We start from the raw sequence: 57,671 nt of genomic DNA, 5'->3' as shown, positions 1-57,671 counted from the left end.
ATACCTAGTCCTTGTAACGTTGGACACTACGTCTAAGCCTACTTTTTAATATTTCGGTTAGCACTCTAGGGTGTTCTTCAATATAAACTTCATATTCGGCTCTCACCATTCCGAACTCGCTTTAAATCTTGATTATATTTACTCTCCCTGTCATCGCTTTTCTGAAGATTCAACTTTATGTTCTTTATTATAACTAGTGTATAGATATAAGTCAACACCTTTTTAATAATTTTTTAATTAGTTTACTAATCCATTTGTAATAAGTTATCTATTCAAACTAATATATGATATTATATCAACAGTTTAAAGGTTACATTATAAAATTAATTTTTTAATATTATTTATTCTATTATTCCTCATAGCCCCATTATCTTATGTATTTCCTTTTCTCTATCTTCTAGGTCTTGAAATAATTTCTTTTCACAGCATTCATTTTCTTTAATATTTTTTATATAAACTACTTATTTTCTGTGGTAATTTTCATTGCATAAGACATCACTGCAGCGCCTTCAGCTCCAGAATTTAAAATTTCTTCTATATTGCTATGATTTATGCCTCCTATAGCTATAACAGGTATGTTCACATTTCTACTTAAATCTTCTATAAATTCTAACCCTCTGCCCTTTAACCCAGGCTTACAATCTGTTTCAAATACATTGCCGGCTATTAAGTAATCTGCTTGAAGCTTTTCTGCTTCAATACCTTCATTTATACTATGAACTGAAACTCCATAAAGAAACTTCTTTTGTACTTTACTAGCCTCAATCTTAAAATTTAATATATTATTTTTTACCATATCTTTAAAACTATTAAAACCAGTATGGAAGCCATCTGCTTCTATGTCTACAGCCACATTTATATTTCCATTTATAATTAACAAAATATTATATTTTTCAGTTATAATTTTAATGCCTTCAGCTAATTTTCTAAGATCATCATACTCTAAATCTTTTTCTCTCAAAATTACAGCATCAGTACCTTTTTTAGCACATGCTTCTATTACATTGTAAATGTTATCTTCTTTTATAAGTTTTCTATTTGTTACTACATATATCTTTTTATCTTTCTTAAGTTCAAACATAAAATTCCCTCTATCCCCTTTAAATAAAATAGAGAAACAAATGATAGTTGTTTCTCTTATAATGTAAATTTATATTTAGTTACTATCAATTTCTAAGGACAATTTATCATAAATTGTCTTATAAATCAATATAGAAAAAACTTATTTATGAATAAATGAAATTCTTATTGCAATTATATGATATATAATTATAATTGTATTATATTAATTAGTAAGTGAAAATTCTTAGACTTCTTTTTATGAAAGTATTACATCAATCAAAATGGAGGATTCTTATGAATTACAATAAAAATATACTTCCTTATGCATCTGCGACTACAACATCTATCATATTTGGATTGAGTTTTTTATTCTCTAAAAAAGCTTTAGACATAGCTTCTCCTTTTTCATTGCTTTCTTTTAGATTTTTAACTGCTTTTACGATAATGTCTTTGCTTATAATTTTTAAAGTTATTACTGTAAATTATAAGAATAAATCTATAAAAAACTTATTTTTCCTTGCTTTAATGCAACCAGTAATATATTTTATTTTTGAAACTTATGGGATTAAAAATTCTTCTTCGTCATTTGCTGGAATTATGATTGCACTTGTTCCTATAATAGTTACAGTTCTAGCATCCTATTTCCTTAAGGAAAAGTTTTCTATTACTCAGTTAGCTTTTATAATTCTTTCAGTAATTGGAGTATCTTTTATCGCTTTTATGGATACTAAAGGTTCCGGAAATACAAGTTCTCTTGGAGTTATACTTCTTATAATTACTGTTATGTCCGCTGCCATATTTAATATACTCTCTAGAAAACTTTCCTCAAGTTTTACACCTATTGAAATAACATATTTCATGATGGGTTTAGGCGCTTTGTTTTTTAATATAGTCTCAATTTCAGAGCATTTAATTCTTGGCACGCTTGAAAACTATTTTTTACCACTTAAGAGTAAAGATTTTATTATATCAATTTTTTACTTAGGCATTATATCTTCAGTTATTGCTTTTCTTCTATTAAACTTTACTCTGTCCAAGATTGAGGCTTCTAAATCTACGGTATTTTCGAATCTTTCTACAATAGTATCTATTGCCGCAGGTGTGATTGTATTGAATGAAGGTTTTAAATACTATCATATTGTAGGTTCAATAATGATACTTGTTGGAGTTTGGGGAACTAGTAAATTTGGAAATTCTAATAAAAAAATAATACCTAAAGAAATTGAATTGTTATAAATAAACGAGCTGTTGTATTATAAAGAACTTCAAAACAGAAAGTTATCTATAAGCGCAACAGCCTCCTAATTTAAATTATCTTACTACTCAAAAGTACTTTTTACTGCTCTTTTTAAGTTCCCTTAAACTATATAAGATTTTATAATCATAGGAATTTACTCTTTCATATATTTGTTTTACAATACTTTCACACTGTTTCTTACTTTCTCCGTGTATCATTGTAAAGATATTATAAGGCCAACTACTACAAGTAGGACGTTCATAGCAATGAGTAACTTCTTTAAAAGAACACATTAAACTAGCAGTCTTCTCTATAGAATCCTGTGGTACTGCCCATACTACCATGGCATTCCACTTATACCCTACTTCTCTGTGATATAAAATTGCGCCTATTCTTCTAATTATTTCTTTATCTTGAAATTCTTTTATTCTATTCAATACTTCCCTTTCTGTTATTCCTAACTCTTCTGCTATTTTCTTATAAGGTTCTTCTACTAAAGAAATATCCCCCGAAAGTTTATTGATGATTGCTTTATCTATTATATCAAACATTTATTACCTCCCAGTGACATCAAAAGTGGCTTTAATTTTAAATAATTTAATAGAAGGCAAGTTCAGTAATTCATTTATTGAGGTCTTTAATTTTATATCCTCTATAATAGTATCTATTCTTTCTTTTGAAGATGCTATTAGTGTAAACCACATATTATAATGATGCTCTCTAATATAATTATGGGTTACTTCCTCATAACTGTTAATTATTTTTGATACTTCTTCTACTTTTCCCTTTGGAACGCTAATTGCACATAAAGTACTAACATATCCTAACTTTTTTGAATCAAAAATTCCACCTATTCTTCTTATATATCCATGCTTTTTTAAGGCTTCTAACCTTTCAATAACCTCTCTTTCAGTTATACTAAGTTCTTCAGCCAACGCTAAGAATGGCCGTGATTCTATTGGTAATCCATTTTGAACTAAATTGATTAGCTTTCTATCTATAATATCCATTCAACACCTCTAATTAAACTGCTTAAAATTCATATCATAAACCATGGGTAATTTATAGGCTTCAAGAACAAAAACTGTCTTTCACCCTTACAACCCTATTTACTTTTAGCATATATACACATAGAGTCTCCAGCCATATAGTCGCCACCATTATAATAAGCTGCCCTTGCTCTACATCCCCCACAAGAATTTTTGTATTTACAGCTTCCACAACTTTCTCCATAATTATATGTTCTAAGCTCATTAAAAATCTCACTGTATTTCCAAATTTCACTGAAAGAAGCTTCTCTTACATTTCCTGCAACTTTATTTAGGTAAGCACAAGGTTGAACATCTCCTTTAGGACTTATAATGCAATAGCTTCTTCCAGCAATACATCCTTTAGCAAATCTAGTTTCTATATCTAATTCATTTGCAATTCTAACAAACTGTGGTGCACAAGTTGGTTTTATCTCTATATTTACTTCTTTCTGCTTTGCCATAATAAGCTTGAGTATCTCTTCATACTTATCTCTATCTAATGATTTCTCAGCAATATCAGCGCCCCTACCTGTAGGTACTAAAAAAAACGGATAATGAGCTGCTCCACCCATTGCAACAGTAAAGTCTATTATATCAATAATCTCATCCTTATTCCAACTCATAACTGTAGTATGAATTTGAAATGGCAGACCCACATCTCTACAATTTTTCATTCCATACAAAGCATCCTTCCAAGCATTTTTATACTTTCTAAATTTGTCATGCTTGTTTCTATCCAAACTATCTAAGCTTATTCCTACAGCTTTTAGACCACTTTCCTTTAATTTAACTGCCACTTCATGACTGATTAGTGTACCGTTTGTTCCTATAACCGGCCTTAATTTTAGTTCACTTGCATAATTTATTAATTCAAATATGTCTTCCCTTACCAACGGCTCTCCGCCTGAAAAGATCATTATTTTAAACCCTGCCTTAGCAATTTCCCTTATAAGAGCTTTTCCTTCCTCTGTAGTAAGCTCTCCACTATTTTTTTCCCCCGCATCTCTATAACAATGGTCGCAATACATATTGCATTTATTGGTAATATTCCATGATACTATCATTTGCTGTCCTCCTTAATTTTGCTTAATCTCATATTATATCCCTATTTCTGTATCTGTTAAATAACAAGCTGGGTCTGAATCCCAAAAATCTCCACTAACTGCTTCTGCTCGTGTCCTAAAATTCCCATTACACACAGAAATCCATTTGCATCTGCTGCATCTTCCTTTTAACAATGTTTTCCTATTCCTTAGCCCTTCAAGTATAGAATCACCGCTATCCTTCCATATATTACTAAATTTTTCATATTTAACATTTCCGAAGGTATACTGCCATGTAAATTGGTCAGGATGAACCTCGCCATAGTAATCTACATTGCCAAAAGCCATTCCAGATCTATTTCCTCCATTTTTGCTGATTAAATCCCATACTTTTTCAGCAAGCTTTGGATTCCTTTTTTGCATTTGCAAATATATATATACCGAATCTGCATGGTTGTCCACAGTTAAAATCTCGTAGTCTTTCCCAAGTTCCATTGTCTTTTCGATTATTAAATCCATTGCAGACCTTGCCTCATCTTTTGATATGTCTGCTTTCATCATTTCACTTCCTCTTCCCGAGTAAACAAGATGATAAAAGCACACCCTTGGTATTCTTTCTTCCTTAATAAGCCTAAATATATCTTCTAGTTGATCATAATTATATTGATTTATCGTAAACCTTAGTCCAACCTTCTGGTTTATTTCTAAGCAATTTCTGATTCCTCTTAATGCCTTATCAAAGCTTCCTTTTGTTTTTCTGAATTCATCATGCCTTGATCCAATTCCATCTAAGCTTACTCCAACATATCCTACATTTAACTTTTTTAAACTTTCGCTTACCTCTTTATCTATTAGAGTGCCATTCGTAGAAATAGTACTTCTTATGCTATTTTTACTTGAATGTTCGATAAGTTCAAATATATCATTTCTAAGAAGTGGTTCACCTCCGGAAAAAAGTATAACTGGAACTCTAAATTCACCTAAATCATTAATAAAGCTTTTAGCTTCTGTTAAACTTAATTCTCCTTCGTATTTATTACAATCTGAATTTGCATAACAATGTACACATTTTAAATTACAAGTTTTTGTACAATTCCATACAACCACTGGACCTCTACCTGGACTAACACCATGTTTTTCTTCCGCTGCTCCTTTAACATAACGTAGTTTGTCTCCAAAATTTTGAGAATTACATAATAATTTTGTAACACTTATCATAATTAGTTCTCTATTGATTCATATACTTTTATTCATGATATCAATAGAAACTCCTTTCCTAAACAAATATTTTCTATGCAATATATTGTATTAATTATACTATATTTAAATTCTAAAAATAAAAAGTATATTTCATATAATAACCTTTCTTTTATTATAACTTTGATACAGACTAGCAACAAGTATCCGCTTTATACTACTATATTAATATACTATCAACATTGAACTGTTAGAAGATTATAGTTTATAATAAAGTAGTCTTTGTATAAAAATCAAAAATATAGATAACCACACTAGACATTTAACATATACCGGAGTATAAGTTAAGTGTCGTCAGTGGGTATATATAAGTTTTAAACTTAATGTTGAGGTGGAAAAATGTTAAAAAGTAATTTACTTAAAGGAAATAACCTAAGGTTAACATCACTAAAGGAAAATGATTTAAATATCTTTGAAGATTGGTATAATGATATAAACTTTCTAAGAAATTATGACATGGTAGCAGCATTTCCTAAATCTCAATCAGAACTTTTATCAATGCTTACCGCTATAAGAACTTCAAATGATAGATATATATTCGCAGTTAGAACTATAGCCGAAAATAAATTTATAGGTGTCACAGGATTTGAAAATATATTATGGAATAATGGTGTTGCTACTATCTACATAGGTATTGGAGATGACTCTTTTAAAGGGAAAGGACTCGGAAAAGAGTCTTTATCGCTTACCATGGATTTTGGATTTGAAGAATTAAATTTGCATAGAATTCAGCTTAATGTACTTTCCTATAATACACCAGCTATAAAGCTTTATGAAAGCCTTGGCTTTAAGAGAGAAGGGATATATAGAGAATTTGTTCACAGAGATGGCAAAAGGCACGATATGTACCTTTATGGGATTCTTCGCAGTGAATGGAAATCTTATTTAAAATAAGATTTCCTGTCCTCTGCTGTATATTTCTACAATGTCTGTAGAGCTACTTTTTATCTTTTCCTTAAATTTCTTAGTTATCTCAGGATTATCGGCAAAGTGCATTGGAACGAAAAGTTTTGGTTTTACTTTTTTTATAAAATACTCTCCTCCAAGATCATAGTATTCTTCCAGTCTGCTATCCACAGGGAAAAATGCTATGTCTATCTTTTCATTAGATAATTTCTCCACCTTTTCCTTAAAGGCTTTTTCCATTGCTAAGTTATCCTCATCGCTTTCATCTTTCCAATGCCACCAATTTAAATCACCTGCATGAAATATTGAAATTCCATCTACATTTACAAGCATGGATATTCCAACATCTGTAGATCCATAAGCCTTTATATCTACATTATGGATCCTTATACTTTCATTCTCAGATATATGCACACAATATTCTAAATCCACAGTTTTTTGTATATCGCTACTTAAAATATATTTAATTTTGGGATTTACTTTACTCCATGATAATATTGAAGGGTTAAAATGATCATAGTGTGAATGTGTGGAAAAAACCAAAATATTCTTTTCCGTTTTTAACACATCCTCAGTGATGACTCCATTTTCTAAGCTTCTTTTTTTGTTGTCACTGCTATCCTTAAAATAATCAAAAACTAGTAGACTTGATTTTGTTTCTACTGTAAATCCTGAATGATACAAATAATTTATTTTAACTCTATTCAAAATTCAATCCACCTCAAGCCTTATTTATACTACATTTTTTCTTGGCAGAATTTCTGTCCAATATCCATCTGGGTCTGCTATAAAATAAAGTCCCATTCCTTTATTTTCATAACAAATACATCCCATATTTTTATGGTGCTCATAGGCCTTATCAAATTCGTCTGTAGTGACAGCCATGTGTATCTCGTTATCACCTAAGTTATAAGGTTCTTTTCTATCTGTAAGATAAGTAAGCTCTAAAGTATGTTGACTGCCTTCATCTTTTAAGAAAACTAATGTAAAACTTCCATCTGGTGCATGATATCTTCTAGTTTCTTCAAAACCTAATGCCTCCTTATAAAAGTTTACACTCTTCTCAAGATCTAATACATTAATGTTATTGTGATCAAATTTGAATTTCATTGTTTAACACTCCTTTTCACATATTAATTATATACCTTGTTTATTTATTGAAATTTATTATTTTACACTAAATATCTAAAATAATATCTTCTAGTGCTCTTTTAGGAACATGATGAACAGAATTTTCATCTCTCCAATATTTAATATCACCAGAGGGTGGTAGTTCTTCCAATACTACATTTTCCTTTGTTTTTCCCAAAGCAATTACCATAATAATTTCATAATTATCGCCAATATGCAATTCTTCTGCTAATTTTTCTTTATTAACATTACCAAACATGCATCCTCCTAGTCCTTTTTCTGTAGCCCCCAAAAGGATGCTTTGAGCTGCTATTCCATGATCCCAAAAGTAATTTCGACTAATACTTAAATCATTGAGCATAATTATATAAGCACTCGGCCTCTCTCCTTCTTCAGGTCCTTTCCAGTCTTTTAAATATCCAGCCCATCCAAGCTGTTTAAATACTTTTTCATTTTTTTCATAATCATTAGACAGAATATACTTAAGCGACTGCTTATTAGTTCCTGAAGAGGATAACCTAGCAAGATCTATAAGTTCCTTTAACTCTTCTAAACTTATATTAGTATCCTGATAAAATCTTCTATAGCTTCTGTTTTTTAATATTAAATCTTTTATCATTACTTTACACCTCCTAAAACTCGTACCTCAAACATATAAACACTTCTAAGATTGAATATAAAATATTTATTAAAATTTCTTCATATGAATATTATAGATTTACATGAAAATTCTATTCAAGAAAGCACTTTTTAGTACTTAAGTTACTAATTAGTTACTACTACTTTGCATCAAATAACTTACTTTAGTATATATAAAGAAATACATATCTATTTAATGCAAGCTTTACAGTATAATAAATTAACTAATTTATTGCATTATATAAATTGCAAAATATTTTTTATTCACTATTTTATAAACTCTATTAAAACATTGATATTATAAGAAACTTATAAAAATTATATATATCTTTTCTTTATTGACATAAAATATAAAGTTGGTATAATGGTTTTAAATACAAATCCATTATACCAAACAGAAAATTATCCAAAACTTTTTTAAATATCATATTAGGAGGAAAAATCGATGAATAATATCATTAGAAAAGGAATAAGCGAAAATTTTTATTTTTACTTTTTTAACTGGGGCTATTTTTATTTTAGCGCTAGCTACTTTTATTGCAAAAAAATACTTACTGCTTTTTCTAATGAGTTTAATAAATATAAATATATTTCTAAAGGTAACCTTAGTGTGCAATTAGCATAGATATATTTAATTTAGTTAACAAGGCTCATTAAGGGCCTTATTTTTTTATATCTTTTTACTAAAATAATTTAGCATTCTGTTTAAAATCAAATAATAGTGCTTATATAGTGCAATTATTTCAGTATATATACTCTTTGAACACACTTAGTACTAAGTTTCTATGACCTTAAAACATTAACTTGATATAAGGAGGTTAATATATAAATATGAGTAATTTCTATGGACTTATAGGGCTGAAACTAGGACATAGCTTTTCACCCAAGTTGCACAGCCTAATATTAAAAAATACTAATTCTAATGCAGTGTATAATTTATTTGAGTTAAAGCAATCAGACTTAAAAACATCAATTGACGGCTTGAAAGCCTTAGGGTGTATGGGTGTCAACGTAACAATTCCCTATAAAGTCGATGTGATTCAATATCTTGATAAGCTTTCTCATGAAGCTGAAAAAATCGGTGCAGTTAACACAATAAGTTTTAATAATGGAATTTTAACAGGATATAATACAGATTACAATGGATTTGGTGCAAGTTTAAAAAAGGCAAATGTAAATATCGAAAATAAAAATGCTGTAATATTAGGTACTGGCGGGGCATCTAAAGCTGTAGTTCAGTATCTTATGGATAATAATATCAACGATATTATATTTGTAAGTCGAACTCCTAAAACCCATTGTAATATTAGTAATTTAAAAATAATATCCTACAGTGAAATAGAAAAATTAAAAAACCAGGATTTAATTATAAATTGTACTCCTTGTGGTATGTATCCTGACATGTATAATTGTCCTGTAGATACTCATATTCTAAGCAAATTCAGCACAGCAATAGATCTAATATATAATCCTTCTGAAACAGTTTTTTTACAACAAGCTAAGCAAATGGGCCTTAGAGCTGTAAATGGTTTATATATGCTAGTTGCTCAAGCAGTTGCTTCGCAGGAAATTTGGCGAGGAATAAAAATTCCAAATGAATTAGCTGATGAAATATATGATGAAATTAAAATAAATTAAAGTTAGGTGGTATTATAATGTGTAATTTGGATAGAAATATAGTTTTAATTGGAATGCCAGGTTCTGGCAAAACAACTATTGGTCAATTGTTAGCTAAAACTTTAAATATTGGCTTTATAGATGTAGATTGTTATATAGAAGAATGTGCTGGAAAAACTGTTCCTGAAATATTTGAGAAGGGCGAACCATATTTCAGAAAACTTGAAAGTGAAGCAGTTACTAGTTTAAGTAAAAAAAATGGACTGGTAATATCTACAGGTGGCGGAGTAATTAAAAATCCTGATAACATAAAGGCTTTAAGAAAAACCGGAAATATAATATTCTTAGATAGACCTGTAGAAAATATTATAACAGACCTTAAAACTTCAAATAGACCTTTATTGAAACAAGGTGTTCATAAAATATACGAGCTTCTTGATGAAAGATATGAATTATACAAAAATTATTGTGATTTTCAAATAATAAACAACCGTAATATTGATGACGCTATCGATGAAATAATAAAAGTATCAAATATAGATATATCAAATTGTGCTTTTTCAACTTCCATATCTCTAAGTTAGTCATCTAAATGAAAATAACAAGTCAATGATGCAGCGGATATTTTGTGTCAAAAAATTAAGCAAAACCATTAGATAATTAAATCATATCTAATGGTTTTATCTACGTTATATATTAACAATCAGTTATATTCATAACCACTTATTTTATAAAAAATAATAAAAAAATGGCTTGAGTTTTAAAGCTTTTAACTCAAGCTATTTTTTATTGGAGTACTAATATATCCATTTTTTAAATTATCATCCATCTATTTCTCTTATCAATATATAATGATAAAGTTGCAAAATAACATCAATTATTAAATATACTAAAAATTAAGAACAAATAGATGAAATATAGTATACAATTTCATCGACATTATTATTATTAGTTAAATGTAAATCACAACATTTTCTACAAAATTTATATTCCTCAGAAAAATGTTCGCGAAGTTTACCGCCTTCATCTTTTGAAAGTCTACTATCGTTGGTCAGTTTCTCATCTTCTACAATATTTTCTACAGATTTATCTATAAAAATTATAACTCCATTTTCTCTTAATTCTTTTATACTTAAATTATTTTTTATAAAATCTGTTTCAGCAGAAATTACTAATGATTTACCCTTAACTAATTTTTCAATTGATTCTGCCGTTGAAATTTCAACAGGTGAAAATTTGCTATCTTTATTTATTACATGTTGATCCATATCAATAAACTTTAATCCTAATCTTTTAGATAAAGTTTTACCTATAATAGCCTTGTGAGAATCAGGACTACCTATTAAAATTATATTTTTATTCATGCTTTTCATCTCCTTAATTTTTTAATAAATTAAAATTATTTTTTAGTTTTATATAATACCTAATTATTTATAATATCGTATACGAAATACATATGATTTATATAGTTAAAAACTCTTTTGCGCGCTATAGAGTTCTTACTGCAGCTACAAATCAGAATGGATAATATTGTATAAAAAAATAAGACTCTAATGAGTCTTATTTTGTAAATGAAATTTATAACCTTATACGTATAGAATATTTCTACACATATTAAATTTCGATTTATTAAACTCATTGAAAATTGGAACTAATATTTTGCAGAACAAGTAACCAGCGCTAAAATAAAAGTAGCCCCAGCTAAAATAAAAATAATATTTTCCGCTTATTCCCTTTCCAATGATATTTTTCATAATATTATCCCCCAAATATATCTTTAATATAGATAAATTCTATATTATTATAATTATATCATCTAACCTTTTTATGTCAATATAAGATTGGATAAAATTTTAAATCACCTTATTGTATACATTTACATCGGATTGTTTTGCTCTAAACTTACCAAGTATAGGAACTATTCTTTTAAAATGCTCTGATACCATATGCTTATCTAGGGCTTCCCTGCTTTCCCATTCTTCAATAATCGTCAATACTGTAGAGCATTTTTCATCTTGATATACCTCATATTTTATGCATCCTTCTTCTTCCCTCGTTTTTTCAACTAACTTTTTGCATAAATTCATGTACTCTTCAAATTTACCTTCCATAACATAACTTTTTGCCACAACTTTTATCATTTTTAAATTCTCCTCTCTTAAAACAAGTTTTTATATATTACTTAATTTTGAGTATCTGTATATAATCAATCAGGAATTAAAATACGTGAAGGTTTTCCTATAATAAATATGTAAGAAAATGCTCCTAGAAGTCCCATAGAAGAAACAAATACTAAGGCCGCTGCATAAGATCCAGTTGTTGCAATAAGATATCCAACTATAGCTGGAGACAAGGTTCCTCCTAAATTAGTTATAAAATTATAAGTTCCACCACATGACCCAACTAGCTCCTTTGGAACTATCTCAGACAACAAAGCCCAGGTAATAGCTGATGCCATTCCTTGTCCAAAAAATGCTATACACATAAAAGTAATAACAACGTTAACATTATTACTATAGTTGGCTCCTATAATTACAGAGGCAAGTAACAACCCAACAATAACAGGAAGTTTACGAGCCATTCCCAAACTATATTTCTTAGAAATCATCCAATCTGACCACTTTCCAGCTATAAGAACCCCTGCAATTGCCGATAAATAAGGTAACGCTCCATAAATTCCAACCTTTATAATAGCCATGTGCTTTTCACTTACAAGGTAAGATGGAAACCATGTCATAAAGAAAAAAAGGATAGCAGCATTAGCAAAACCACCTATATACATTCCCCATAACTGACGACTATTGAATAGATATTTCATCTCTTTCCAAGTAACTTTCTTCTGTTCAACAACAGTATCTGAGAGTCCTCCACCTTTTTTAATTAAATCAAGTTCTGCTTTATTAACTCCTTTAAACTTTGCTGGATCATGATAAGCTGCAAACCAAATAAAAGCACATGCAACTCCTATTAAACCAGTGGTAATAAAAATAGACCTCCACCCAAATTTTATTAGAAGCCAGGTAAGTATAGGTGTACATAGGGCAAGTCCTATATATTCAGCTCCAGTATACGCACCAATAGCTAAACCACGCTCCTTAGAAGGAAACCATGCAGTAACAATACGATTATTTGCTGGAAATGCTGGAGCTTCAAAAAATCCAAGACCAAGTCTAAAAGCAATCATGCTCCGGAAACCAGATGAAATAGAAATAGCTGTAGTAATAAGTGACCATCCCACAAGCGCAACTCCGTATATTAGCCTAGGTCCGAATCGATCAAGGAGCCATCCACAAGGAATCTGCATAATAGTATATGACCATCCCATAGCAGAAAATATAACCCCCATCATCGCAGCATTTAATCTAAGATCCTTTGATAAGAAAGGAGCAGCCACTGCAAGATTTGCACGGTCTAAATAATTTACAAAAGTTATTAAGCATACTAGAAAAAGTACAAACCATCGTTTTTGGGTTGGTTTAGTCCCTAAACCACCTAAATTGTTTTGTTCCATTATTCTCCCTCCAAATTTTAATTAAACTTAGTATATATCTTACATTGCCGCCTTTGCATATTGTCTATTTACAAACAATGCAAGAAGAATACCTACAATAGTAATTACTGCGTTGAATAAAAGCACATATTTGGGTCCCTGTACTCCACCAGACTTTGTAATTATACTAGCAATATTTAAGATAACATAATTTGCTACACTAGATGAAATCATAACTATAGATGTAATTTTCCCTTTATTTGTAGGAAACATAGAATTTGCTGTTGATACTGCCAGCTGAAGTACACCACCTGCTGCGGTGAATCCAATTACAAATCCGCCTATTAAGCATATAGTTGGTGTCTGTATAAAATATATAATCATTAGCATAATTGTAGCAAGTGTAGGATATATAACTAGTATTCTAACTGGTTTAATAAAGCTTTTTACTAAAGCTGCTGTTACTAGTACAGCTATGATTGATCCCATTGCATAATATGACTGAATTTGACTTGGCTTAGCTAGTCCATATAATTTACCTAATTCCTGATTACAATTTAACCACAGCTGAAATGTTGATGTACATGTAAACCCTATAAGAATGATTGCAATACTTGTTGGTGTAAATTTCATTTTTTCTTTTACTGTTTTAGCTTCTCCTTTTGACACACTAGTGTTCATTGGTGGGAAGGGCATAAATGCAATCAAAATACCATCTATAATAAGTAACGCAGCTGTTACAAAGAAAATAGCTTTATATGACATTCCATTTCCTGCGACAAAACCAATAATGAATGGAAGTAAAAATTGCGACATTGATATGGAAAATTTAGTGAACATGTTAGCGACATCACCAGAGTTTACAAATATCTCCAAACACGATGGAGTAACACATGTATCTAAAAACGAGTTAGCTGCACCTCCTAATAGCGCAAACATATACGCCACATACATACTTGGTGATAATACAATTCCAATAAAGTAAGCTGCATATAAAGCAATACCAATTAATCCAGAAATCCTTCTTCCAAATTTGTCCGAAATAGGACCTGAAAAAGGAAGTGTAATTAGACGCCCTAAACCTAATGCAGCAATAACAGCAAGTACTATACTTACATCAAAAGTACCATTTGCTAGAGTTTTTGCTCCCCAAACACCTGCAAAATTTTGTTTGTACTGTCCTAAAATTGATACCCCTATACCATGTACAAAGTAAGTAAAATATAATGCCAAAGCCGTTGGATAATATTTTTTATTATTCATTTATTTTTTCTCCTCTCTTTATTCATCTATATGTCTCATTATGTCTAAACTAATGACTTTTTACTGTACAATAATCATATTATATTTTTCATTATAAATAAGCTCTCTTGTTAAATTCTTAACTCTTAATGGTGCAGGAATGGGCATAATAATATAATCCAATAATTGGGTTGGAATTATACTCCAACCCATTGGTAGTTTTTGATATATTATCATCAATAAAAAACTTATTCTGGTATATGACAAACTTATCTAAACTATTTAAAATACAATTCTTTAACTTCTTCTACAGGCATTTCTAATCCAGTATACAGCTTAAAAGCTTCAGCACCCTGCCATAACAGCATTCCCAGTCCACCAATTGTTTCACATCCTGCAGTTTCTGCATCTGTTAAAAATTTTGTTTTCTTTGGATTGTATACTACATCTGCTACAACTAAGTCTTTTCTGAAGATGGTTGTATCTTTTATATTTGTTTTATCTTCATGTGGGTGCATTCCTACAAGTGTACCATTAATTAAAATATCACTTGATGCAACTTCTACTTTAAGCCTTTGATCATCTTCTAAATCATATAAATTAACAATGCATTCTGGTACTTCCTTTTTTATGTTTTCAACAGTTTTTTCAGCCTTTACATAGAAATCATCTTTTACATTAAAGATAGAAATTTCCTTTGCTCCATCCAAGGCACATTGAACTTGTATAGCTGTTGCAGCTCCCCCAGCGCCCATGATAGTAACTTTTTTACCTTTTATTTCTACTCCATTTTCTTTTAAATTACGTACAAATCCGATGCCATCTGTTATATGCCCAGTTAATTTTCCATTGTCATTAACTATTGTGTTAACTGCTCCAATAATACGTGCAGCTGGAGATAGTTCATCCATATATTTAGTAACTTCACCTTTACATGGCATTGTTACATTTGAACCTCTCATATTAAAAGTTTTTATAGCTTCAATTGCATCTGGCACTTTTTCAACTGGTATATCAAATGCTAAATATGCATAATCCAATCCTAGCTTTTGAAAGCTGTAGTTATACATAACTGGTGATTTTGAATGACCTACTGGTGTACCTATTAATCCTAATAAACCTGTAGTTCCTGAAATACGTTTTTCCATAATTATCTCCCCCATAAAGCTAATTTTTCTTTCTTTATTTTAAAAGTTTTAATACTATATTTTCATTGCAACTTCTAAAGCTTCCTTTGTTGCATCCAATGCTCTACGTGCTTTAACAGCATCACCAATGACATAAGTTTCCTTTACAACTTTTTTAACATCTTCACTAAGTGGATCATATGCACGTGATCCCATAGCAAGCACTATTGAATCAAAGCCTTCAAGACGATGTTCTGATCCATCTGGCATTGTATAAGCTACACCATCTTTAAAGAACTCTGCAACCTTGGCATTTGTAACAGTTTTAATTTTATATTTTTCAAAATTTTTCATTAAGAATTTTCGATGTTCAGAAATTACATCCGCTCCCACTTCATCTCTAAGTTCAATAACTGTAACCTCATGCTCTTGTTCTCCTAGGAAATCAGCAGTTTCACACCCTACCATTCCTCCTCCAACAACAAGGACTTTTTTACCGCAGGATTCTTTTCCATCAAGAAGATCTACTGCATGTATTACCCCTGCTTCATTAATTCCTGGAATAGGAAGAACTAATGGTGTTGCACCAGTAGCAATAATTACTGTATCAGGTGCTTCTGCTGCAATAATTTCTGGAGTTACCTTTGTGTCCATACAGACCTTTACTCCATGTTGCTCACATTTAGTAATATAACTACGCACCATGTTCGTTAAATCACCTTTTCCTGGAGGGTAAGCAGCTAAACGCATCTGTCCACCAAGAGTATCTGTTGCTTCAAATAAAGTTACATCATGGCCTCTCATAGCGGATACCCATCCTGCAAGCATACCACCAACACCACCGCCAACAACTATTACTTTCTTATTAGTATCTGCTGCCTTCACTTCATTCTCATGTCCTAAAAATGGGTTAACAAGACAGCTAACTGGTTTTCCCTGATACATATTGCAAACGCATCCCTGCAGGCAAGCGATACAAGGAGTTAATTCATCCAAGCGATCTTCTTTAGCTTTTCTTGGTGTATGTGGATCAGCTAAACTTTGACGTCCAAATGCAACCAAATCGCAACGACCTTCACGGACTAATAATTCTGCAAAATGTGGTTCCGTAAAACGTCCAACTGCAATAACAGGTATGCTAACTGCACGTTTAATTTCTGTAACCAGCTCCGCACTAAATCCTGCATGCAATACTGTAGGTGCCCACATATATTCGTCACGGATATGTACTGCACGTGAAACGTGAAGGCCATCAACTCCACATTCTTCCAGATAAGCAGCGATTGTTGCGCTATCATGAACATCCAGTCCTCCGTCAATTTCGTCAGAGCTATTAATACGACAAATAATCGCCATAGAGTCTCCAACCTTCTTGCGGATATTTTCAATTATTAAACGAGGTAAACGCATTCTATTCTCAAAACATCCACCAAATTCATCTACACGTTTATTAGTTCTTGGTGAAAGAAAACTATTGACTAAATATCCATGGGCACAATGAACTTCTACTGCATCTGCTCCAGCTTTCTTCGCACGTACCGCTGCATCACCATATGACTCAATGAGCTCATAAATCTCTTCTTTAGATATAGCAATAGGTGTATTTCTTCCAAATACTGAAGGTATAGCAGAGGCAGCTTTTAATGGATATCCTGCAACTGCTGCATTTCCTTCTGGTCCTGCATGCTGAAGCTGAATAGATATTTTTGCACCAGCCTCATGGCAAGCATCTATAACACGCTTAAAGCTTTCTACAGTACTATCCTCAAATAAACATGGTTTACGTGGACCTCCCTTAGCTTTTTTATCAACAACAGTGGCTTCAAAGGTTATTAATCCAAAGTCACCAATTGCACGTTCACGATAATAGGCTACAGAATTATCACTCATGCTTCCATCTGTATTTGCAAAGTTATTTCCCATAGGTGGAACTACAAAACGGTTTTTAACTGTCATTGGTCCTATTTTTATAGGTGTAAACATAGATTCAAATTTCATAAAAATAAATCATCCTTTCAAGTTTAGTTTACATAATACCTGATTTTATTTAAAACTATTAACCGTAATAGTCCATCTTTCACAAATGGCAAGTTAACGGCTCTATTTTCTATATAAATTTATTAAAATCGATTTTGTTATTTTTCCACTAAAGATACTTCTGGCCAAGCCTTTCTCAATACCTTTTCAGTATTTTCATATGTAAATTTAGCTGCCTCAGCAACACCTTTTGCTAAAATAGCATCGCTTATTACTTCAACTCCAATACATGCAGGTTCTATACCTTTTTCTTTAATCATTTTAACAAAACCTTCTGTTGCGTTGATTCCAGTACCTGGAGCAAGTCTATCATGCATTGATTCATCTCTTAAGATAGATTTTGCATAAGGTCTTTCATAAACATCATTAATTTGAATAGATACAATCCTGTCAGCTGGAATACCTTCTAATAATTTAATATCAGTTTCCTGGTCTGCTCTTACCCAGTGCCATGAATCTAAAATAAGCTTAGCATTGTCACAGCCAGATTCTTTAACCACTGCCCAACCCTTTTTAACATCTGGAATACCACTGTATGGCATAGGCTCTACACCAATGACATATTTTCCTGCTCTTTGACATAATTCTTTTAGCTTTTGTGCAGTATGTTCTACACTGTAGTTTTCCATTAATCCAATATTGATATGGTTAACACCAAATAATTCACACATATGGAAACATAATTGTTCTTTGTATTTTTGTTCATAAGAACGGTTATCTTCAGCCCAAAGTGTAATATATTCAACTTCAGTAACCTTCATATCATATCTCTTAAGAATGTCAAGGATATCAGCGTCAAACAAACCTTCGTTTAACGCATCTACATAGGTTTCAGCACGCAAACCAATTCCATCATAACCTGCTTCTTTTGCTGCTTTAACTCTATCCTCAAATTTACATTGATCTCCTAATGTCCATGAACTAACTGTAATTGGTGGACATTGATTTTTTTTCTCCTCACAAGTGTTTTTCATAGCTTCTTTATTCATAATATATGCTCCCTTCCCCTAAAAAAACTGCAATTATTTTGTAACATTTTCCATTTTATTTGCTGAACTTATTTATTCTACCGGTAGATATATTATTGTAAACAAGTTAATTTCTATTTAGTAATCGATTTTACTAAAATTTATAAGTTAATTATATAACAGGAATCTTATAAAAACTAATTGATAATATCCTAATAATTCATAGATTTTATATATAGTTCATGCTATAATTATCCTCAACAATATAGATTGTATTATGAAAGTAGGGTACCAAATTGAATTTATATCATTTGCGCTATTTTGTAACTCTTGCACGTTTGGAACACTATACGAAGGCTGCAGAAGAGTTACTAATAACTCAACCTAGTTTAAGTCATGCTATATCCTTATTAGAAAAAGAGCTTGGAGTTTCTCTATTTGAAAAAGAGGGAAGAAATGTAGTTCTTACAAAATGCGGAAAAATATTTTTGGATGATATTGTAAAGTCTCTAGAAATCCTTGATTCAAGTACAAAAACTTTAAAAATGATTAGCTCCGGAGAAGGCAGAATCGACCTAGCTTTCCTTAGAACACTTGGAACTGATTTTGTTCCAGAAATTACTCGAAGCTTTCTGCAAGCTAATCAAGAAAAGTCAATCGAATTTCACTTTCATACCAGAGCAACTTCTGCTGATATTATTCAAGGACTTAAAGAAAGAAAATATGATATTGCCTTTTGTTCTAAATTAGACAAAGAACAACATGTTGAGTTTATACCAATTTTAAAACAGGAACTGGTACTAATTGTTCCACCTGATCATCCCCTTGCAAATAAGGATACAGTTGATTTAGTGGATACTATTCCATATCCTCAAATCTTTTTTACACACACAAGTGGGCTTAGACCTATAATTGATAATTTATTTGAGCAGATTGGTGAACAACCAAAAATTATATATGAGATTGAAGAAGACCAAGTTATTGCTGGATTAGTTTCCAAAAGCTTCGGAATTGCAGTTTGCCCTAATATGCCTATATTAAATTTTATGAATTTAAAGGTCCTTCAAATTACAAGTCCAAGTTTTGAAAGAATTTTTTATTTAGCAGTAATGAAAGATAAATTTCTAGCACCAGTCGTTTATCAATTTAAAAACTTTGCTATAGAACATGCTAACCGTAATTATTTATTTTAATATATGGAGAAAAAGGGCCGAAAGTAAACTTATGCTCTATAGGATAAGTTTACTTTCGGCCTTGAGTATTTATAAATAAAAGAATTAGGATTATATAACTTCCTCACTGATGCTGTCTTCTCCATTTCCATAAATTCTTTTATATCTTATATTCGCTAAAACAGAACATGAAATACCTACTGTATATATAATTATCATAAAATAAAACACGTGTAAAATATCATAATGTCTTAAGATAAGACCTGTTAAAGCTGGGATTACTGCTGCTGCTACACCACTGGCAGTAGAAACTAGCGCTATTGTTGCCCCTTTGTTTTTCCAGAAGAGTTCACCCATTGTGGTTTGTGCCATCTGCAATACTCCTGCTGAAGACATCCCTATTAAGCAAAATGCTATTGTTGCAATTGTTGGAGTTTTGAAAAGCAATAGTATTGTAAGTAAAATAAAGCCTATTAAAGGATAGATCAATGTAATAAACACAGGTTTAACTGTTTTCTTTAAAAGTATTGCTAATATTCCCACTGAAACAAGTGCTCCTGTACTATAATAGCTTATAAATTTTAAAGAACTTACTTGACTCATACCTAAAATATGTTGAGCATAAGTAGGAATCCATGTTTGAAATAATATAAATGTTGCATTAGAAGTAAATCCTATTATTATAAGTGCTAAGCCTTCTTTTTTTAGTATTGGCTCAGCTTTAAATTTTTTATCTTCTAATACATTATCATTGTTTACAATTTTAGTTCTATTTTCATCAGGAAACCTGCTGCTGGCTATTAATATAAAAACTAAAGCCCCCAATGCTGCTACTACATAAAATGTATATCCGTAAAACATATTTCTTTTTACAAAAAAGGTTATAATAATTGGTAAAATTATTCCCCCTATTGCTACAAATGCCTTTATTATAACAGTTGCTGTACCAGGAGTTTTTGGAAAACACTCTATTAAAGAAGGATAACTTGCGGCATCCATAAATGCATGTGATATTCCTGCAAAGACTGAAACTATCATAGCTAGCTGGTAAGTTGGCGAAAGTGGTATTCCAACTAAAAATACTATGGCAAAAAGCGGAGCTAAAAATAAAAATCTCTTTCTACCAAACTTATCTGATAATCTTCCAGCAATATATAATGTTAATGAACGACATGTTCCTTCCATTGAAATTAAAAAACTTATCCCTGCAGGATCTGTATGAAATTGCTTAGTTAAAAATGGCATATTGGATGAAAGTATAAGAAGTATCATTCCTAGCATAGAATAGCTTAAATATATTCCTGCTGCTGATTTAAAATAAGGATTTTTAATCATAACTTCCCTCCTGTTTTAAACATACAAATTTTATTATACTCATAGAGTTGTTCTATAGGTTTTATTATGAAAAGACCACAATAGTTTAAATTTATTGCGGCCTAAACTCTTACATGTTGTTGTGGAGTAATTTAAGAGTATTACGTAAATCTATTACAGAAACTTGACCTGGTGCAGAAGCTTTCTTAGCAGCACCAAAAGTTACTGCAGAGCCAAATAACTCACCGGATACTCTACTTATTACGCCTTTTCCTGCCATTGACATTGTTATAATAGGACAATCTGCGTATTCTTCATTCATAATACGTGTAGCATCTAACAATGTAAGCACATCTTCAGTTGAAGTAGGCATTACTGCAATCTTAGGTATATCTCCACCTAATTCCTGTGCCTTGCGTAGTCTTGATATTATCTCTTCCTTTGCTGGTGTCTTATCAAAATCATGGTTAGAAACAATAACTGCTACCCCACTTTTATGAGCTGCTTCAATTAATTCTTTTACAACTTTCTCATCGTTAAATAATTCAACATCAATAATTTCAACAAGCTTTGTTTCAGCTATTATTTTATTTAATTTAACATAAGCTTCTATACCAATCTCTTTTTCTCCACCTTCTTTAGCACTACGGAAGGTAAAGACTATAGGCTTATCAGATAAAATAGTTCTAATTTGTTGTAATGCTTCTTTAACCTTATCTATATTTGTAACATCTTCAAAGAAATCTACACGCCATTCTACAACATCAAAATCAAGATCTTTTAAAAAATTAGCCTCTTCTACAAGCTGTGAAACTGTTTCACCTACTATTGGCACGCATATCTTTGGTAATCCTTCACCAATTTCAACATTTTTAACTTTGATTATTTTTTTCATAAGTATCCATCCTTTCACAAACACATTGCTCTCCAATTTTATATTAAACTTATTAAATCATATTTTTTTTGCAATAGTCAATGTATATATTTTCAACAGCTAAGTTAAAGAACTTAGCTCTTTACCACTAGCTAGTTATAAAATCGTGCAGATATTATTTATGCTACTGCTTCCTTTGCATACTGATTATTTACAAACAATGCAAGTAAAATACCGACAACGGTAATTGCTATATTTAATAAAAGTACATACTTTGGTCCCTGCACACCACCAGCTTTTGTAAGCATACTAGCAATATTCAGGATGACATAGTTCGCTACACTAGATGCAATCATGACAATAGATGTAATCTTACCTTTATTTGTTGGGAACATAGTATTTGCTGTTGATACAGCCAACTGAAGTACTCCACCTGCCGCTGCATATCCAAGTACAAATCCTCCCACCAATACCATTGTCGGTGACTGTATAAAGTATAAAGCTGCAAGCATAATCGTAGAAATTGCTGGATAAATAACAAGAATTCTAACTGGTTTAATGAAACTTTTTACAAGTGGAGCTGTTACGAGTACTGCAACTATTGAGCCCATTGCATAGTATGATTGAATTTGAGCGGGTTTCGCTAATCCATATAATTTACCTAATTCCTGATTACAGTTTAACCATAACTGAAATGTTGATGTACATGTAAATCCTATAAGAATAACTGCAATACTAGTTGCTGTAAATTTCATTTTCTCTTTCTTAGCTTCACCTTCACCCTTTTCTACCTTAGCATTGTTATTCATTGCTGGAAACGGCAGGATTGCAATTAATATAGCTGTTACAACAAGTAATATAGCTGTTATAAAGAAAATAGTTTTATATGACATATGATTTGTTGCAACAAATCCAATCATAAATGGAAGTAAAAGCTGTCCTATAGATATTGAAAATTTAGTGAACATACTAGCAGCATCACCAGCATTAGGGAATATTTCCAAGCATGATGGAATAATACATACATCTAAAAAAGAGTTAGCGGCGCCACCTGCTAATGCAAATGCATAAGCAATATACATATTCGGTGCAACTGCTATACCTACAAAATAAGCTACATAGAGAGCTATACCGATTAATCCAGAAGCTCTTCTTCCAAATTTATCTGAAAAAGGTCCAGAGATAGGTAGTGTAATTAAGCGCCCTAAACCTAGCGCCGCAATAACAGCAAGTACCACACTTACATCAAAAGTACCATTAGCTAATGTCTTAGCTCCCCAGCCACCTGCAAAATTTTGTTTATATTGACCTAAAATTGATACTCCGATACCATGTATAAAATATATAAAATATAGTGCTAATGCAGTTGGAAAATAATTCTTTTTATTGTTCATCTCTTTTCTCCTTCTATTTTTTACTTAAAATAATGTAATTGTATTTAATATAATAATTTCTTCATATAAACAAAGTGCTTTGCATCGTATAACAATGCATATATATTGCTATAACTTTATCTTTTTCATTGTTAACTTATTAACCATTATGATCCATAAGTGAGGCTGAATGTAAAAATCCAGCCTATTAATTAAATTATTTAAATGCGCCCATTACTTCTAAAGTTTTCACTACATTTCTGCCTTCCTCAACACCGGATATTATTCTTCTTACCTTTGCGCTATCTCCAATATTAAGAAGTTTTATACATTTTTCTTCTGCATATGCTTCAATTTTAGGTAACTCAGCACTTTCTACTTTCATTCCTAAGCATACAAATCCATAATCAAAGCTTATATCTACGCTAGCTCCTTCAGAATTTCTTACTGTAAATGAACTATCATTAACGTTAAGAAGTGATGTATTTGCAAGCTGCTTAACCTTATTTTCTTTCATCATATGGTATACATCAAGCTTTGTATTAGTATCTAAATCTCTTCCTATTACAGGCATCATTTCTATAACTGAAACATCTGCACCTCTTTCAGCAAAGAATTCTACAACATCAAGTCCTACTGCTCCACCGCCTACAACTACAACCTTTTTACCTTTGCATTCTTTGTCAAAAGAACTAATATTATTAATAAATCCAAATATTGATTTGATTTTCGATGCTTCTTTGTCTACACGATCTAACAATCCTGCTATTGGGGGAAGCAGTGGTTTTGATCCTGTTGCATTTATTATAAGGTCTGGATTTAGTTCATCTAATATTTCCTCAGAAGCTTTTGTGTTAAGTCTTATCTTCAAATTAGGAAGTTCTTTTACTCTGTTTTCTAAATACTCTACAAAATAATGAATTCTGCCTTTTGCTGGAATTGTACCGATCATCCAAGCTAACCCACCTAATCTATCTTTTTGTTCTAATAATGTTACATTACATCCTACTTCTGCAGCAGTACATGCAGCCTCCAGTCCTGCTGTCCCTCCTCCGATAACTACAACATTAATATCTTTCTTTACCTTTTTCTCTTTATAAGAATCTTCGAACAAGAGATCTGGGTTGATACTACAGCGAATTGGTTGGGACTTCGCAAGACGATGGTCAGCACATCCTATGTTACACGAAATGCATCTTCTAAGAAGGTGCTCCTGTCCATCAGCAACTTTGTTAGCCCAGTATGGCTCTGCAATTAACCCACGTCCCATAGCAAGAAGATCTGCATCTCCCTTTGAGATGATTTCTTCTGCAACTTTTGGTGAACGTATATTTCCTGAAGTTATTACTGGTTTATTGAATTTTTCTTTAAAGGCTTTAGCCATATAACTTCTCCAACCTTCTGCTAAACTCATTTTATCGTGTTGAAGATATAGATTATCATTTTGCCCTACAGAAATGTTTAGGAAGTCTACCTTTTCCTGCATGAATTCCATCAATTCTAGAGAATCTTCCAGAGTATTTCCTCCCTTAAGCATATCATCAGCACTAACTCTTATGGAGATTGGAAATCTAAGTCCTACTGCCTCTCTTACGCTATCAATAATCATTACAGCAAATCTTGCTCTATTTTCAGCACTTCCGCCAAATTCATCAGTCCTGTTATTAAATAAAGGTGATAAAAACTGGTTGATAAGGTATGAGTGTCCAGCATGAATTTCAACTGAATCGAATCCTGCTAACTGAGCTCTTGCTGCAGCTTCTCCATATTTTTTAGCGATGCCTTTCATCTCTTCTACAGTTAAAGGTCTTGGAATAGCCCCACCTGTCTTTGAAGGAATGTTAGAAGCAGAAACAGGTTGCATGCCACCTAGTCTTGCTGCATAAGCAGATGCTCCTGCATGGTTCAATTGGATAGAAACCTTTGCTCCATAAGCGTGAAGTCTCTCTACTAAGGTATAAAGCCCAGGCACATATTGATTATCGTCAATTCTGCACTGCTTTGTTCCATTAGTTCCCATTGGGAAATCTACACAAGCGTTCTCCACGATAATAAGGCCTGTACCGCCTTTTGCCCTCAATTCATAATATTTAATCATCTCTTCTGATACTTCAGCACTAACAGTAGCAAAGTTACTGCCGATGGGTGGCATAACTGTTCTATTTCTCAATGTCATTCCATTGATAGTGATTGGTGACAAAAGATTAGGATATTTGCCTTTCATTTTTTTTACCTCCGCTTTTTTACTTATAGTAAACTAAAAATAATTTAGTATTTAATATCTAATACTTCCTTCATATGCTCAATTGGCATATCTTGTCCAGTCCATAGTTTAAAAGCTGCTGCTCCCTGGAATAACATCATTCCTAAGCCATTCATTGCTTTACATCCTGCTTCTTTTGCCATTTTTAATAATGCTGTTTCTCTTGGTGAATAAACAATATCTACTACAATTAGATCTGGTCTTAAGAAGCTTGCATCTGGAACATACGTTTGTCCTTCTAAAGGTTTCATTCCCATGCCAGTTGCATTTGTAAATACATAACTATCCTTAATTTCTTCCTTTAATTTGTCAAGGTCTGCTAAGTCATATAAAGTTGCCTTACAGTTAGTTTTTTCATTAATATCCTTTACAGTTTTTTCAGCACGAGCATAAAAATCATCCTTACGATTGAAGATTGATATTTCTTTTACTCCATCTAAAGCAGCTTGTACTTGTATTGCTGTAGCTGCTCCACCTGCTCCTACAATTGTAATCTTTTTACCTATTACATCAATACCAGCATCTTTTAATGCTTGCATGTATCCAATACCATCAGTAATATGTCCAGTTAAAACGCCATTATCATTTACAATTGTATTAACTGCTCCACAAAGCTGTGCTGCCTCTGATAAATTATCAAGATATTTGTGTACTACTGTTTTATTAGGCATTGATACATTTGATCCACGTACTTTCATTGCTCTAAAACCTTTTATAGTATCTTCAAGCTCTTCATTACCAACTTCAAAGGCAAGATACGCATAATCTAATCCTAATTTTGCAAATGCTTCATTGTGCATTGCTGGTGAACTTGAATGTCTGATTGGATATGCAATTAATCCTATAAGTTCTGTATGTCCTGTAATTCTTTCTCCCATAATAATGTCTCCTTTTTATTTATAATATTTTTATAGTAATCGTTATCTTAAAGTATAATAATTAATCCCTAAGTACTTAGGCAATTTTTATTGAAGCTTCATGAGTATCATCAAACATCGCAAAACATTTTTCAACAAAAAACCCTTTGCTTGTTTATGTTTTGTCATTATTTTAAAATAGTTATTTTTTTAACACATCTTAATTTATATTATAATTCAACAATTTTGATAATTCTAATACATGTTTTCCACTTTATTGATAGTTTTTGTCTATCGAATGTGATATAATACTTATAATCTATTTTGGAGGGAAACTGTCCTATGAATTTGAATCAATTATATTATTTTAGAACTATTGCTCGATTGCAGCACTTTAGGCAAGCAGCTTTAGAATTAAATATATCTCAACCAAGTTTAAGTAACTCTATGACGAACTTAGAAGCAGAACTTGGTTTATGTTTATTTGATAAACAAGGTCGAAATGTTATATTGACTAAATATGGTCGTATATTTTTAGAGCATGTAGATAGAATACTTAGCGAGTTAGATAATACTAAAAAAATAATGGAAAAGTTCGCTAGCACCTCGGAAGGCCATGTTGATATTGCATATATTTCTCCACTAGCACAATATTATATTCCTGAGACAGTACGTAGTTTTTTAAATTTAGAACAGAATAAGAATGTTACATTTACCTTTAAACAAGGATTTACTGCCGAAATGCTGGAAGGTCTAAAAATGGATAAATACGATTTAATTTTTTGCTCTTATGTTGAAAATGAACCTGATGTTACTTTTGTTCCAATTATTGAACAAGAATTATTTGTCATTGTTCCCCTAGATCATCCCCTTGCTAAATTTGATAGCATTGACTTAATTGAAATTAAGCCTTATCCATTAGTAGCTTATGATAAAAATTCTGGACTCGGAAAATTCACTTTTAATTTATTAAAAAGTATCAATTTAGATCCAAAGGTTATTTGCGAAGCCTCTGATGAATATGCTATTTGTGCTTTAGTTGCTGCAGGCTTTGGAGTATCTATTATAGCCGAAGCACCTGCTCTTAAGGATGCTAAAGTTAAAAAATTACATATCAATAATCCGGATTATTGCAGGCGTATTTATTTTGCATACCGAAAAAACAAATATTTTCCCCCTGCTGTACACAACTTTATTTCATATCTAAAAGAAAAAAGCTGTATAGAATAAAGTTTAGATTTGAATTAGATGATAGGATTAAGAGCGTCTACGTTATCAGATAAAATTTCAAAAATTACAGATGACTTTGTTTAAAAATATAATGGGACTGTTCCATTTATAGAGAAATACACCAGAAAGTTGACTTACGCGCAGGAATATGTTTCTTCAGCTTTGGAAACATATCCCGGAGTGTAAGTCAACTTTCGGCGGTAGATATCTATTAGTGTAACAGCCCTATTAGAATAAAACTTTCTATAATCTTCTCCTACACTTAAGTAAAAATATTAAGAATATTATTTGTGAATTAGGCCCTAATCCTAATATATTGCAATAGTTACAGCAATCAAAATATCTATACATACAATGCCTGCAACCTTTTCTATATGAAGACATAACCTCCCCTCCTCATATTTTCATTTTATATTGTGCCAATATAAATGTGATTAAAATTAACTCAAAATTAATATGTTTTGTAAAAAAATACTTGCGCCTTACCTTACGTCATGTGTTAAAATAGTCTACATAGAGGTGATAAAATGTCTGAAAAGGAACTTACCTTGTTTTCTACCGGTGAATTTGCCAAAAAAGCCGGCATCACTTTAAGAACATTGAGATATTATGACAAAATAGGCTTGCTAAAACCTAATTCTCATAACGACCTTGGTCACAGATTATATACTAAGCAGGATTTTGGAAGACTTCAAAAAATTTTGACTCTAAAATTTATAGGTCTTTCTTTAGATGACATATCTAACATAATGAAATATGATATAAATGATCAAGACTTTAAAAAGTCCTTAGAAATACAAAAGTCCATAATGGAAGAAAAAATACATCACATTCAAATGGTTATAAAATCTATAGATGAAACTGTTCATATGTTGGATACTGATACTGCCTTAAATTGGGATAAATTTATTAATATAATCAATGTAATTAATATAGATAAAAATTGGAATGAGCAGTATGAAAATGCCTCCAACTTAAAAGCAAGGATAAGGATTCATGAACTTTTCAGTACAAATAAAGAAGGATGGATGAATTGGTTTTTTCAGCAAATGCAAGTACGGAAAGAGGCTTCTATACTTGAGCTTGGCTGTGGTGATGGAAGCCTATGGGAAAAAAACTTTGATTATATATCAAGTTATTGGAATATTACATTAACGGATTTTTCAAATGGTATGCTTAAAGATGCTAAAAAAAATTTAGGTTCAAAAGCTCAAAGGTTCAAGTTTGAACTTGCAGATGCACAGAATATTCCATTTGATAATAACAGTTTCGATGTAGTTATAGCAAACCATATGCTTTACCATGTAGCAGATAAAGATAAGGCATTTTCCGAAATACAGAGAGTTTTAAAAGCTAATGGATGCTTTTATGCCTCTACTGTAGGCAAAAATCACATGAAGGAAATGCGTGAAATCGTCTCTAGATTTAACTCTGAAAATATAACAACAAAAAGCTGGGACTCAACAGAGAGTTTTCAACTAGAAAATGGGCTAAAGCAGGTTTCAAAATGGTTTAAAGAGGTAAGACTAAATAGATATAATGACAGCTTAGTAGTAACTGATCCAATACCGCTTATTGACTATATATTCTCAATGCCAGGAAATACAAAAGAAATATTTACTGATAAAAAACTCCAGCAACTTATAAATTTTCTTCAAAAGGAGATCGAGGAAACTGGAGGTATATATATAACAAAAGATACTGGCTTTTTTCAAGGAAGAAAGTAAATTAGTATTTGTAATTAAAAGACGAAAGGATTGATTATAATGAATAAAAAAATACCATTTTCACCACCAGATGTAGGGGAAGAGGAAATAAATGCTGTAGTTGAGGTTTTAAAATCAGGATGGATTACTTCCGGACCTAAAACTGCTGAATTCGAAGCAAAGCTAGCCGATTATTTAGAAACTAACAAAGCAGTAGCTTTAAATAGTGCTACTGCAGGTTTAGAGCTTGTATTAAAAGTTTTTGATATAAAAGAAGGAGATGAGGTTATAACTACTCCTTATACTTATACTGCTACTGCAAGTGTATCGCTTCATAGAGGGATTAAACCAATATTTGTGGACGTTGAAAAAGACAGCTTTTTAATAGATATAAACAAAATAGCTGATGCTATAACACCTAAGACAAAAGCAATCTATACCGTAGACATTGCTGGAGTACCTGTAGATTATGATGCAGTTCGTGAAATGTTAAAAGCTAAAAATCGTGAAGATATAATTTTTGTATCTGACTCATCTCATGCCTTTGGTGCAAAATACAAAGGAAAAAGAGTTGGAGGTCAAGCAGATTTTCACATATTCTCTTTCCATGCAGTAAAGAATTTCACTACTGCTGAAGGTGGAGCTTTAAGCTTTGGCAATAACAACTTTAAAGGCAGAGAAGATTTATATAAAGAATTTAAATTAGCTTCATTACATGGCCAATCAAAGGATGCTCTTTCAAAGATGAAAGCTGGTGCTTGGAAATATGACATAGTTACAGATGGATATAAATGCAATCTTACGGATATGGCTTCTGCTATTGGTCTTGTACAATTAACAAGATATGAAGATATGCTAAAAAAACGTAAAGCTATATTTGATGTTTACACTAAATACTTAAGTGAAAAAGATTGGGCTATAATTCCTTTTGAAAAGGAAGGCGATACAGTAACTTCTTATCACCTATATTTGCTTCGCATTAAAGGCTTTAGTGAAGAGCAAAGAAATGAAGTTATAGAAACTTTAGCAGAAATAGATATAGCTACTAATGTACATTTTACTCCACTACCAATGTTTACACTTTACAAAAACTTAGGATACAAAATAGAAGATTATCCAAATGCTTATGCTCAATACGCAAATGAAATTTCTGTACCACTTTATTCCCTTCTTACTCTAGAAGATGCTGAATATGTGGTTAAAGAACTTATTAAAGCAGTTGAAAAAGTTATGGCAAAATAAATTAAGTGAGGTACTTGAATATGAAAGTTAATTTTTATACATCTTTAAGAGAATACTCAGAGAGAAAAGAAGAATTTAATAAGGCTATATTTGATGTTGTGGAAAGCGGAAGCTTTATATTAGGACCCAAGGTTACAGAACTTGAAGAACAAATTAAAGCATATACTGGAGCTAAACACGCTATCGGTGTAGCTTCTGGTACAGATGCTCTAGTAATTGCTTCACATATTTTAGGTTTTACAGATGGCAAGGAAGTTATTACATCACCTTTTACATTTTTAGCATCAACTTCCTGCATAGCAAAACATAACGCAAAGCCTGTTTTTGTAGATATTGATGAAGAAACTTTTGAAATAAACACAAACAAAATAGAAGAGAAAATAACTCCAAACACAGCAGGTATAGTACCAATACATCTTTTTTCTCAAATGAATAATATGGATAGAATAATGGAAGTAGCTTCTAAACACAATTTAAGAGTTCTAGAAGATGCTGCAGAAGCCTTTGGTATGAGATGGCATGGCAAACACTCTGGTACTATTGGTGATATGGGTATATTCTCTTTCTTCCCTACAAAGACTTTAGGTGGCTATGGTGATGGTGGTATGATAATTACCAATGATGATAACTTAGCTCAGATGACTAAAATGTTCAGAGTTCATGGTGCATCTAAAAAATATCACTATGATTATATAGGCTATAATTCAAGACTTGATTCAATGCAAGCAGCTGTACTTTCAGTTAAATTAAAATACATAGATGAAGCTATCAAAAAGAGAGAAACTGTTGCTAAGTGGTACACTGATAAGTTATCAGACTGTGAATATATAAGATTCCCTAAAATTAAAGGAGATCAAAGCCCAGTATATTATGTATTTAACTTATTAGCAGAAAAAAGAGATGAACTTGCAGACTTCTTAAAAGAAAATGAAATAGGCTACAGCATTTACTATCCAATACCTCTTCATATGCAAAAATGTTTCAGCTATTTAGGACATAAAAAAGGTGACTTCCCTGTAGCAGAAAAGATTTCACAGGAAATTCTCGCTCTTCCTATATATCCTGAAATAACAGAAAAAGAAGTAGATTTTGTATGTGATACTATAAAGAAGTTTTATAGAAAATAATTAAAATCTTTAGTTCTACCTATATTACTAAATATAAAAACTCAACTCACATTACCAAGTAGTGTAAGTTGAGTTTTTTAGTATTTCATTTATAAATTTTTAAACAAAACAGAAAAAAGAGGAATTTTGTATAGTAATGTAGAATAATACATTGAAAGATATTTGAAAATTTTTAAAATTGCAAATTATAATCTTTTCTTATTCATTTATTCTTTAATATATTAAAATCTTTCTTAATTATTTCTAGTTTTTTTATAATTAATCTTAAAACTTTGACAAAATCTTATCTACTGTATCCAAAAAAAATATATTTTATAGAAGGAGATGAATCATGTCAGAAAAAATTAAAGTAAAAAAAATGTTTTTAATTTTCTTTTTTGTTTTAACCATTATATCAACAAGCGCTATTTTTGCAGCACGGTTGTTATCACAAATTACAATTATAATTCCAATAGGAATTTTCTTTACAATATCGCTAGCGATATCCTATGTATTATATATAATAATCACAAGACCAATTGTAAGAATAAGTGAATATGTAAATAAACTTCTAAGTGGCGACCTTCAAACAGAATTTACTATTGATGAGAATGATGAACTTGGTCACTTAGGAAATCAGATCAAAAAAATTCACATTAAATTGAATACTTTAGTTAACCAGCTAACAACTCAATCAACAGATGTAATAAAAACAGGTGAAAGCATTACGCGATCATCAGAGGTTATTCTTAGCGAAATTAATAATCTTAGTTTATTCATTGAAAATTTAGCAAATGGTAATGAAAGCACATCCGCTGCTGTTGAAGAAGTGGTGGCAAGTATTGATGAACTGGTACGCGCATTTCAATTTATCGGAAAAGAAATTGGACTTACAGATTCCATTTCTAGGCAAGCTATGGAAGTATCACAAAACGGAAAATATTTTGCTGAAGAGATGAAAATTAGTGTGAGTGAATTTTCTGAACTATTAGTTAGTGCAGTTAACTCCATTCATGATTTAGCAGCTTCAGCAACAGATATTGGAGATATGTTATCAGCTATTGAATCCATCGGACAGCAAACAGATTTGCTATCACTGAATGCTTCTATTGAAGCAGCAAGAGCTGGAGAAGCAGGACGAGGTTTTGCAGTAGTTGCTGAAGAAATCAAAAAACTAGCAAATATATCTAATGGATCTGCAATTCAAGCTAAACTAATTGTAAAACAAATTTCAGATAAAACAAGTTCTGTTGTAGCACAAATGAATAATAGCCAGGAAAGAATGAGTGAGCAAATTTATAGTATCAACCAATTAGCAGAAAACATAGAAAATATATTCACAAATATGGAGAATGTTGAAAAGAGTATGAAGCAAATTTTAACCACATCTGATGTTCAGATAAATCAAATTAACCAAATATCCGAAGCAATAAATGATGTTGGAAGAACGACACTAATTATTGCCTCTGACTCGTCAGAAGCGTCTAAGAAAATAAACCAACAAGTTGAAGTATTTAAGGATTTGGATATAAAAATTGTAAAAGTTAAAGAATCACTTAAAGATTTAGCAAGAATTACAATGGATTATAAAACTAATCGTTCAGATAAGAAAATATTAATGATTGATGAAATTGATACATGGTGGATAAAAGATGAAATGGATGAAGCAGAATTTGTATTTAGGTCTTATGGTTATTCAAATATCGAAAGACTCTCAATGCAAGGTGATGCCACAAGAAGTGAAGAATTTATTAATAAAATTAAAAATTTTGATGGTTGCTTAATTTTTATACGTCCAGAAAGATTTATGATGGATAATGTTCTTATACATGTAGCAAATAAAACTAAAGCGCCTATCGTATTGAGTTTGTTTGCTGATAAATTTGCTGATAAAAATAACCAACCAATTTATCAAAATATTATAGGAAAAAAAATAGAAATACAACGTCAGCATTTAATTAAATGTTTAAATATGTATCATTCTTTTAAAAACAAAAGTACAGGAGATTCTCTTTCTAAAGGAAAAGGTGTATTTATCACTGTTCCTGGTGTATTTGATAATGAAAATGAAATTAGAGGAGCCTTTGCAGATGCAAATTTACAATTGAAAGCTTTCCATGTTGTAAAATACATTGAAGAGCAACAAGAACTAATAAAAAAATATAATGATGATGATGAAGTTTCATTTATACAAATGGGTCTTATGGCTGGTGAAGCTAAAAGTTCAAATCATCCAGAAAAAAATACAGCAGATATGTTTGCTTGGGAATTTAATAATAGAATCAAACCATCATTTTCATTCTGGGATTGCACTATCGTTGATGGATATTCTATTGCTAATTATTCTATGGATTTAACAAGAGAAGCAAGGGATTCAGTAGAGAATATTGCAATAAAAATATTAAAAGGTACAAATCCTAATCAAATGAAGATGAGTTATGTTAAAATATTTAATTTACTTATACATGAAGAAATATGCCGCAAATTTGACCTTATCATCCCAAAAGAATTATCTAGTGCTGCTCAGAAAATTTTTCTTGATCTAAAAGGCAACTATGTAGATATATTTGGTAAAAACCATACTATTAAACGATAAAATATTCTAGTATCATAAAACAGGCATTAGAAGCATTTTTCTCTGCCTGTTTATTTTATATCATTATCATCAAAATACCCTTTGTTTCTTCAAAAGTTTCATTTTCATCTTTCTTAAGCCATACATCTATTTATCATGCAAGCCAATATTTTTTTCTATTAAAGATCCTATAACTTCTTAATTTATTTCTTAACATACTTCAAATAGTAAATCCCTCATAAATAAATTTCCATTATTATTCTTTTAAAATTAAAAGCAGCTCCTCAGCTAATGATTTATTATATAATTTGTAAATATCTTTGCTAAAGGAAATTGTGTCTTAATAGTAGTATAGTTAAAATCTTTCTCGTTAAATGTAGATTTCTTTAGCAGCTTTTGAAAAACTTTTATATTTACAAACTTGCAAGAAATATTTTAATTGTTTGATGTCCAATTCAGTAAACTCTCCTTTCTATATCACTTATGTCTTAATTATGTCAAGTTGTTAAATTATTATCTATTGTAAACAACTTTTAGTTGTATACCAATAAATTCAAGTTGTTTATCAAAAATAAATATCTGTTGTATAATTTATTTGTGAACACATTGGGGGTAGTTCTAGCACTCCTATCGTCACAGGTAAAGTAGAAATTTTGAGTATTATCTATCAATTGTTGCATAGTTCACTTTAGTCTCTTATGTAATAATTTCTAATAACTGATGGATAGGAAAGTGAATTCTATAGGATTCCTTCCATGACCTTGAAATTACCTAAAACCCTAATTTTAGCATGCTTTCCTTGGTTAAGGGAATGTTATTTTTACCCCTGCATGTTAATTTTTTAACTGTATTAAACAAATAACTTTAATTTAAGTTAAATATCTGCATGACTTACAATTGCATAACTTATAATAAACTTTCTAAATAATTAAACATTGTAAAATAAGGAGGGTGTTTTATCAATGGAAGACAGAGGATTACTAATAAAATCAGCTCAAGATCAACTTCTTGAAAAAGCAAAAAAAGATGGTGTAGAAACTGCCTGGGATAGAAAGGAAGCTATGAAGACACCATGCGGTTTCGGATCAGCAGGTGTATGCTGCAGAAACTGCGCTATGGGACCTTGTAGAGTAAGCCCAGTTCCAGGAAAAGGTGTAGAAAGAGGTATTTGTGGAGCTACAGCAGATGTTATAGTTGCAAGAAACTTCGCAAGAATGTGTGCAGCCGGTTCCGCAGCTCACTCTGATCACGGTAGATCCCTAGTTCTTTATCTTGAAAATGCATCAAGAGACGGACAAATACAGATAAGAGATGAAAAAAAACTTATGGCTGTTGCTAACAAATATAGTATTGAGACTTGTGGAAGAGATGTTTATGATGTGGCTCACGATATAGCTGATGCTGCCTTAAATGAGTTTGGTAAACCTCGTGGAAACTTGATTTTCTCAAAAGCTTTACCTAAAAAAAGAAGAGAACTTTGGGACAAACTTGGTGTAACCCCAAGATCAATTGATAGAGATATAGTTAGTGTAATGCACTCAACTCATATTGGATGTTCAGGAGATGCAAAAAATCTTTATGATATGGCAATGAGGGCATCCCTTGCAGATGGATGGGGTGGTTCTTATATTGCAACCGAAATTAGTGATATTTTATTTAAAACTCCATCACCAGTACAAACTGAAGCTAATTTAGGTGTATTAGAGGATAATCAAGTTAATATTATATTGCATGGTCACGAACCATCACTTTCAGAATCAATTGTAGCAGCTGCTGAAGATCCTGAACTTATTGCTCTTGCAAAGGCTGAAGGAGCAGATGGAATAAATGTTTGTGGTATGTGTTGTACAGGAAATGAAATAACTATGAGACATGGTATTAAAATGGCAGGAAACTTCCTGCAACAAGAGCTTGCAGTAGTAACAGGTGCAGTTGAAGCTTTAATAGTTGATGTTCAATGTATAATGCCAGCACTTGCAAGACTTTCCAAATCATATCATACTAAATTTATAACAACTTCACCAAAAGCTCATATAACAGATTCAACATTTATTGAATTCGAAGAGGACAGACCATATGACTCTGCAAAAGAAATAATAAGAGAAGCTATACTAAATTATAAGAATAGAAATAGAGATAATGTTTTAATTCCTAATGAAAAATGTGAAGCTTTAGTTGGATTTAGCACAGAGGCTATAGTGGATGGTCTTGACAAAGTTGTTAATTCACAAATAGACCCAATGCAAACGGTTAAACCTCTTGCAGATGTTATACTATCTGGTACTATCAGAGGTGCTGCTGCCATTGTTGGTTGTAATAATCCAAAAAATCCACATGATACATGTCATGTAGAAATGATGAAATATCTAATTGCTCATGATGTAATAATAATTGTTACTGGTTGTGCCGCTCATGCAGCAGCTAAAGCTGGTTTAATGTTACCAGAAGCAAAAGAACTAGCTGGTCCTGGACTAAAAACTGTATGCAGTCTACTTGGTATTCCACCAGTTCTTCACCAAGGTTCATGTGTTGATATCAGTCGTAACTTACAACTTGCTGGAGAACTTGCAAATCATTTAAATGTTGATATCAGTGACTTACCAGTAGTTGGTGCAGCTCCAGAATGGATGTCAGAAAAAGCTGTAGCTATAGGAACTTACGTTGTAGGTAGTGGTATAGATGCATGGCTGGGAATTGTTCCTCCTGTAACAGGTTCCCCATTTGCTATGGATTACTTATTAAATAAGATGGAAGAAGACTACGGTGCTAAATTCTATGTAGAAACTGATCCACAAAAAGCAGCGGAACAAATGCTTGAACGAATAGAAGCAAAACGTAAGAAAATAAACATCTAAAAATAGTATCTTCATATAAAAAAGGCAGTAGAAATATATTATTTCTCTGCCTTTTCGTTCTATCTCATTGCCATTAAAAGCTCTCTCAATTCTTCGAAAGGTTCATTTCCATCTCTTTTAAACCATATTTTTATTTCAGTAACCTTTCCTTTAAATATATTAGGAAGAACTAACTTTTTCTTTAACGGAATAATTAAGTATCCTTGAATTATCATTGATCTTGCTGGAGAAAACTCCACATGATTTAAATCTATATCCTCAATCATTACCTCTTCATAAACATCTTCTACTGCTTTATTAAGGTACCCCTTATTTTGAGATATTCTTAGTCTGTCCTCCGACAAAGTAATATTCATATAAAGGCCTTTAAAATTTTTATTCTCCTCCATATTGTTCCCTCCAAGTTTATTCTATTCCTGTTCTTATATTTTTTATACAGCTAGGATGTATTTTCTTTTCCTCCATATCCTTTGCTGTTTTTTCATAATCATATGTAAATTCAACTATATCAGTCTCTATAGTATCCTTATCTACACTTATTATTAAATATGTGCCATTAGGTCTGCCAATCTTAGGCTTTCCAACACTACCATCATTTAGTAAAAGCTTTCCATTATAAAATCTTTCATAGGGTATATGAGTATGGGCACAAACTAAAATATCGCCATCAAATGTATTCATGACTTCTTCGGCTTCTGTACATCCCTCTTTCAAATATTCGTTTATTGACCTCACACTTCCATGAACAAAATATATTTTTTTATTTTCATATTTCAAAATAACCTGCCTTGGAAGTGATCTTAGATAAGACTTATTTTCTGCACTTAATTCCTTCGCTGCCCAAGGCATACAAAATTTATTAACCTCGTTATCTCTTATATAGTTAAATTTTTCTTCTAATACCGCAGCATCATAATTTCCTAGTATATTCATTATTTTTTTTGATTTTATAATTTCAACTACTTCATTAGGATAAGGACCATATCCAACTAAATCTCCTAAGCATATTATTGTATCCACTTTTTTTTCTTCAATATTTTCTAATGCAGTTTTTAAAGCCTCTACATTACCGTGTATGTCCGAAATTACTGCTATTTTCACACTTCATCCTCCAATCCATAAGTTCATATAATAAGTCCATAGACATCCTCAGCCGATATTAAAATTAAATCTTAACTTTAGCCAGCTATCTTTATATTGTAAATTATACCACAAATTATTACGATATCTACCAAAAAAACAGTAATTTGATGTTAGTATAATATGCAGAATTTTTACTTAATATATCTTTTATATTTAAGCGGTTTATTCTCTTCCCATGGCTTATATTTACTAGCAAATTCTACCCTTTCTTGAAATGTTGGATGGTCATAATTCCATAGCTTATATATAATACCTGTGGTAGGCAATATTAGACTTTCTTCATGAAGTTTTATAGTTGAAGATAAAGTAGCTTCGTTATCCTTTGTAAGCTCTAGTTCAAATCTATCCGCTTCTCTCTCCGTATATCTGGAATAAGCATTAGATATTGGCGCAGACGCAAACATAAAAATATTTAGAAGTAGTACTATTAACGGAAGCGCTGCTATATCATGAAGTTTAGTAAAACCAAAAATTCCTCCAGATTTGCTAATAATCCAAAGAGCGCTTCCGTTTATTAAATAAAGAATAAATATAGAAGATACTCCTGCAAAAATTATAGCCTTCCAAACATGCCCCATTAGATAATGTCCCATTTCGTGCGCTACAATACCAAGTATCTCTCTTTGATTAAGATTTTTAATAGTAGTATCCCATAGTACTATTCTCTTGGTATTAAAAACCCCAGTCATATATGCATTCATTTCTTTTGTATCTACACTTTTATTTACCTGATAAACTTTACAGTTTTCAATTGTGGTTCTATTTATTTCTTCATAAATTTTATTTTCTAAATTTGAATCCTGCATTTTTTCATATTTGTTAAAAATAGGATCAATATAAACCGGAGAAATTAATGTAACAAAAAACATAACTGGTATTAAAAGCATCCCTAAATACAACCACCAATGAGATGGTGATTTTTTAATCAATACATAAGGTATCCATATAAATAATGACCCGGCGATCAAAGTAATAACAAAACTTTTTAGATAATCTTCAAACCATTTAGCAAAAGTTTGATTTGATAAACCATATAAATGCTTCAGTATATAACCACTATAATAGTCTAAAGGAAGTGATATTAATGTGCTTATTGCATAATATAAAATAAAGTAAGCAATGATAATAAATAAAAATATTCTGCTCCTATTTTGTATATAGTTTCTTATCCTGCTTGAAAATCCAGTGAATAAAAAAAGAGCAGGAATAGCTATACTTAAGATTATTCTCGTAACCCAAACTGCTACTTTCTTATTTTGATACTCAATAGCTTTTTCCGATGGTTTTGCAATATAGTTGTCTTTATCCACGCTATTTTGTGATGAGTATGTATAGTTTTGAATTAAATTCTTATCGTTTTGTTCCTCTGTAACTTTTAAGCTAAATAGAAAACCAATCATCAAGCATATAAATATAACTATTAATATTCTAAGTTCTTTTTTCATTAATAATCCTCCAAATTAAATGCTAATTACATTTTAATATATGCTAGTTAATTCACCTTTATCCTAGTTTATAGATATCAATATATATTATATATATTACCATATTTCAACGAATTAAGATTTGATCATTGACAATAACAGCTGTAAAACTTAAAATATACATATACCCCTATAGGTATAAAATTTATTTTATTATACAGGAGGATAATTAATATGCGTCAATGTATGGATATTCCAAAGGTTCAAGCAAGAATTAAAAAAATAGAAGGCCAGCTTAGAGCTATTTCCGAAATGGTAAATAAGGATGTTCCTTGTGAAGATATCTTGATACAGATTAATGCTGCCAAAAGTGCTCTACACAAGGTTGGTCAGGTAGTTTTAGAAGGACATCTGCAACACTGTGTCCGTGATGGTATAGAACATGGCGATGCTGAAAAAACAATTGCTGAATTTGCTAAAGCTGTAGAACATTTTTCAAGGATGGGTTAGGTAGTAAAATGAAAAAATTAATAGAGCTTTTTAAAGATGAAGATAAACGTGTTGTACTTTTCCTAATAAGTTCAGCTATATCATTAATTATCAGCTTTTTACATATTGGAAATTTAAAAATTGATGCAGCCTGGCTTGCAATTATTCTCTGCGGCATACCTATAATTAAGGGCGCCGCAGAAGGTCTTATACGAGAATTTGATATTAAAGCAGACGTTCTAGTTGCACTTGCCCTTATTGCTTCTGTTTCAATTGGACAAATTTTTGCAGCAGGAGAGGTTGCATTTATTATGACGCTCGGTGCATTATTAGAGGATCGTACTGTGGCCAAAGCACGGGCTGGCATAGAAAAATTAGTACATCTTACCCCTCGTACAGCTAGAGTCATTTGTAATGGGTCGGAAAGCATAATACCAGCTGAGGAAGTTCAGGTCGGTGATACGCTTCGTGTACTTGCAGGTGAAACTATTGCTGTTGATGGTGTTATTATTTCTGGACAAACCTCCATTAATCAAGCAGTAATGACTGGTGAAGCTCTTCCCGTTGATAAAGGTATTGGTGATGAGGTTTCCAGCGGAACAATAAACCAATTTGGTACCTTTGATATGAAAGCTACTAAAGTTGGCGCGGACAGCTCACTTCAGAGAATGATTAGACTTGTTGAATCCGCTGACGCTAGCAAGGCTAAAATTGTTGGTATGGCAGATAGATGGGCTACTTGGATAGTTGTGATTGCTCTTTTATCTTCAATTGGTACTTGGTTTGTTACAGGTGAGGTAATTCGTTCAGTTACTATTCTTGTTGTTTTCTGTCCCTGTGCATTAGTGCTTGCAACTCCTACTGCCATTATGGCTGGTATTGGTAATGCTACGAAATATGGCATTCTTGTTCGCGAAGGAGATGCATTAGAAAGACTATCGAAAGTCCATAGAGTTGCCTTTGATAAAACTGGTACTCTAACTTATGGCAAGCCTGCTGTTGTAGCTGTTGAAAGTTTTAATGCTGATATAAATTCAGAAAGCTTATTAGAACTTACAGCTTCTGCTGAATTACGCTCTGAACATCCATTAGGTAGAGCTATTGTTTCTCATTTTAAAAATATATCAAAATCAACTTTAAAAGAGCCACAGGAGTTTGCGATGCTTGCAGGTCGTGGTGTCAAAGCACTAATTTCAGATAATACAATTCTTGCAGGGAATGCAGAATTATTAGTTGAAAACTCAATAGTAATGTCTCAAGATATGTTAGAGAAAGCATCCAAGTATAAAAATGATGGATGTACAATTATATATATTTCTGCAAATAACTGTTCCACTGGCTTTATAGCTCTATCTGATACATTGCGTAAGGATTCTATAGATATGATTAAAAAACTTAAATCAATAAATATAGAAAGCATATTGCTAACTGGTGATAATCCACAAGCAGCTTCTTATATTGCCAAAAGTGTTGGTATTACTAATTTTCATGCAGAATGCTTACCAGAAGACAAGCTACTCGCAATTGAAAATTATCAAAATCAAAGTAAAATGATTTGCATGGTTGGTGATGGTATTAATGATGCACCTGCATTAAAAAAAGCATACGTAGGCATTGCAATGGGAGGTATAGGTAGCGATATAGCTGTTGATGCAGCGGATATTGCCCTTGTCAGTGATGATATTAAATCTATTCCCCACCTATTAAGTTTATCTCAAAAAACTATGAGTACAATTAAGTGGAATTTATCCCTTTCCATGTTGTTAAATTTCGTTGCTATCATACTAGCAATGACAGGTATTTTAAATCCAATACTAGGTGCTTTAGTTCACAATATAGGCTCAGTTGCAGTTATTATAAATTCTGCTTTGCTATTAAATTTTAAAAATAAATAAACAGAGGGGCTGCAGTTAGCCCCTTTTTCTGTAAGTTTATACTCTATCATACTTACTCTATAAAAATGTTATGAAACTTGCTCAAACTGTAATTTATATAAAGACGCATATATACCTTCATCCTGCAGAAGTTGTTCGTGAGTACCTGATTCTTTTATGCCATCCTCTGTCAGCACTAATATTTCATCTGCATTTTTTATTGTACTTAATCTATGAGCTATAATTATAGTAGTTCTGTTTTTAGCAAGCTCCTCCAAGGATTTCTGTATATATTTTTCACTTTCATTATCAAGAGCTGAAGTTGCCTCATCCAAAATAAGAACAGGCGGATTCTTAAGAAAAGCTCTTGCAATTGATATTCTCTGTTTCTGTCCACCTGATAGCTTCACTCCTCTTTCTCCAACAAAAGTATCATACCCATCTTCTAAACCCATTATAAATTCATGGGCATTTGCTTTTTTCGCCGCTTCGATTATCTCTTCCTCATAAGCTCCAGGTTTTCCATAAGCTATATTGTCCTTTATTGTACCTGCAAACATATATACATCTTGTTGAACAATTCCTATTGTATCTCTTAAGGATTTGAGCTTTATATCTCTAATATCTTTTCCATCTATTTTTATAGTTCCATAATCAATCTCATAAAACCTTGGTATGAGACTGCAAAAAGTAGTTTTGCCACTTCCTGATGGACCCACTAGTGCAATATTTTTTCCTGCTTCAATCTTTATATTTAAATTACTCAATACTGTATTTTTATTATCATAGCTGAAGGAAACATCCTTAAATTCTATTTTCCCTTTAGTATTTAATAGTTCAACTGCATTGGGTTTATCCACTATATCTGGCTCAGTATTAATTATCTCTAAAAATCTATCAAATCCAGTTATACCTCTTTGAAATTGCTCCGTAAAGTTTACCAACTTATCTATAGGATTTAAAAATATATTTATATATAAAATATAAATAACTAAATCGGAAACCTTAGCTTCTCCTATACTAATAAATATTCCACCTACAAGTATAACTGCAAGGTATAAAATTCCTTGAAAAAATCCATTGCCACTAAAGAACTTACCCATAATAAAATATCCTGTTTCTTTAGTTTCTAAAAACTCCATGTTTCCTCTTTTGAATTTGGTGTTTTCAACTTCCTCATTAGAAAAGGATTTAACTACTCTTATACCTGAGAGACTATCCTGTATTTGGGCATTTACATTAGCTATTTTTTGTCTATTTTTCATAAATATATATTTCATTTTTTTATTATAAAAATATGAGCTATATAACATAAACATAGTCAAAAAGAATAATATTGCAGTAATTTTAACATTTATATTCATAAGTATGATAAAAGATCCAAATATCTTTAGTATAGAAATAAACAAATCTTCCGGACCATGATGAGCTAATTCCGATATGTCAAAAAGATCTGTAATTATTCTAGACATCAATTTACCTGTGTTATTGTTATCATAATATGAAAAAGATAACTTTTGAAGGTGATTAAATATATCACTTCTCATGTTAGCTTCCATCTTCGCTCCCATAATATGTCCCCATGAGGTTATGTAATACTGACAAAAATATCTTATTATATACATTATAAGTAATCCTATTCCTATGTAAACTACATACATAGTTATTTGATCCCTAGTTTTATTTGTATACACATCATTTAGCATGTATCTTACTATCATAGGAAATACTAAGTCTATAGCTGAAAGTGTAAAAGCACAAAACATGTCCATAAAAAACATATTTTTATATGGCTTATAGTAGCTTATAAATTTCTTTAACGTATCCATCTCGTATGCCTCCTATTGCTTCTAAATTTATATGCTTTAGTTAAAATTAATATTATATAAACTTTTTAAAGCTATCAAAGTTCAATTTGATTATATACTATTGATATTTGTATTTCCATAATATTTTTCTTAAGTACTAAATTTCTTATTTTTCAAGCAATTAAAAATAATTAGAGACATACCTTTGGTTCTTTAAATCTTATGATTATATTTCCCAATAATTACTATGAAATATTACTCTTCTATAGGTTTCTAAGCTAACCCACTTATTTAGGAATTCAGTTTCATTCTCTCTGTCTATTTTTTTATATTCATTTAAGAACTCTAAAATTTCTTCCTCTGAGTTCGCCTTTATCGCAAAGCCTCTACCGTTAACGATAGTCACTCCAGTGTACTCATATTCTTCAATTGATTGAATATCAGTAATTTTCTTGTCACGAACTTTAATTGCCACCCAATCACGAAGAACTAAAATATCAATATTTTCTGGATAACTATAACTCTCACCTTTAACAGGAATTTCATCTTTCACTGTATAGATATTGCCTATTGGTTTGTATTTTGATAAAGACAAACTTTCTGTGTTATAGTAAAATTCTTCGAAAATATCTCCCCTTGCTTTTAAACCATTGTACTCAAAGGTAAAATTATCTTTCTTGTTTTCACTATTAAAGATATCTTCTACAACACCACAGGCTGACGTCATATTAGTAATACGATCTATTAATATAAGTTCTCCTAGTGTCTTATTTACATTAAACTTATCCACTATAATCTTTTCAGAAAGAGAAATATTGCATACTGCAATTTCATTTTTCCTTAAAAAACCAGTTGTTAAGTGTTCTCCAGTATTTACATCAATTTTATATTTTACCTCTGTAACAACACCTGGCAGCATTTTTGTTCCAACTTTTACAAAATAGTCTTTACCTGCTGCCAGCTTAGAGTCATCCATCCAAAGAATGGTTGCCGTAATTAAATTGCTTGCTACAAGCTTTGTATCCTTTGTAAGTACGCATCCTCTTGATACATCCACTTCTTTATTAAGCTGTATTGTTACAGGTTGATCTTTTCCTGCACTTTCTATATTTTTATCTGTTAAGTGAATGCTTTTTACTAGTGCTTTCTCATTGCTTGGAAGTGTTGTTATTTCATCTCCTACTGAAATACTACCAGCTTCAATCTGTCCCTGAAATCCCCTAAAGGTGTGATTGGGCCTGCACACTCTCTGCACTGGCATATAAAAACCCTCTTCGTCAGAAGCACTTTCAACATCTACATTTTCAAGATAAGTTAAAATAGGCAGCCCTGTGTACCATGGTATATTTTCAGACTTCTTTGTAACGTTATCTCCCTCTGTAGCTGATACTGGAATAATTGCAATATTTTCTAAGGAAAGTTCCTTCTCTAACTTCCTGATTTCCCCTTCGATTGTTAGGAATCTCTCCTGATCGTATCCGATTAAATCCATCTTATTAACAGCAAATACAAAGTGTTTGATGCCCATTAAAGAACAAATTCTTGCATGTCTTCTTGTTTGAACAAGTACCCCTTGTTTAGCATCTATTAATATAATGGCAAGGTCTGCAAAGGATGCCCCAACTGCCATATTTCTTGTGTATTCTTCATGACCTGGTGTGTCAGCTACAATAAACCCTCTGTTGTCTGTTGTAAAATAACGATATGCCACATCTATTGTAATCCCTTGTTCACGCTCTGCCATAAGACCATCTAATAGTAATGAATAGTCAATGTCTCCCTCACGGCTTCCAACCTTGCTGTCTAATTCCAAAGCTCTTTTTTGATCTGCAAATAAAAGCTTTGCATCATATAAGATATGTCCAATGAGAGTGGATTTTCCATCATCCACACTACCACAGGTTATAAACTTCAATAAGCTCTTCATATTAGAAATACCCCTCTCTCTTTCTTCTTTCCATGCTGCCTACTTCTTCTGTATCAATAACTCTGGTGGTTCTTTCAGAGGATACTGCACTCAATGTTTCTTTAACAATTTCGCCCAAAGTATCAGCTTCTGATTCCATGCCTCCTGTAAGCGGATAGCATCCCAAGGTTCTAAAACGAACTTTTTTATATTCAACCTTTTCTCCTGGTAATAACTTCATTCTATCATCATCTACCATAATGATATTTCCATCTCTATAAACCACTGGACGTTCTTTTGCAAAATACAATGATACAATCTCAATGTTTTCTCTTTGAATATATTTCCAAATATCTCTTTCTGTCCAGTTTGAGATAGGGAATACCCTCATACTCTCACCTTTATGAATCCTGGTATTGTAGAGTTTCCACATTTCTGGTCTCTGATTTTTAGGATCCCAGCCTTGAGCCTCATTACGGAAAGAAAAAATTCTTTCTTTAGCACGTGACTTTTCTTCATCACGACGTCCACCACCAAAAGCTGCTGTAAAGCCATACTTTTTTAAACCTTGTTTTAAAGCTTGTGTCTTCATGATATCAGTATAGGCTGATCCATGATCAAATGGATTGATTCCTTGTTTTATCCCCTCTTCATTTCTATGAACAATCATCTCTATTCCTAATTCTTCTGCTCTTCTATCACGAAACTCTGTCATTTCTTTGAATTTCCATGTAGTGTCAATATGCATGAAAGGAAATGGTGGTTTCTCCGGATAAAATGCCTTCATTGCAAGATACAGCATAACAGAACTGTCTTTTCCTATTGAATATAACATTACTGGTTTTTCACATTCAGCAGCCACTTCTCGAATAATATATATTGCTTCTGCTTCCAATTTATCAAGATGTGATAATTCACTCATTATTAATTTCCTCCTACTATATACATTCTAAATACTAATCCTTATTATTTCTTCTAAATTCTTCTTCCTAATCCACATTTATGCCTTATATTTGCTTCTATCTTTTCAAATATAAGCTTATCAAAGCCTAGTCCCAAGACAATAATTACAATCATTACTGCCATAACCTGGCTAATATCTGCTAAATCTCTCCCTACCATAAGCACCTGTCCTAGTCCTTTTGTAGCAGATAACATTTCCCCTGACATTAACGCTCTCCATGCAAAGGACCATCCTTGTTTCATACCAGTAACCACCGATGGAAGTGCTGAAGGTATAATTACATTCCAATATAATTTTATTCCCCGTGCCCCCATAGTTCTTGCAGCTTTTACATAAAGAGGATTTACATTCTTAATCCCAGATTCAGTAGCTATAGATATAGCAAATATAGATCCAATAGCTATAACAAATATGATAGCCTCTTCATTTAACCCATACCATAAAACTGCAAAAGGAAGCCAGCATATACTTGGTAGTGTTTGTAGTCCCAATATAAGAGAGCTGAAATTTTCATCTATATACTTATATCTTACAATAAGTAAACCTATTCCCATCCCTATAACTAGGGATATTGCATATCCAATAAATAGCCTTTTCAAACTAGCAGCTACAGCAACCGCTAAGGTGTTATCTTCAATAAGAGTAAGTAATGTCTTTGCTACATCCACAGGAGATGGAAAAGTATAAGGCTTCCATGCGCCTAATATATCTACCCCTATTTTATATACCAATTCCCATATCATTATCAGAATTATATAAAATACTATTCGTTTCAATACTCCAATCACTGTCGTACTCAGCTTTTGCAACTTTCTCCACCTCCTCTTTTAGTTCTTTCATTACTTCTGCAACAACATATGCTAAATCTCTGCTTTCAATGGTTCTAGGTCTTGCTAATTTAATATCAAAAACTCTTTTTACTTTTCCTGGATTAGCAGACATAACAACAACCTTATCTGCTAAAAGAACTGCTTCTTCTACATTATGAGTAACAAACACAATGGTCTTTTTTGTCTCCCACCACACCTTTTGAAGCTGCAGCTGCAAAATATTTTTAGTCTGACTATCTAAGGCAGAAAAAGGCTCGTCCATTAAAAGTACCTCTGAATCTAAAGTTAAAGCTCTAGCTAATGCTACTCTTTGCCTCATTCCACCAGATAGTTCATGAACATAAGAATCTTTAAATTTAGTTAAATGAACCATCTTAAGATATCTTATAGCTTTTTCTCTTCTTTCAGCTTTAGATATTCCTGCAATTTTCATTCCAAACTCTACATTATCTATCACCTTAAGCCATGGAAACAATGCTGAATCCTGGAACATCATCGCTCTATCAACACCAACATCATTAATTTCTTTATCATTTAAAAATAATCTTCCGCCTGATGGCTTTTCAAGCCCTGCAATTATATTTAAAAGCGTTGATTTTCCACAGCCAGACGGCCCCAGAAGACATATGAACTCTCCTTTTTCAAAAGAAAGATTAACATCCTCTAAAGTCACATTTTCTTTATGCTTTGATACAAATTTTTTACCAACACCTTCAATTTTAAGAGACAACTCAATCACCTTCCTTTAATTGGAGTAAATTATTATTGAATTTGTTGCTGCCATTTTTCTTTAAGAACTTTATTTAACAATTCTAAATTTACAAGATCCTTTGTATCTGGAGCTTGTTTTAAGAATCCTGTAGTAACTGATAAATTTACCATTTCAATGGTAGCATCCTTTTCTGGATTATTGGTTACAGTAAGTCTTTTGAAAGCAGAATCTAATACATCTTTAGATAAAGAACTTTTAGTTAAATCTTTTATTTGTTTATTCACAACACCGCTTGCTTCGCTATTATTTTTATTTATATACTCTGTTAAATCAACATGAGCCTTTAGAAAATTTTCTACTATATCCGGATGCTGTTTTAAAAAATCTTTTCTAACTGCAATTACAGCTGTAGGGTATTTTCCTTCACGCCATACTTTATCATAATCAAGTACTACATTAGCTCCAACTTCTTTAACAAGTCTTGACCCCCATGGTTCTGGAACTAATGCTGCATCTATCTGATTCTTATCTAATAATGTTTTTATATCTGGGTTATCAGCCTGTACTATTTCTACCGTTCCACCTTTTGTCTTTTCTTTTAGACCATTTTGAGTTAATAAGTATCTTAAGGATAAGTCCTGTGTATTTCCAAACTGAGGAACAGCTACTTTCTTGCCATCTAATTCTTTGACATCTTTTATAGGTAAATCTTTTCTAGAAACTAATATAGCTCCTGCATCTGTAGCTCCTGCTATAATTTGAATATCACCTTTAGACTTTGTATATCCATTGATAGCTGGGCCTGGTCCTATATATCCTATATCTATTGCGCCTGCAAGAAACGCCTCAACTTCTGATGATCCAGCATTAAACTGTTTCCACTCTATTTTATGATTATCTCCTAAAGCTTTTTGAAAGTTACCTTTTTCCTTACCAACTAAAGCTTGCGAATGTGTTATATTTGGAAGAAAGCCAACTCTTACAGTACTTCCATCACTTTTTCCACCCGCTGTATTATTTTGATTTCCCTGATTCGGACCACAACCTGTAAAAGCTCCAAGTATTGAAACTATTGATAATGCCAGGATAAATTTTTTTCCTTTCATAATAAAAATCTCCCTTAATATTTATTTGACTCTTTTCTATTAATATTTATTGTGATATTCTTCTTATTTTTATCTACTATGTTCCAGATGAGTTCATTCTTTTTCTGTTTTACATAAAGATAAGCACCATTGCCGCCTATGTCTGCTCCCAAATAATATTTAATTGCTTCTACACTACATTCTTTAAGGCAAGCCGTACATCCCCAACAATTTTTTGGATATTTTATATAGGCTTTACTTTCCTTATCTAGTTTTATAAGACTACCTGGACAAACGGACAAACATTTTCTGCAGCCTACACACTTGTTTTTATTAATTGATATGCTCATAGGTTTCACCCCTTCCTACTAAATCTCTGAACAAAATAGTAAGTTTTCCATCTACAAGCTTTGAGTTTACATACTTAAGCCATTCATCACTTTTCTCAGGATAATCCAAGTTTTCTGCAAAACTATGCCATCTCGTCTCTTTTCTTGCTCTTAAATGAGCAAGAACTGATTTACAAAGAGTCAGCCTTTCCTTTAATTCATATACAAACATCACCTCATGCATATCTTCTGCATATAAGTTACTGCTTAACTCTATGATCTGATCAATTTTTTCATCTGCAGCTGCAAGCTGTTTTTCATTGAACTGATAATTACTTCCAATTCCACCAGCATAAGCATCCATTACTTTCTGCATAGCTTCCTCTAATTCTTCAGCAGAAAAGATAGGATTTCTAAAATTTAATATTGCTTCTACTTCCTCTTTCTTTGATTTAACAAGTAAATTTTCTTCTGATTTTGATAGAACGGAATTATCCTCTTTACCATTTTCTATTTCTTCCGCTGCAGTTTTTCCAGCAATTTCACCTTCTACCAATGCACCTGTCACATATTTTTGTGGACAGCCACCAGCTACATCTCCAGCAGCAAAAAGACCTTTAATTGTAGTTTTTCGCTTTGTATCAACCCAATAACCACTTGCAGTATGACCACCTACTATATATGGCTCCGTTCCTTCAATTTCCACATTTTGTTCACTTGGATTTTTGGAAGCTTCTACCCACTTAAGAGTTTGACTTGGTGCCATGTTCAAATATGCTTTTTTCAACTCTTCATCTTGCAAAGCAGTAATTCCTTCTGTCCTTAAATAACAAGGGCCTCTACCATCATGATTTTCCTTTACTGTTCCATAAACTCTTTCGGAAGTTGTAAGCCCATATTTGTTTTCATAAACTTCTCCTCTTGAATTAATCTGCTTAGCTCCTACCCCTTGTGCTATGGTTCCAGTAGGCGCAATAGTATCTTTGCATCTTAATGCAATAAATCGCATTTCAAAAGTAGTCATTTCTGCGCCTGCACGTATTCCCATAGCATAACCTGCTCCAGTATTAAAAGGTGGATACCACATCTTATGCCTAGAAAATCCCGGGTTATTAGGTCTGTACAACCCTGCTGCACCACCAGTGGCACATATCACTTTTTTTGCTCTAATTTCATAAAGTACTTCCTCTTCTACACTAATTGCAAAAGCTCCCAGTATCTGATTGTTTTTTACTATGTAATCAGTCACATTTACTTGATTCATAACTTTTACATTAGAAAGTGCTTTCACTGCGTCTGCCAAAAGAGGCTTTATGTTTTCTCCATTAATTTTAATATTCCTATTTCCTCTAGCCACATACTCACCATTTTCATCTTTTAAAATGACAAGTCCTAAGTCTTCCATCTTTTTAGTTACTCTATTAAGCCCTTCAGACATAGTGAGCAGCAAATCTTCCCTTACAATATCATCGGCATCTTTTTTTGCATAATCCACATAATCCTCTGGAGTTCTACCCTTCACAATATAAGCATTGATTGCGTTAACTCCAGCTGCAAGACATCCACTTCTTTTAATGTTCGCTTTTTCAACAATTAATGCAGAAGCATTTGAATGTTCTCTTACAGTTAAAGCAGCGTAACATCCTGCTGTCCCCCCACCGATTATTAATATATCTGTTTCTAACTGTTTTACTTGTATTTCCTTTTTCATATGACGCTCCTTTTATTTCCGCAAATACCTACTATATTTAAAATTAGTACTGTATGTTTCTAATTAAATTTATTTGCCCACCGAAAACTTATCTTCCGAACCAAAATCACAATATAAATCAGGATTTTCACCAAAACTTTCAAATACAGTATATTTTGTCATTAGTTCCTTTATTTCTGAAGGTTTGTTTTCTATAAATTCTTCAAAGCTTTCATAGAATGAATTTCTTTTTAAAACAGCTAATTCCAATAAAAACTCAGATATTTTCTTAGCTGGAATATCACCGTACGCTTGACCAAGTTTTACTATGTCTGCACCTACTTTTCCTCCGAAGAACACAGAATAAGTTGGAACAAGACCATCTTCAGTACGTTTTGCTTTACCACAAAATCCAATTGAACCCTTTTGATGCTGTCCACAAGAATTTGGACACCCTGATATAAATATCCTTGGTAACTCTACTTTCAGTTCTTCTTTAACTTTTTCAAAGGTTTCCTTTATATGAATTAAAAGCCCTTGTGAATTGCAAATACCTAACTTACAAATTCTTGGACCTGCACAGGTTATTGAGTTATCAAAGTCAAAATTTGATGAAAATTTGGAAGTTACCTGAAGTAAATCTTGTATGTCTTTTTCTTTTAAGTCTCTTATAAACATTCCCTGTGTAAGTGTTAATCTTATAGATGCTTCATATTCTAAATTCGTTAAGTAATTTATAATATTGTCTAAATTATCAGTACTTATATCACCATTTTGTGGATGGACATACAAAGAATAGTAGCCCGATTGTTTTTCAGGAAAGACTATATTATCATATTTCTTATCAGTACTAATATCACTGCTCTTAATGCTTTCTTTTTCTTCTTGCTCTAAATCTATATTAATATTCAATTTCTTTTCATTTTTTACTTTGCTAAGTTGTTTTCTAAATAATTCAACAAAATCTTCTTCACCTAGTCTGTGTACTACAAATCTGAGTCTAGCTTTATGTCTATTGTTTCTATCACCTTCATTTTCAAAAACTTCCTTCATTGCCTGTACATAATATAAAACTTCATTAGCTTCTATAAAATCAGATAATTTCAAAGCAGCTCTGGCACTTCCACCTAATCCACCGCCACCGTAAACTTCAAAACCTTTCTTTCCATCAACTATTTTTGCAATAAAACCCAGGTCTGATATAGTTGCATTTCCAGTATCTTCAGCACTATTAGAAAAAGCCACTTTAAACTTTCTTGGAAGATTCATATTAGTTGGATCACTTATAAGATGGTTTGTAACTATCTTTACATAAGGCGTTACATCAAAAACATCATCTTTCGCCACTCCTGAAAGTGGAGAGCATCCGACATTTCTTACAGTATTTCCACCTGCACCCATTGTAGTTAATTGGGCTTTTATTAAATCTTCTAAAACATTATTTAAGTCATCTATTTCTACTGAATGAAACTGAATATCCTGTCTTGATGTAAAATGTATTTTACTTTTAGCGTATTTTTTTGCAATCTCACTTATAGCTTTAAGCTGCTCTAACGTTATAACCCCTCCAGGAATTCTTGGTCTCACCATATATGTTTCTGTTAGCCTTTCCTCATAAATCCCCATAGATGCACCAAAGGGTTTAAAAGCTTCCAGCTTACTTTCTTTGTATTTTTGTAGATTTTCCTTAAAGTTCTCCATACTTTTCAAAATTTGTTCTGTAATCTCTATCATTACTCTTCTCCTTTCAAAATCTAGATTAAATACTTTTTAATATATTCACTAAAAAAATTTATAACAAAAGGCTGTTTTTCTCTGTATAAGAAAAACAGCCTTAAATTTAAACTTCAAATTAACTTGCTTTAAATTTAATCTTTTCCTTATCTTTCAGAATAAGCGATATCCTGCAGGAATTGACACCGATACATTTAAATGAAAATGCCGGTTGTCGGGCTTCATAGGGCCAGTCCCTCCGCCGCTCTTGATAAGAGAATATCTATTTTATTATATTTTCTTAAATAACAGTAATTCATAGTAATCCGATTTGTAATATATGATATATAGGATTACTATGAATTATAGATACATATTAACAAATTGTCAATATGTTTTTTAATATATAAGATTAAATATTAAAAATTTATCTATAATAAAAGAGCTGTTGAACCATGGTTCAACAGCTCTTTTATTATCAATTTTGTAAAGATGTTTATTCTTTTGTAAATACTGTTATATGTCACAATACATTTCGTATTGTACTATATTGCCTTTTATAAAGCCAATATGCTTTACAAATCCTTGAATCAATGAATTATTTGGAAAACCTATTATAACTTTGGATAAGTTTAAAATTTTAATTCCTTCACTTATTAGCGTCGTAGCAATTCCTCTACATCTAAATGAATTTTTAACCCATAAGAAATTTATTCTAGAATTTTTATTTATACTTATCACTCCCACCAACCTATTCTGAATACAAGCTGCTAGTGTTAACTGACCTTCTGACTGCTCTAAATATTCTAGATCATTTTGCCAGTTAATATGAACATCTAATATTTTTTTCCGTATAACTTTTAGTCCTATAACCTCCATAGGTGTTATATTTAGACATAAATCATTTTTTCTTTGCAGTCTACCAATTTCTATTAGCGTATAATAATTTAAATCATAAACTTTTTCATAATTTAAATCTTCGTAAAAACTAATAGCTCGATTATTTCCTGCAATGACCTCTAAAAATAGTTGTTTACAGCCTTGCTTTATTGCTTCTTCTTTATGAAGCCTCATTAGATTTTGACTTATCCCCTCTCCTCTATAGGAGGGATGTAGTGCTATTGCACCACATCTCATTGTTTTTATACCTTCATATTCTTTAACTCCTCCAAGAACAATTCCCACTGGCTTATTGCTATCTAAAGCAATAAAAGACAATTCTAATTTATTTCCCTCTGGCCCAAAAAATCTTTTCACAAAAAATTCTTTAGGGATTCTTATTTTTACTATATAATCTGAAAATCCAATAATAAAGGCTGCAAAAACTAAATTTATATCTACTTCTGTACATCTTCTATATGATATCACTACTACTCCACCCCGACATTTTCCCTCTTATATCTTCCGATATATTATTTTTTAAATAATTTCAAGTATTCTTCATATACTTCTTCTTTAAGCTTACCTTAAATCTTCAATATAATGCAATATATTCTAATTAAAATTTTCTACTAAAATAATTAAATACAACTTTCACACTTGCACTAATTTCAATTTCACCTTCTTTTATTGGAGTGCTATCAATTGGTGCTGCATAAAATGCCTGTTTTCCAATAGGCTTGATTTCCTGTCTTTCCTCAGTTATTCTAACTGGAATTTTATTCACAATAACATTTAATGATTCCTCTAATGCATTAGCTTTTTCTTGAGCATTTTTGACAGCAATTTTTAATGCTTGATTATATAATTTTTCCGTATCTTCAACAGTGAAAGTTATATTATTTACCGTATTAGCACCACTAGCTACCACAGCATCAATAGTTTTACCAATCATATTTATGTCTCTAAATATGACCATAAAACTATTTACCACTCTATAAGCTCTAAATACCTGCTTTCCCTCAACATAATTATATTCTGGACTTATAGAGTAATTTTCAGTTTTAATATCTCTATCTTTAATTCCCATATTCTTCAACGTATTTAGGACTTTATTGGCAATTATTGCGTTTTCTTCCTGAGCATTTTTCAAGTTCTTATTTTCTGTTATAACTCCTAAGCTAGCAGTTGCTATATCAGGTATAACTTTTATACTTCCATTTCCATATATAGTCATATCATTACTATTTGTGTCTATTTGAGATGACCTTAAATACGGATAACTATAAAAACATCTTTGCATAATAATTCTCCTCTAATAAAATTATATATCTCATAACATATATATTAGTTAAATGTTTTTTTAATCCATATTATTTATTATCAAGGGATTGTCACAATAGGATACCTATTGCGACATCTTCTTTAAAAGTCGCTGTAAATTTTCATTTTTATCTAATATTTCTAATATCCATTCTCCTAAATCAACTATAAGACCAGTTTCCTCCGCCACACCTAAAAATCTATTTGGTGGAACTATTCCAAGCTCAGGACTTATCCATCTTATTAATGCTTCAAAACCAGAAATTCTACCATTTTTAATATCAACTCTCAAGTATCCACTTGCAATTTCCCTTTTTAGCTTTTATCCTAAACTCACATTCGTAGTGACTATCTTTTTTACTTAGATACTCTTTAACTGATAAATGGTATCTTTCCAAATCACCATCGTAAATAAACTTATATAAGTCTTCTATTTTAGAAACTTCTGTTACAAATTTATATTTTTCCTCACTTTCCTGAAGTTTTTGCTGATTATTAAGAAGTTCACTATACTGCTCTTCTAAAGTCTCACCCATTGCTGCTAATTCTCCATAAACCGCTTCCAATTCATCATATTTTTGCTGAATTTTAGCTTCAAACTCTTTATATTTTGATATATCGAATTTAGAATATATCCTAAAAAATAAATATATTATGAAAAACATTACTAACATTGAAGGCAATATTTTTAAATTGCCTTGTATAAGAGCTAAGTACATTGTGTAATTCATATATTGCTCCTCCAAATAGATCTCATAACTCTACCCCTAGACAGGGTATATATAATTATAAGAATTTCTAATATTTCTATATAAAATTTCAGAATAAGGTATTACATTTATCGTTTAATTATTAATTTTTCTTAGATTATAAATTGAAAAAGTTTTATGTTAATTTTAATCAACTTAGCCAATTTACTCAAATAAACTTATATCTCCAAATATCTCTTCTACTTTTCTTTTAAAGTCTCATTTATATAATTATAAATCTAACATTTGGCTATTTTTTAATTATTTATATATTTAGGTAAATTGCCATATTGTATATATTATCCTAATGTTCCATTAATCTTATATAGAACTAGTCCAATAATACTGTTACAATAACATCTATAAGCAAGCCGAATCTCCAATTGGAGTACGGGGGATTTTTTTAGGGGTGAATCTTCTTTTAATAGAAGTAGGGGACCTCAACCCGAACCCGTCAACTAACCTCGGAGGCAAAAGAGGAGGATAATATGTTTAAATCTAAAAAATTAAAAGCTTTAATGCTTACTCTAGGACTGTCAATGTTATCAGCTCAATCTGTACATGCTGCTAGTTACACTGTTACATCTGGTGATTCACTATATACTATAGGCAATCTTTTCAATACCAATACTACTACACTTATGCAAAACAATAATCTTTCTAGCAGCAATATTTATCCAGGACAGGTATTGAATGTTTCATGTAAAACTTATACTGTACAAGCTGGTGATAGTCTGTATCTTATAGCGCGAAACTATGGGGTTCCTTTGTCTTCTTTAAGACAAGCTAACAACAAATGGGACAACCTTATATATCCAGGTCAAAGTTTAAATATACCTAGTGCTGCATCAACTAGTACTGTTGCACCAAAAGTAGCATCAACTAGTACTGTTGCACCAAAAGTAGCATCTTCAACTGCTTCAATTTTATATACTGCTGCTGATGTAGATCTTTTAGCAAGACTGATTCAAGCTGAAGCGCAAGGTGCACCATATAGTGCAAAAGTCGCAGTTGGTGCGGTTGTAATAAATAGAGTTCAGGACTCTCGTTTTCCTAAAACTATAAGTAGTGTAATATACCAAAAGGATGGCGGCTATTATCAATTTTCACCGGTTTTAAATGGATGGATTAATAAGCCTGCATCTCAAGACTCTATAAGCGCTGCTTATGAAGCTTTAAATGGAGCAGATCCTACAAATGGAGCTTTATATTACTTTGATGATAGCACAAAAAATACATGGCTTTGGTCAAAAACTGTTGCACTTAGAGTAGCTAATATGGTGTTCTCTTATTATAATTAATCATAAAAAATAAAAGGTTGCCTTGCCAGCAACCTTTTTATCTTTATAAAAACCTTGATGAATATATAGAGTTGCATGGCCGACACTTAACTTACACT

52 protein-coding genes, 2 riboswitches and 1 other annotated feature (1 of these 55 running past the window's edge) are annotated in these 57,671 nt (G+C 31.6%); of the genes, 15 read left to right on the top strand and 37 right to left on the bottom strand.

All coding sequences use genetic code 11. The features are described from left to right. Nucleotides 1-163 (bottom strand) — a binding site (T-box leader); it reaches 93 nt to the left of the window's first position. 294 nt (nucleotides 164-457) lie between these two features. Beyond that, a complete protein-coding gene (locus tag I6U48_RS08450) occupies nucleotides 458-1,081 on the bottom strand; it encodes a thiamine phosphate synthase (protein WP_218319976.1) in 624 nt (207 codons plus the stop codon). Nucleotides 1,082-1,356: 275 nt separating this feature from the next. Here I6U48_RS08450 and I6U48_RS08445 point away from each other — a divergent pair, with 275 nt between their 5' ends. Beyond that, nucleotides 1,357-2,298, top strand: coding sequence for a DMT family transporter (locus I6U48_RS08445; RefSeq protein WP_218319975.1), 942 nt, complete (start codon nucleotides 1,357-1,359; stop codon nucleotides 2,296-2,298). A gap of 87 nt (nucleotides 2,299-2,385) precedes the next feature. Here the strand turns inward: I6U48_RS08445 and ahbB are convergent, their stop codons facing one another. From ahbB to nirJ1, 4 genes are all read right to left on the bottom strand, one after another. Further along, on the bottom strand, nucleotides 2,386-2,850 hold the full coding sequence (ahbB, locus tag I6U48_RS08440; RefSeq protein ID WP_218319974.1) for a siroheme decarboxylase subunit beta: 465 nt from the start codon (nucleotides 2,848-2,850) through the stop codon (nucleotides 2,386-2,388). Between the two features lie 3 nt (nucleotides 2,851-2,853). After that, nucleotides 2,854-3,309 (bottom strand): siroheme decarboxylase subunit alpha, encoded by a 456-nt coding sequence (gene ahbA / locus I6U48_RS08435; RefSeq protein ID WP_218319973.1) that lies wholly within the window; start codon nucleotides 3,307-3,309, stop codon nucleotides 2,854-2,856. A 95-nt stretch (nucleotides 3,310-3,404) separates the two neighbouring features. Continuing rightward, nucleotides 3,405-4,394: a putative heme d1 biosynthesis radical SAM protein NirJ2 gene (nirJ2, locus tag I6U48_RS08430; protein ID WP_218319972.1), complete on the bottom strand. Its 990-nt coding sequence runs from the start codon at nucleotides 4,392-4,394 to the stop codon at nucleotides 3,405-3,407. A 33-nt stretch (nucleotides 4,395-4,427) separates the two neighbouring features. Continuing rightward, complete coding sequence (gene nirJ1, locus I6U48_RS08425; protein WP_218319971.1) at nucleotides 4,428-5,591, bottom strand: putative heme d1 biosynthesis radical SAM protein NirJ1; 1,164 nt, start codon at nucleotides 5,589-5,591, stop codon at nucleotides 4,428-4,430. A gap of 378 nt (nucleotides 5,592-5,969) precedes the next feature. Between nirJ1 and I6U48_RS08420 the strand changes: the two genes are divergently transcribed. Continuing rightward, the gene (locus I6U48_RS08420) at nucleotides 5,970-6,524 is read left to right on the top strand and encodes a GNAT family N-acetyltransferase (RefSeq protein ID WP_218319970.1); all 555 of its coding nucleotides are present in this window, start codon (nucleotides 5,970-5,972) and stop codon (nucleotides 6,522-6,524) included. Here I6U48_RS08420 and I6U48_RS08415 read toward each other — a convergent pair. The 3 genes from I6U48_RS08415 to I6U48_RS08405 all read right to left on the bottom strand — a co-directional run bounded on the left by I6U48_RS08415 (nucleotide 6,516) and on the right by I6U48_RS08405 (nucleotide 8,286). Next, complete coding sequence (locus tag I6U48_RS08415) at nucleotides 6,516-7,244, bottom strand: MBL fold metallo-hydrolase (protein ID WP_218319969.1); 729 nt, start codon at nucleotides 7,242-7,244, stop codon at nucleotides 6,516-6,518. The genes I6U48_RS08420 and I6U48_RS08415 overlap by 9 nt on opposite strands. Before the next feature lie 24 nt (nucleotides 7,245-7,268). Continuing rightward, nucleotides 7,269-7,646, bottom strand: coding sequence for a VOC family protein (locus tag I6U48_RS08410; protein WP_218319968.1), 378 nt, complete (start codon nucleotides 7,644-7,646; stop codon nucleotides 7,269-7,271). A 67-nt stretch (nucleotides 7,647-7,713) separates the two neighbouring features. Further along, nucleotides 7,714-8,286, bottom strand: coding sequence for a nitroreductase family protein (locus tag I6U48_RS08405; protein ID WP_218319967.1), 573 nt, complete (start codon nucleotides 8,284-8,286; stop codon nucleotides 7,714-7,716). 465 nt (nucleotides 8,287-8,751) lie between these two features. On the opposite strand from I6U48_RS08405, the gene I6U48_RS08400 reads away from it, so the two are divergent. The 3 genes from I6U48_RS08400 to I6U48_RS08390 all read left to right on the top strand — a co-directional run bounded on the left by I6U48_RS08400 (nucleotide 8,752) and on the right by I6U48_RS08390 (nucleotide 10,507). Beyond that, nucleotides 8,752-8,931, top strand: a complete 180-nt coding sequence (locus I6U48_RS08400; protein WP_218319966.1) for a hypothetical protein — start codon at nucleotides 8,752-8,754, stop codon at nucleotides 8,929-8,931. Between the two features lie 206 nt (nucleotides 8,932-9,137). Then, entirely contained in the window at nucleotides 9,138-9,944 is an 807-nt protein-coding gene (aroE, locus tag I6U48_RS08395) for a shikimate dehydrogenase (RefSeq protein ID WP_218319965.1), read from the top strand. A 17-nt stretch (nucleotides 9,945-9,961) separates the two neighbouring features. Continuing rightward, nucleotides 9,962-10,507 carry a shikimate kinase gene (locus tag I6U48_RS08390; RefSeq protein ID WP_218319964.1) on the top strand — a complete coding sequence of 182 codons (546 nt, stop codon included), beginning with the start codon at nucleotides 9,962-9,964 and terminating at the stop codon, nucleotides 10,505-10,507. A 312-nt stretch (nucleotides 10,508-10,819) separates the two neighbouring features. On the opposite strand, the gene I6U48_RS08385 is transcribed toward I6U48_RS08390, so the two are convergent. The 8 genes from I6U48_RS08385 to I6U48_RS08350 form a co-directional block, all read right to left on the bottom strand. Beyond that, nucleotides 10,820-11,287: a shikimate kinase gene (locus tag I6U48_RS08385; RefSeq protein WP_218319963.1), complete on the bottom strand. Its 468-nt coding sequence runs from the start codon at nucleotides 11,285-11,287 to the stop codon at nucleotides 10,820-10,822. A 222-nt stretch (nucleotides 11,288-11,509) separates the two neighbouring features. After that, entirely contained in the window at nucleotides 11,510-11,677 is a 168-nt protein-coding gene (locus tag I6U48_RS08380; RefSeq protein ID WP_218319962.1) for a hypothetical protein, read from the bottom strand. A gap of 99 nt (nucleotides 11,678-11,776) precedes the next feature. Further along, nucleotides 11,777-12,064 (bottom strand): putative quinol monooxygenase, encoded by a 288-nt coding sequence (locus tag I6U48_RS08375; protein ID WP_218319961.1) that lies wholly within the window; start codon nucleotides 12,062-12,064, stop codon nucleotides 11,777-11,779. Between the two features lie 65 nt (nucleotides 12,065-12,129). After that, nucleotides 12,130-13,434, bottom strand: a complete 1,305-nt coding sequence (locus tag I6U48_RS08370; RefSeq protein ID WP_218319960.1) for an MFS transporter — start codon at nucleotides 13,432-13,434, stop codon at nucleotides 12,130-12,132. A gap of 39 nt (nucleotides 13,435-13,473) precedes the next feature. Further along, complete coding sequence (locus I6U48_RS08365) at nucleotides 13,474-14,676, bottom strand: MFS transporter (RefSeq protein WP_218319959.1); 1,203 nt, start codon at nucleotides 14,674-14,676, stop codon at nucleotides 13,474-13,476. 257 nt (nucleotides 14,677-14,933) lie between these two features. Continuing rightward, nucleotides 14,934-15,803 (bottom strand): shikimate dehydrogenase, encoded by an 870-nt coding sequence (gene aroE, locus I6U48_RS08360; RefSeq protein ID WP_218319958.1) that lies wholly within the window; start codon nucleotides 15,801-15,803, stop codon nucleotides 14,934-14,936. A gap of 54 nt (nucleotides 15,804-15,857) precedes the next feature. Next, on the bottom strand, nucleotides 15,858-17,780 hold the full coding sequence (locus tag I6U48_RS08355; protein ID WP_218319957.1) for an oxidoreductase: 1,923 nt from the start codon (nucleotides 17,778-17,780) through the stop codon (nucleotides 15,858-15,860). Nucleotides 17,781-17,917: 137 nt separating this feature from the next. Next, nucleotides 17,918-18,808 (bottom strand): sugar phosphate isomerase/epimerase family protein, encoded by an 891-nt coding sequence (locus tag I6U48_RS08350; RefSeq protein ID WP_218319956.1) that lies wholly within the window; start codon nucleotides 18,806-18,808, stop codon nucleotides 17,918-17,920. Nucleotides 18,809-19,083: 275 nt separating this feature from the next. Between I6U48_RS08350 and I6U48_RS08345 the strand changes: the two genes are divergently transcribed. Continuing rightward, a complete protein-coding gene (locus tag I6U48_RS08345; RefSeq protein WP_218319955.1) occupies nucleotides 19,084-19,980 on the top strand; it encodes a LysR family transcriptional regulator in 897 nt (298 codons plus the stop codon). Nucleotides 19,981-20,070: 90 nt separating this feature from the next. Here the strand turns inward: I6U48_RS08345 and I6U48_RS08340 are convergent, their stop codons facing one another. From I6U48_RS08340 to I6U48_RS08320, 5 genes are all read right to left on the bottom strand, one after another. Beyond that, the gene (locus I6U48_RS08340) at nucleotides 20,071-21,294 is read right to left on the bottom strand and encodes an MFS transporter (protein ID WP_218319954.1); all 1,224 of its coding nucleotides are present in this window, start codon (nucleotides 21,292-21,294) and stop codon (nucleotides 20,071-20,073) included. Nucleotides 21,295-21,403: 109 nt separating this feature from the next. Then, entirely contained in the window at nucleotides 21,404-22,168 is a 765-nt protein-coding gene (gene aroD / locus I6U48_RS08335; RefSeq protein ID WP_218319953.1) for a type I 3-dehydroquinate dehydratase, read from the bottom strand. Between the two features lie 158 nt (nucleotides 22,169-22,326). Further along, on the bottom strand, nucleotides 22,327-23,541 hold the full coding sequence (locus I6U48_RS08330) for an MFS transporter (protein WP_218319952.1): 1,215 nt from the start codon (nucleotides 23,539-23,541) through the stop codon (nucleotides 22,327-22,329). Nucleotides 23,542-23,737: 196 nt separating this feature from the next. Then, nucleotides 23,738-25,744: an oxidoreductase gene (locus tag I6U48_RS08325; protein WP_218319951.1), complete on the bottom strand. Its 2,007-nt coding sequence runs from the start codon at nucleotides 25,742-25,744 to the stop codon at nucleotides 23,738-23,740. Between the two features lie 44 nt (nucleotides 25,745-25,788). Then, on the bottom strand, nucleotides 25,789-26,661 hold the full coding sequence (locus I6U48_RS08320; protein ID WP_218319950.1) for a shikimate dehydrogenase: 873 nt from the start codon (nucleotides 26,659-26,661) through the stop codon (nucleotides 25,789-25,791). A 321-nt stretch (nucleotides 26,662-26,982) separates the two neighbouring features. Here I6U48_RS08320 and I6U48_RS08315 point away from each other — a divergent pair, with 321 nt between their 5' ends. The 6 genes from I6U48_RS08315 (at nucleotide 26,983) to cooS (ending at nucleotide 37,354) form a co-directional block, all read left to right on the top strand. Continuing rightward, nucleotides 26,983-27,870, top strand: a complete 888-nt coding sequence (locus tag I6U48_RS08315) for a LysR family transcriptional regulator (protein ID WP_218319949.1) — start codon at nucleotides 26,983-26,985, stop codon at nucleotides 27,868-27,870. A gap of 527 nt (nucleotides 27,871-28,397) precedes the next feature. Further along, nucleotides 28,398-29,597, top strand: a complete 1,200-nt coding sequence (locus I6U48_RS08310) for a MerR family transcriptional regulator (protein ID WP_218319948.1) — start codon at nucleotides 28,398-28,400, stop codon at nucleotides 29,595-29,597. A 39-nt stretch (nucleotides 29,598-29,636) separates the two neighbouring features. Then, a complete protein-coding gene (locus I6U48_RS08305) occupies nucleotides 29,637-30,818 on the top strand; it encodes a DegT/DnrJ/EryC1/StrS family aminotransferase (protein WP_218319947.1) in 1,182 nt (393 codons plus the stop codon). Nucleotides 30,819-30,838: 20 nt separating this feature from the next. After that, entirely contained in the window at nucleotides 30,839-31,945 is a 1,107-nt protein-coding gene (locus I6U48_RS08300; protein WP_218319946.1) for a DegT/DnrJ/EryC1/StrS family aminotransferase, read from the top strand. Nucleotides 31,946-32,276: 331 nt separating this feature from the next. Beyond that, nucleotides 32,277-34,520 carry a methyl-accepting chemotaxis protein gene (locus I6U48_RS08295; protein WP_218319945.1) on the top strand — a complete coding sequence of 748 codons (2,244 nt, stop codon included), beginning with the start codon at nucleotides 32,277-32,279 and terminating at the stop codon, nucleotides 34,518-34,520. Between the two features lie 941 nt (nucleotides 34,521-35,461). Beyond that, nucleotides 35,462-37,354, top strand: coding sequence for an anaerobic carbon-monoxide dehydrogenase catalytic subunit (gene cooS / locus I6U48_RS08290; RefSeq protein WP_218319944.1), 1,893 nt, complete (start codon nucleotides 35,462-35,464; stop codon nucleotides 37,352-37,354). A gap of 59 nt (nucleotides 37,355-37,413) precedes the next feature. On the opposite strand, the gene I6U48_RS08285 is transcribed toward cooS, so the two are convergent. The 3 genes from I6U48_RS08285 to I6U48_RS08275 form a co-directional block, all read right to left on the bottom strand. Further along, entirely contained in the window at nucleotides 37,414-37,743 is a 330-nt protein-coding gene (locus I6U48_RS08285; RefSeq protein ID WP_218319943.1) for a hypothetical protein, read from the bottom strand. A gap of 16 nt (nucleotides 37,744-37,759) precedes the next feature. After that, on the bottom strand, nucleotides 37,760-38,455 hold the full coding sequence (locus I6U48_RS08280; protein ID WP_218319942.1) for a metallophosphoesterase family protein: 696 nt from the start codon (nucleotides 38,453-38,455) through the stop codon (nucleotides 37,760-37,762). Nucleotides 38,456-38,628: 173 nt separating this feature from the next. After that, the gene (locus I6U48_RS08275; RefSeq protein ID WP_218319941.1) at nucleotides 38,629-39,942 is read right to left on the bottom strand and encodes a M48 family metallopeptidase; all 1,314 of its coding nucleotides are present in this window, start codon (nucleotides 39,940-39,942) and stop codon (nucleotides 38,629-38,631) included. Between the two features lie 213 nt (nucleotides 39,943-40,155). Here I6U48_RS08275 and I6U48_RS08270 point away from each other — a divergent pair, with 213 nt between their 5' ends. Next, nucleotides 40,156-40,431, top strand: a complete 276-nt coding sequence (locus I6U48_RS08270; protein ID WP_218319940.1) for a metal-sensing transcriptional repressor — start codon at nucleotides 40,156-40,158, stop codon at nucleotides 40,429-40,431. 8 nt (nucleotides 40,432-40,439) lie between these two features. Next, on the top strand, nucleotides 40,440-42,305 hold the full coding sequence (locus I6U48_RS08265) for a heavy metal translocating P-type ATPase (RefSeq protein ID WP_218319939.1): 1,866 nt from the start codon (nucleotides 40,440-40,442) through the stop codon (nucleotides 42,303-42,305). 68 nt (nucleotides 42,306-42,373) lie between these two features. Here I6U48_RS08265 and I6U48_RS08260 read toward each other — a convergent pair whose 3' ends face one another. The 13 genes from I6U48_RS08260 to I6U48_RS08200 all read right to left on the bottom strand — a co-directional run bounded on the left by I6U48_RS08260 (nucleotide 42,374) and on the right by I6U48_RS08200 (nucleotide 56,254). Beyond that, nucleotides 42,374-44,113, bottom strand: coding sequence for an ABC transporter ATP-binding protein (locus tag I6U48_RS08260; protein WP_218319938.1), 1,740 nt, complete (start codon nucleotides 44,111-44,113; stop codon nucleotides 42,374-42,376). 205 nt (nucleotides 44,114-44,318) lie between these two features. Next, a complete protein-coding gene (locus tag I6U48_RS08255) occupies nucleotides 44,319-46,019 on the bottom strand; it encodes a sulfate adenylyltransferase subunit 1 (protein WP_218319937.1) in 1,701 nt (566 codons plus the stop codon). A gap of 1 nt (nucleotide 46,020) precedes the next feature. Continuing rightward, nucleotides 46,021-46,920 (bottom strand): sulfate adenylyltransferase subunit CysD, encoded by a 900-nt coding sequence (gene cysD / locus I6U48_RS08250; protein WP_218319936.1) that lies wholly within the window; start codon nucleotides 46,918-46,920, stop codon nucleotides 46,021-46,023. A gap of 53 nt (nucleotides 46,921-46,973) precedes the next feature. Then, nucleotides 46,974-47,705: an ABC transporter permease gene (locus I6U48_RS08245; RefSeq protein WP_218319999.1), complete on the bottom strand. Its 732-nt coding sequence runs from the start codon at nucleotides 47,703-47,705 to the stop codon at nucleotides 46,974-46,976. Continuing rightward, entirely contained in the window at nucleotides 47,683-48,522 is an 840-nt protein-coding gene (locus I6U48_RS08240) for an ABC transporter ATP-binding protein (RefSeq protein WP_218319935.1), read from the bottom strand. Before I6U48_RS08240 ends, I6U48_RS08245 begins: the two co-directional genes overlap by 23 nt. Before the next feature lie 32 nt (nucleotides 48,523-48,554). After that, on the bottom strand, nucleotides 48,555-49,610 hold the full coding sequence (locus I6U48_RS08235; RefSeq protein ID WP_218319934.1) for an aliphatic sulfonate ABC transporter substrate-binding protein: 1,056 nt from the start codon (nucleotides 49,608-49,610) through the stop codon (nucleotides 48,555-48,557). A gap of 14 nt (nucleotides 49,611-49,624) precedes the next feature. Beyond that, complete coding sequence (locus I6U48_RS08230) at nucleotides 49,625-49,939, bottom strand: 4Fe-4S dicluster domain-containing protein (protein WP_218319933.1); 315 nt, start codon at nucleotides 49,937-49,939, stop codon at nucleotides 49,625-49,627. Further along, nucleotides 49,923-51,629 (bottom strand): adenylyl-sulfate reductase subunit alpha, encoded by a 1,707-nt coding sequence (locus I6U48_RS08225; RefSeq protein ID WP_218319932.1) that lies wholly within the window; start codon nucleotides 51,627-51,629, stop codon nucleotides 49,923-49,925. Before I6U48_RS08225 ends, I6U48_RS08230 begins: the two co-directional genes overlap by 17 nt. A 69-nt stretch (nucleotides 51,630-51,698) precedes the next feature. After that, nucleotides 51,699-53,342 carry a nitrite/sulfite reductase gene (locus tag I6U48_RS08220; protein WP_246615253.1) on the bottom strand — a complete coding sequence of 548 codons (1,644 nt, stop codon included), beginning with the start codon at nucleotides 53,340-53,342 and terminating at the stop codon, nucleotides 51,699-51,701. 143 nt (nucleotides 53,343-53,485) lie between these two features. Further along, nucleotides 53,486-53,599: riboswitch (SAM riboswitch) on the bottom strand. Between the two features lie 238 nt (nucleotides 53,600-53,837). Further along, entirely contained in the window at nucleotides 53,838-54,689 is an 852-nt protein-coding gene (locus tag I6U48_RS08215; RefSeq protein ID WP_218319931.1) for a GNAT family N-acetyltransferase, read from the bottom strand. 130 nt (nucleotides 54,690-54,819) lie between these two features. After that, nucleotides 54,820-55,503, bottom strand: coding sequence for an SIMPL domain-containing protein (locus I6U48_RS08210; RefSeq protein ID WP_218319930.1), 684 nt, complete (start codon nucleotides 55,501-55,503; stop codon nucleotides 54,820-54,822). Nucleotides 55,504-55,608: 105 nt separating this feature from the next. Further along, nucleotides 55,609-55,815 (bottom strand): EAL domain-containing protein, encoded by a 207-nt coding sequence (locus tag I6U48_RS08205; protein WP_246615252.1) that lies wholly within the window; start codon nucleotides 55,813-55,815, stop codon nucleotides 55,609-55,611. Beyond that, nucleotides 55,805-56,254 (bottom strand): PAS domain-containing protein, encoded by a 450-nt coding sequence (locus tag I6U48_RS08200; protein WP_218319929.1) that lies wholly within the window; start codon nucleotides 56,252-56,254, stop codon nucleotides 55,805-55,807. The genes I6U48_RS08205 and I6U48_RS08200 overlap by 11 nt, the downstream gene beginning before the upstream one ends. Before the next feature lie 377 nt (nucleotides 56,255-56,631). Further along, nucleotides 56,632-56,760, top strand: a riboswitch (cyclic di-AMP (ydaO/yuaA leader). Between I6U48_RS08200 and I6U48_RS08195 the strand changes: the two genes are divergently transcribed. Then, nucleotides 56,761-57,573 (top strand): cell wall hydrolase, encoded by an 813-nt coding sequence (locus I6U48_RS08195; RefSeq protein ID WP_218319928.1) that lies wholly within the window; start codon nucleotides 56,761-56,763, stop codon nucleotides 57,571-57,573. Nucleotides 57,574-57,671: the final 98 nt, after the last annotated feature.

This window comes from Clostridium thailandense (assembly GCF_019207025.1).
In the GTDB taxonomy this organism is placed as follows: Bacteria; Bacillota; Clostridia; order Clostridiales; family Clostridiaceae; genus Clostridium_AM; species Clostridium_AM thailandense.
This window is presented reverse-complemented; position numbering and strand designations above follow the sequence as displayed.

Coding starts and splice junctions, on each gene's coding strand:
- I6U48_RS08200 (WP_218319929.1), bottom strand. CDS start 56,254: ATGAATTACACAATGTACTTAGCTCTTATACAAGGCAATTTAAAAATA.
- I6U48_RS08300 (WP_218319946.1), top strand. CDS start 30,839: ATGAAAGTTAATTTTTATACATCTTTAAGAGAATACTCAGAGAGAAAA.
- I6U48_RS08325 (WP_218319951.1), bottom strand. CDS start 25,744: ATGAAAGGCAAATATCCTAATCTTTTGTCACCAATCACTATCAATGGA.
- I6U48_RS08405 (WP_218319967.1), bottom strand. CDS start 8,286: ATGATAAAAGATTTAATATTAAAAAACAGAAGCTATAGAAGATTTTAT.
- ahbA (WP_218319973.1), bottom strand. CDS start 3,309: ATGGATATTATAGATAGAAAGCTAATCAATTTAGTTCAAAATGGATTA.
- I6U48_RS08380 (WP_218319962.1), bottom strand. CDS start 11,677: ATGAAAAATATCATTGGAAAGGGAATAAGCGGAAAATATTATTTTTAT.
- I6U48_RS08255 (WP_218319937.1), bottom strand. CDS start 46,019: ATGAAGAGCTTATTGAAGTTTATAACCTGTGGTAGTGTGGATGATGGA.
- I6U48_RS08265 (WP_218319939.1), top strand. CDS start 40,440: ATGAAAAAATTAATAGAGCTTTTTAAAGATGAAGATAAACGTGTTGTA.
- cooS (WP_218319944.1), top strand. CDS start 35,462: ATGGAAGACAGAGGATTACTAATAAAATCAGCTCAAGATCAACTTCTT.
- I6U48_RS08340 (WP_218319954.1), bottom strand. CDS start 21,294: ATGATTAAAAATCCTTATTTTAAATCAGCAGCAGGAATATATTTAAGC.
- aroD (WP_218319953.1), bottom strand. CDS start 22,168: ATGAAAAAAATAATCAAAGTTAAAAATGTTGAAATTGGTGAAGGATTA.
- I6U48_RS08245 (WP_218319999.1), bottom strand. CDS start 47,705: ATGATATGGGAATTGGTATATAAAATAGGGGTAGATATATTAGGCGCA.
- I6U48_RS08375 (WP_218319961.1), bottom strand. CDS start 12,064: ATGATAAAAGTTGTGGCAAAAAGTTATGTTATGGAAGGTAAATTTGAA.
- aroE (WP_218319965.1), top strand. CDS start 9,138: ATGAGTAATTTCTATGGACTTATAGGGCTGAAACTAGGACATAGCTTT.
- I6U48_RS08270 (WP_218319940.1), top strand. CDS start 40,156: ATGCGTCAATGTATGGATATTCCAAAGGTTCAAGCAAGAATTAAAAAA.
- I6U48_RS08320 (WP_218319950.1), bottom strand. CDS start 26,661: ATGGGAGAAAGAATTACAGGACATACAGAACTTATAGGATTAATTGCA.
- I6U48_RS08365 (WP_218319959.1), bottom strand. CDS start 14,676: ATGAATAATAAAAAATATTATCCAACGGCTTTGGCATTATATTTTACT.
- I6U48_RS08195 (WP_218319928.1), top strand. CDS start 56,761: ATGTTTAAATCTAAAAAATTAAAAGCTTTAATGCTTACTCTAGGACTG.
- I6U48_RS08295 (WP_218319945.1), top strand. CDS start 32,277: ATGTCAGAAAAAATTAAAGTAAAAAAAATGTTTTTAATTTTCTTTTTT.
- I6U48_RS08445 (WP_218319975.1), top strand. CDS start 1,357: ATGAATTACAATAAAAATATACTTCCTTATGCATCTGCGACTACAACA.
- I6U48_RS08285 (WP_218319943.1), bottom strand. CDS start 37,743: ATGGAGGAGAATAAAAATTTTAAAGGCCTTTATATGAATATTACTTTG.
- I6U48_RS08260 (WP_218319938.1), bottom strand. CDS start 44,113: ATGGATACGTTAAAGAAATTTATAAGCTACTATAAGCCATATAAAAAT.
- I6U48_RS08310 (WP_218319948.1), top strand. CDS start 28,398: ATGTCTGAAAAGGAACTTACCTTGTTTTCTACCGGTGAATTTGCCAAA.
- nirJ2 (WP_218319972.1), bottom strand. CDS start 4,394: ATGATAGTATCATGGAATATTACCAATAAATGCAATATGTATTGCGAC.
- I6U48_RS08450 (WP_218319976.1), bottom strand. CDS start 1,081: ATGTTTGAACTTAAGAAAGATAAAAAGATATATGTAGTAACAAATAGA.
- I6U48_RS08220 (WP_246615253.1), bottom strand. CDS start 53,342: ATGATAGAGATTACAGAACAAATTTTGAAAAGTATGGAGAACTTTAAG.
- I6U48_RS08235 (WP_218319934.1), bottom strand. CDS start 49,610: ATGAAAGGAAAAAAATTTATCCTGGCATTATCAATAGTTTCAATACTT.
- I6U48_RS08225 (WP_218319932.1), bottom strand. CDS start 51,629: ATGAAAAAGGAAATACAAGTAAAACAGTTAGAAACAGATATATTAATA.
- I6U48_RS08390 (WP_218319964.1), top strand. CDS start 9,962: ATGTGTAATTTGGATAGAAATATAGTTTTAATTGGAATGCCAGGTTCT.
- ahbB (WP_218319974.1), bottom strand. CDS start 2,850: ATGTTTGATATAATAGATAAAGCAATCATCAATAAACTTTCGGGGGAT.
- I6U48_RS08355 (WP_218319957.1), bottom strand. CDS start 17,780: ATGAAATTTGAATCTATGTTTACACCTATAAAAATAGGACCAATGACA.
- I6U48_RS08420 (WP_218319970.1), top strand. CDS start 5,970: ATGTTAAAAAGTAATTTACTTAAAGGAAATAACCTAAGGTTAACATCA.
- I6U48_RS08330 (WP_218319952.1), bottom strand. CDS start 23,541: ATGAACAATAAAAAGAATTATTTTCCAACTGCATTAGCACTATATTTT.
- I6U48_RS08230 (WP_218319933.1), bottom strand. CDS start 49,939: ATGAGCATATCAATTAATAAAAACAAGTGTGTAGGCTGCAGAAAATGT.
- I6U48_RS08275 (WP_218319941.1), bottom strand. CDS start 39,942: ATGAAAAAAGAACTTAGAATATTAATAGTTATATTTATATGCTTGATG.
- I6U48_RS08370 (WP_218319960.1), bottom strand. CDS start 13,434: ATGGAACAAAACAATTTAGGTGGTTTAGGGACTAAACCAACCCAAAAA.
- I6U48_RS08410 (WP_218319968.1), bottom strand. CDS start 7,646: ATGAAATTCAAATTTGATCACAATAACATTAATGTATTAGATCTTGAG.
- I6U48_RS08385 (WP_218319963.1), bottom strand. CDS start 11,287: ATGAATAAAAATATAATTTTAATAGGTAGTCCTGATTCTCACAAGGCT.
- I6U48_RS08305 (WP_218319947.1), top strand. CDS start 29,637: ATGAATAAAAAAATACCATTTTCACCACCAGATGTAGGGGAAGAGGAA.
- aroE (WP_218319958.1), bottom strand. CDS start 15,803: ATGGAAAAACGTATTTCAGGAACTACAGGTTTATTAGGATTAATAGGT.
- I6U48_RS08315 (WP_218319949.1), top strand. CDS start 26,983: ATGAATTTGAATCAATTATATTATTTTAGAACTATTGCTCGATTGCAG.
- nirJ1 (WP_218319971.1), bottom strand. CDS start 5,591: ATGATAAGTGTTACAAAATTATTATGTAATTCTCAAAATTTTGGAGAC.
- I6U48_RS08400 (WP_218319966.1), top strand. CDS start 8,752: ATGAATAATATCATTAGAAAAGGAATAAGCGAAAATTTTTATTTTTAC.
- I6U48_RS08210 (WP_218319930.1), bottom strand. CDS start 55,503: ATGCAAAGATGTTTTTATAGTTATCCGTATTTAAGGTCATCTCAAATA.
- cysD (WP_218319936.1), bottom strand. CDS start 46,920: ATGAGTGAATTATCACATCTTGATAAATTGGAAGCAGAAGCAATATAT.
- I6U48_RS08350 (WP_218319956.1), bottom strand. CDS start 18,808: ATGAATAAAGAAGCTATGAAAAACACTTGTGAGGAGAAAAAAAATCAA.